The following is a 56487-nucleotide window of genomic DNA, read 5'->3' on the forward strand; positions in this document are numbered from 1 at the left end:
TGACCAAAGGCCAGGCGTTGATTGTTTTCGATCCGGAAAGCGAGCAATGCCAGTTGATGCTCAAGCACGACGTGCCCAAGCACCTGTTCGACTGAAAACGGTCAGCGGCCCTTGCCGCTGGCCTGTTTGCGCTGGATCCGTTCGTAGACCTCGGCGCGATGCACGCCGACCTGCTCCGGCGCTTCGACGCCGAACCGCACGCTGGAGCCGTTGACCGCCAGAACGCGCAAAGTGATGTTGTCGCCGATGGAAATCAGTTCCCCGACAACACGGCTGAGTACAAGCATGGGAGGTGTCCTTCAAGGTTTGCGAGCCTTGAAGATGCGCGGCTTTCGAGCGCCCTACAATGCATGCCGGGCAATTCAGTCATTCCCTACGCGCCAAGGCGCGCAAGCCTTCAGACGTTTCCTTCAGGCCTGCAAGATTCAGCTCGCGGAAAACCGCGGCCCGAACAGGATCACACTGGCCCCGATCACACACAGCGCCACACCGATCCAGTCCGATCCCAACGGGCGGATGCGCTCGACCACCGCCAGCCAGCCAATCGAAGCAATGATGTAGATGCCGCCATAAGCGGCGTAGGCGCGACCGGCGTAGGTCGCTTCGACGCGCGTCAACAGCAGCGCAAAGAGAGTCAGACTGATCAGTGCCGGGATCACCCACAAGGCGCTCTTGCCCTGGCGCAACCACATCCAGAACGCGAAACAGCCGGCGATTTCGAACAGCGCGGCGAGAAAAAACCACAGATAGTTGAGCATGCAAGACATCTCGTCAGGGTGACTGTTGCGGCCACCCTAACGATGCGACGAACCCCGGGCAAGTTCAGCCGTTGTTCTGTTTGGCCTTGGCGCGCATCTTCTCGGCCATCGCGGTCATTTCGTTGTACAGCAATTGCGGGTTTTTCTGTTTGAGCGCCCAGGCCATGCGCCCTTGTTCGTGGGGCAGGATCATGAACTCGCCGGCCGCGACTTGCTGGTAGATGTAGTCCGCAATGTCGCTGGCGGTGATCGGCGAACTTTCCAGCAACTTGCCGACCTGGGCTTTCATCGCCGGCGTCGGGCCCCGGAAAGAGTCCAGCAGGTTGGTCTGGAAGAACGACGGGCAGACCACATGCACACCGATTTCCTGCTGGGCCAGTTCGATCAACAGGCTTTCCGACAGGGCCACCACTCCGGCCTTGGCCACGTTGTAGTTGCTCATCGCCGGGCCCTGCATCAGCGCGGCCATCGAGGCGATGTTGATGATCTTGCCCTTGCTCTGCTCCAGCAGCGGCAGGAATGCCTTGCAGCCCTTGACCACGCCCATCAGGTTGATCGCGATCTGCCAGTCCCAGTCCTCCAGCGACAACTCGCTGAAGAACCCGCCCGACGCCACACCGGCGTTGTTGACGATGATGTCGATGCCGCCAAGTTTCACTTCGCAGGCCTGGGCGAACGCCGTCAGCTGGCTGTAATCGCGCACGTCGCAGCGCTGGATGAAGCCGTCGCCGCCGGCCTCGCGGACCAGTTTCAGGGTCTCTTGCAAACCGGGCTCGCTGACGTCGGACAAGGCCAGTTGCCAGCCTTCACGCGCCCAGCGCAGCGCGATTTCGCGACCCAGGCCAGAGCCCGCGCCAGTGATCATCATGCGATTTTGCATAGCAGACAGCCTTGTTGTTCCGGGGAAGATGCGCGGAGTGTAGCGAAGGATACGCAGCGACCCACGCTCCATCAGATTGCTGAATGGCGAGGGCAAACCGCGACAACAAACGAAATAAGCGAGCGAGCCAAATACCTTAAAAAAACATTGAATTTTCTTTCATGCGCACCAGTCGGAATTTGTAAGCCGGCTGGATTTAGTTCAACTTCCAGCTGCCCTTGAACACCAAGACTTCACAGACACTATCAACAAGGAAATAGACATGGGCACAATTCTAATCATCATCCTGATCCTGTTGCTGATCGGTGGTCTGCCGGTCTTCCCGCACTCCAGAAGTTGGGGTTATGGCCCTTCGGGCATTATCGGCGTAGTGCTGGTAGTCCTGTTGGTGCTGTTGTTACTCGGTCGGATATGACTGTTTGACCGACAAAAAAAAGAGGCCCTGTGAAGGGCCTCTTTTTTATTGTGCCGACTGATCAGTCCGGCTTGCCGTTAACCACACCGGCGGTATTGTCGATCAGGCTCTTGGTGGCCGTTTGCAGGAACGCTTCGAGCTTGAGTTTCAGCTCGGCAGTGCGCGGTGCATCCGGAATGATTTCAGCAGAAGGATTCGCGCCCAGTTGGTACTGGTAGATCTTCGGCGCCATTTCCTTCTCTTTCGGCAGCACCAGAATCTGGTCAGCGGTGACGATGGCAGTGGTCTGCTCGCTGCCCGACGGCTTGATCACACCGAAACCGGTATCACCCTGCGGCAGGTTCAGCAGATCGCGGCCCCAGCACTGATGGCGCACTTCGCCACCGAGGCGACCCATGATGGTCGGCACGATGTCGATCTGGGTGCCCACGGTGTGGTCACGGGTACCGAATTTTTCCTGGATGCCCGGTGCGATCATCAGCATCGGCACGTTGAAGCGACCCAGGTCCATTTCGGTGATCTGACGCTCGTTGCCGAAACCGTGGTCGCCGACGATGACGAACAGGGTTTCCTTGAAGTACGGCTCCTTGCGGGCCTTCTCGAAGAACTGGCCCAGCGCCCAGTCTGCGTAACGCATGGCGGTCAGGTGCTCGTTGAGCGGGCCACGGTCGGTGACGCGTTCGACCGGCAATGGCGTCGGCAAGGCGTACGGCGTGTGGTTGGACAGGGTCTGCAGCAGCGCGTAGAACGGCTTGCCGTTTTCCCGCGCCTTGAGTTCCACCAGACCACGGTCGAACATGTCCTGGTCGGACACGCCCCAGGTCGGATCGGAGAACACCGGGTTCACGAAGTCGTTACGGCCGACGAAGTTGGTCATGCCCTGGTTGCTGAAGAAACCGGACTGGTTGTCCCAGGCAAAGTCACCGTTGTAGACGTAGACATCGTCATAGTCACGCGCACTGAGCAACTGCGGCAGGCCGGACAGTTTGTGGCTGCCTTCCGGGGTCTGCATCAGGTATTCGAAACCCGGCAGGTTCGGGAAGCACGCCATGGTGGCGAACATGCCCTGGTGGGTGTGGGTGCCGTTGGAGAAGAAACGGTCGAACAGCAGGCCTTCCTTCGACAGCTTGTCGAGGTACGGCGTGATGTTGCCCGGCGCGCCCAGTGCGCCCACCGAGTGACCGGCCATGCTTTCCATCAGGATCACGACGACGTTCTTGATCGGCAGGGTCTTGTCGGCAGGCGGCGTGTATTCACGACGCACGGCAGCGATATCGGCATCCACCAGTTTGTCGTCCGGCATCACCAGCATCTCGCGCACCACTTTCTGCGCCTGATCCTGCGGCAGCGTGGCTTTCCAGATGTTGTCGCGATCCTCGCCCATCCGATCCTTGGCCGCCGCGATCAGCGACAGCGTGCCGTTGAGGCCGAGCTGGTTGGCGAAGTTCGAATCGGTGGTGTACACGTCACCCCAGCGCAGCGGCGGGCCTTGACGCAGGGTGCCGCGAGCGGCGACCACGCAGATCAGCAGGCACACCACGAATACCGCCAGACGCGCATACCATGGCGCCACTTGACGGGTGCCGACGTTACCGCCGCTGAACGGGCCACGCGGACGGGTCAGACGATCGGCGCCCTTGAACGCCAGGGTCAGGATCAGCGTGCCCACGGCCCAGGCCAACAGGTAGCGCACCACCGGGAAACCGTACCAGAGCATGCTCATCACGGTTTTCGGGTCTTCTTTCACGTACTGGAACACCAGGCCGTTGAGGCGCTGGTGGAACTCGCGATAGAAGTCCATCTCCATCAGGCCGAGGAACAGCGCGATGCTCGAAGCGACGGTCAGCCACAGACGGAAGAACCCGCGCGCTGCCATGGCCCGGGCACTGAACAGCGCCAGCACCAGCGGAATGCAGACATACACCACCAGGCGAATATCGAAGCGCAGGCCGTTGGCGAAGGCTTCGAGAAAAGTCGAGGCCGGGGTGTCGAGGATCATCTCGCGGTTGTAGACCAGCAGCGCGAGGCGCAGCACGGAAAACATCACCATCATGACCAGCGCGCACAGAAGCGTGTAGGCCAGATGCGATTTGACGGTCGGTTGCAGCAGGCGACTGGAAGATCGCTGCTGACTCAGGGCGTCCGGGTTTGCCATGTCGTTTTAGGACCCATTGGAAGTTGAAGTTGCAAAAATTCAGCTGCGCCCTGCCCTCTGTTGGCCATTCCAGGCCCCGGGGCTTGCGCGGAGCGCAAATGTTGCACGATCACCGGCGGCATTGCCATTGATTAGTACCCGCTGCCGGACACTTTCATTCAAGGCACAGCGCGGCGGGACAGGTACAAACAGCGCGGGCGAATTGTCTTGGAGACTTTGTGAAAATTTCGTTCAACGCATATTCGGAAACACAATAAACCTGCAAAACAAAACGCCCCGAGTTCTTCGGGGCGTTTACAGATGAACGCGATGTTTACTTCTCGGCGCGTTCTTTCAAGGCTTTCAGGGTATTGAACGGTGCGTCGACCACAAACTTGTTGGCGATCATGGAAGGCACGCTGCCGCCCGGCTCGGTGTGAACCTGATAGGTCACTTCAACCTGATCGCCCTTTGGCACGAACTTCCAGAAGCCTTTGACCTGAGCGACCCGCACAAAGCCCTTTTCTTCAGGCAGGTACTTCGGCACGCCTTCCAGATTACGGGTCAGGCTGCCATCGGCACCTTCAACGGTGGTGACATGCAGGATGGAGTCGCGCGGGGTAACCGGCCATGGCGTATTGAACTGGGTGTAGGTCCAGCTCTGGTCGCCTTCGTGCTTGAGCAGTTTCTGGGTCTTGCACTCGTGAATCCATGCGCAGGCCCCGGAGACGTCTTCCTGCAAGGCGCGCAGTTTGGCGATGGTGGTCTTCATCACGGTCACACCCTGATAAGACTTGTAGTCCGAACCCGGCACTTCGCTCAGGGAGACCTTGATGCCGTCCTCGTTCTTGGCGACTTTCCAGTCTTCAGCCTGGGCAACCGAGGTGGCCAGCACGGCAGTCAAACCACACAACACAGCGATACGATGCAGCGAACCCATAGTCTTATTCCTTATTGTTGAAGTTCCGTTCGTTTGACACATCACGCCGCCGTCATCTGCTCCCACCAGCCGAGCAGTCTGATCGCGTCTTCCTGGCTGCTGCCGCAGACTTCGGGATCGGCCTTGAATCCTGAACAGACCGCCGGACGTTCCGGTCGGCCGAAAATGTTGCACAGGTTATCGACCGACAACTGAACGCAGCGTTCACCGGCAGGTTTGCCATCGGGCATGCCTGGAATCGGTGAACTAATGGAAGGGGCAATGCAGCAGGCGCCACAGCCTTCACGGCATTTCATGACGACGCGTTCCTCGCAGCGGGCAATGTGTTAAAGGGACGCGGAACAGGGTAACCGCTTAAACGGCTGTTTTAAATTGCCTGAACCGGGGTTTTTACGCAGAAACGAAAGTGACTGACCAGTCTCCGACAAAGCGTCTGGTCTGCGGGTCACCGACGGGGACGATTTATTGCTTGAACTCGAAATCCAGCGCCGCGCCCTCGACTTCGCGGCGCTCTTCGTTACGCAGCTGCAACTGCATTTCGTTGCTGAGCAAACGGCCGTTGAGCTGGAACCCGCTGTTCTTGTCGCCGAACATCTGCGGCAGGATCGGCTCACGCTTGGGCAGCGTCACGGAACCGGGAGGCTTCAATTCCTGAACCATGTCTTTCGGCAGGCTCAAATCGAGCTTCGCAGGCGGCAGCGGCGTCTTGGCCACCTCCTTCGCCGATTTCGACTTGGAGGCTACCGGGGCGCGCTTCTTGGCGGGAGCAGCCTTATTCTGCGGTGTTTTTTTCGCTGGAACGGTTTTCTTGGCCGTGACCGGTTTTTTCGCGGTGGCAGTCGCCGGCGTCTTTTCCTGAGCCGCCGCCATGGCGCCAGGGACCTGACCCATCATCAACAGGCAGAGCACAACCCAGGCGGCAGAAAATTTCGCTTTCATGAACCCAACGAAGCTAACGGCAGAGGGCCATATGCTCGCCTGTTGGGCGCCACATGACAAGCTCCGCCATTGTTTCAAAATCCGCCGGCCATCTCCTGGCAGAGCTGGGTGGCCAACATGCCGAGGGTCATCAGCGCCCGTTCCGCCTCGCGATTCCACGGGATGCCGCAGTTCAACCGGATGCAGTGGTTGAACTGCTCGGTATTACTGAAGATCAACCCCGGCGCAATGCTGATGCCCTGTTGCAGCGCCCGCACGTGCAATTCCTGAGTATTGACCCGCCCCGGCAGGCTGACCCACAGAATGAATCCGCCGGTCGGCCGGGTCATCTGTGTGCCTTCGGGAAAGTACTGCTGGACTGCCAACTGGAACGCGCTGAGATTTTTTCGGTATTCCTGGCGGATGTACCGTAAATGCCGGTCATAGCCGCCGTTTTCCAGGTAGGCCGCGATAGCCATTTGGGTGACGCTGCACGCGGAATGGGTGCTGAAAGTCTGCAAGCGCTGGATTTCCTGCTGGTACTTGCCGGCGATCATCCAGCCGATGCGCACCCCGGGCGATAACGTCTTGGAAAAACTCGAGCAATAGATCACCCGGTCGAGCCGGTCGTAGGCCTTGAGCGACTTGGTGCGGCCCTGCTCGAACATCAATTCGCCATAGATGTCGTCTTCGACGATCTGGATATCGAAATCCGAGGCCAGTCGCAGCAGTTGTTTCTGGCGCTCTTCGGGCATGGTACCGCCGAGCGGATTACTCAGGCGCGTGGTCAGCACCAGCGCCTTGATCGACCATTGGTTCGCCGCCAGTTGCAGGGCTTCGAGGCTCATGCCGGTGGCGGGATCGCTGGGGATCTCGATGACTTTCAGGCCCAGCAGATCCGCCAATTGCAACAGTCCGTAATAGGTTGGCGATTCAGCGGCGATCAGGTCGCCGGGGCGCGTCAGCACTCGCAACGACATCTGCAACGCATCGACGCAGCCGTGGGTGATCACCACTTCCGAAGGGTCAACGACCACGCCTGCATCACGCATGCGAATCGCCACCTGCCGGCGCAGCGGCTCGAAACCGGGGCTGAACATGTAGCTGAACGCCCGAGGGCTGTGAAAGCGGGTGACCTTGGCCAATTGCTGATGCAGGGCGCGCACCGGCAAATAATCGACACTCGGCACCGCCGCCCCCAGCGGGAACACGCCTTCGCGACGGGACTCCACCAGCACTTGCTGAATGATGCTGCTGCGGGTGACCAGGCCTGGCCGCTCGACCCGGGCGATGTCTGGCGTGGGCGCCGTCAGTGCGGGAGTCTGGTGCACGTAGTAGCCGGACTGCGGCCGCGCACGGATCAGGCCCTGATCCTCGAGGTTGGCGTAAGCCTGCAACACGGTGGCATGGCTGACGTTGAGCTGCGAACTCATCTTGCGCACCGAAGGCACGCGCTCGCCCGGTTGATAGACGCCACGGCGGATATCTTCGGCCAGCTGTTGAGCAATACGTTGGTAGAGCAAGAGATTGGTCATGACGCAGCACTCGATTTCACGGGCGTTTTATTCTTGTGTGAAACAATACCGGAACAGTTTGGAAGTGTACTGGGACAGTTGCCATATTAGTCAACCATACAGTGCTGTGTCGGTTAAATCTGTACTGCTTTCTGAGGTAATCGACAGACGTAAAAAAGCCCGGCGCTGCCTGACAGCCCGGGCTTTCCAGTAACGCCACCCTCAGCGGGCGGCGCCGAGCTGGCCTTTTTCGTCGGAGAACACGATTTCCACTCGACGGTTCTGCGCACGCCCACGCTCGGAAGCGTTGGCGTCCACGGGATATTCATCACCGTAGCCTTCGACCTGAATGCGTTTTTCGTCGATGCCCAGGTCCGTCAGCACGTCAGCTACCGACTGCGCACGGTCACGGGACAGCTTGAGGTTTTCCTGCTTGCCGCCAGTGCTGTCGGTGTAACCCTCGATCCGCACGATGCGTTTCGGGTTGAGTTGCAGAAACTGCACGATCTTCAGCACCACGCGGTTGGCAGAGTTTTTCAGTTCGGCCTCACCGGTGTCGAACAGCACGTCACCCAGGGTCATCACCAGACCACGGTCGGTTTGGGTAGTGGCCAGTGCAACGATCTGTTCTTCCAGCCATTTACCCTGCTGTTGCACACTCAGCAGCTTGGACTCGCGCAGGGCCAGTTGCAGGCGCTGGCGTTCAAGTTCCAGCTTCGCCACACGCTCTTCGTTGAGCACCTGATTGGTGTGCTCACGAGCGATTTCGCTGTAGCGCTGACTCAGATAGGCGTAATGCACCACGTCCGAGCCACTGCCCCAGTACGTCGACAGACGATCGGCACGGGCCAGGGACTCACCGGCGCGGATCACGTCTTTCGGCGCGATACGCAGCACGTTGGAATCTTCCTTGACCTTTTGGAAGTCGGTGCTGGCCTGCTGCAGTGCAGATTCGCTGTGCTGACCGGCGCAGCCGTACAGGCTGGCGCAACCGGCGAGGATCAGAGCACCGAGAGTTTTGGACTTCAGGCTCATTGGGCATCCCCCAGTTGCTTGCGCAGTCGGACGATGCGGGTGTTGAGCACGTTCACTTGCTCTTCGCTCTTGCGGGTCAGGACTTTGGCTTCCGCCAGACGTGCGTCGAGTTCGGCCTGTTCGAAGCGCATCCGCGCATTCTTGTAAGACTCACCCGCCATGCTGCCTTTGGCCCGGTTGAACTTGTCCTCGGCCAGTTTCATTTCCGGCACGTCTTCAGCGGTGGCGCCCACGGCTTTGGCTTGCTCAAGGGCCTGCTCGGTCAGACGCATTTGTTCGTTGGGTGCCGGATCGCTGGCGCAACCGGCCAGGGCCAGAACGGCCATGGCCGCGAAAAGAAGTCGATTACTCACTAAGAATCCCTACTGTTTTGGGGCGCTGACAGGTGGTTGCGGCGGCTGTTGCTGCTGCGCCTTCCAGCGCTCGATGTTGCGTTGCAGCGCGGCTTCCGTCAGGCCGGACGCGGGCAATTCTGTCATCTTTTTGGCCAGCTGTCCGCGCAACCACGGATCGTTGCAGGCCGAGTTGTGCGAAACCGCGAGGAACAGACCGGGCCGGTCGATGGGTTGTTCGAAGGCCAGCAGATCGTTGGCCATGCCCAAGGCCTGCGCGGCCGCCATGCCCGAGTAGCGACCGGCGAGTACATATTCCACTTCGCCCAGCAGAAGTTTCTGAAACGCCTGGGTCAGGTTTGCCGTACGGGTCAGGGTCAATTGCTGCTCGGCGATAGCGCCAAATGCCGGGGTCATTCGAGACTTTTCCGACAAGCCGCCGGTATGCCCGTGCAGGTCCTTGGCTTCGCTGTAGACCAGGGTCGACCCCTTGCGCGTCCACACCAGGTAATCGTTTTCCAGTAACGGCGGGTGTATGTAGTCGAGGTTTTCCAGCTCATTAAAGGTCAGCGGTGCGTCGGCCAGCATGTCCATGCGCCCGCTGCGCACTTCATCGAGGGCCTGGGAGCGCTTGCCGGCGTACAAAAGATCGACCTTGATCCCCAACTCCTTGGCCACCTGTTGCAACAGATCGGCACTTGCACCGATCAGTTGTTTGGGGTTCTGCGGATCCTGCCAGAGGTACGGCGGTGCATCCGGGCTGCCGGTGACGACCAGCCGCTCGCACTTGCCCGCCGCCACCGACAGGCCCGGCAACAATGCCAGCCCCAGCAACCACGAGCAGCCCAACCGACGATGCAAATCCATGGCGAAACGCTCCCGCTCAAATCCCAGACAAAAAAAAGCCCGACCAACAGGCCGGGCTCTTTATAAGTGAAGCGGCCGGATTAGACCAGCTTCTCCAGCTCAGGTACGGCTTCGAACAGATCCGCCACCAGGCCGTAATCGGCCACCTGGAAGATCGGTGCTTCTTCGTCCTTGTTGATCGCAACGATCACTTTGGAGTCTTTCATGCCGGCCAGGTGCTGGATCGCGCCGGAGATACCGACGGCGATGTACAGCTGTGGCGCAACGATCTTGCCGGTCTGGCCGACCTGCATGTCGTTCGGTACGAAACCTGCGTCGACCGCTGCACGGGAAGCACCGACGGCAGCGCCCAGCTTGTCGGCCAGGGCGTACAGGTGTTTGAAGTTGTCACCGTTCTGCATGCCGCGGCCGCCGGAAACGACGATCTTGGCAGCGGTCAGCTCAGGACGATCGGACTTGGCCAGTTCTTCGCTGACGAAGCTGGAAGTGCCGGCGTTGTGAGCAGCGGCAACGGATTCAACGGCAGCCGAACCACCTTCAGCGGCAACCGGGTCGAAACCGGTAGCACGTACGGTGATCACCTTGATCGCAGCGGTCGATTGCACAGTAGCGATGGCGTTACCGGCGTAGATCGGACGCTTGAAGGTGTCAGCGCTTTCTACCGAGATGATCTCGGAAATCTGGTCAACGTCCAGCTGGGCAGCAACGCGCGGCAGGATGTTTTTGCCGTTGGAAGTGGCGGCAGCCAGGATGTGGCTGTAACCAGCGCCCAGTTCGGCTACCAGCGGAGCAACGTTTTCCGGCAGCTGATGCGCGTAGGCAGCATTGTCAGCGTTCAGGACTTTGCTCACGCCTGCGATTTTCGCGGCGGCTTCAGCCACGGCGCCAGCACCCTGGCCGGCAACCAGAACGTGGATGTCGCCGCCGATTTTGGCAGCGGCAGCCACGGTGTTCAGAGTGGCCGGGGCCAGCACTTTGTTGTCGTGTTCAGCAATAACCAAGATAGTCATTTAGATTACCTTCGCTTCGTTTTTCAGTTTCTCGACCAGTTCAGCCACCGACTTGACCTTGATGCCCGCGCTGCGTGCAGCCGGCGCTTCGACTTTCAGGGTCTTGTTGGTGGAGGCGGTGGAAACGCCCAAAGCGTCCGGAGTCAGCGTCTCGAGAGGCTTCTTCTTGGCTTTCATGATGTTTGGCAGGGACGCATAACGCGGCTCGTTCAAACGCAGGTCGGTGGTGACGATCGCTGGCAACTTCAGGAAGACAGTCTGCGCGCCGCCGTCGATTTCGCGGGTCACGGCAACGCTGTCGCCGGAAACTTCGACTTTCGAGGCGAAAGTGCCCTGACCGTAGCCGCTCAGTGCAGCGAGCATCTGGCCGGTCTGGTTGTTGTCGCTGTCGATGGCCTGTTTGCCCAGGATCACCAGCTGAGGCTGTTCCTTGTCGACCACGGCCTTGAGCAGCTTGGCCACGGCCAGGGAAGTCAGGTCTTCAGCGGATTCGACGAGGATGGCGCGGTCGGCACCCAGAGCCAGTGCGGTACGCAGCTGTTCCTGAGCGGTGGACGGGCCGATGGAGACGACGACGATTTCAGTCGCAACGCCTTTTTCTTTCAGGCGTACGGCTTCTTCCACTGCGATTTCGCAGAACGGGTTCATCGACATCTTGACGTTGGCGAGGTCTACGCCGGAATTGTCCGCCTTGACGCGAACCTTGACGTTGTAATCCACAACGCGTTTGACAGCTACAAGAACCTTCATGGATTCCTCGTTACTCTCCGGTGAAAAGAAAGTCGCCTAGGCGAACCTGGCGGTTGATGCTCATCGGGCACAAGGGCACCTCTAAAAACGTCGGCTGAGCGGGATGACCGTTCGTCAGTCGTGACCGACGAGTCATGCCGCCTCGCGGTGTGTAAACTGCGCGCCAAACTTGCGCTGCGCATCACCGGTTACCGCCTACGCCCTGTCTTTAGAGGTGCTCTTGAAACCACCATTCAGCCTACGGCGAGCGCAAAACCGCCCGTATCTTGACCGGAACGCCCATTCTGGTCAATACGCCAAAATGCCCTGTCATAAGCCGCGCTTCTTTGATTTCTCTGGGCTGGAGCCAATTCAAACAAACGTTTGTATTGGACGCTAAGAGTGGTGTAGATATAATGCGCCGCCTAGAGAGAAAGGTGGTTTGCCCATTATTACCCTTGACGTTAACGTAAAGGCAATAACGGATACGACACCGAACCTCCAAATTAGAAAAAAAACTGTTGAGCCTTGAGTAGGAGATAGCCTGTGGAACGCGAATACATGGAATTCGACGTGGTCATCGTCGGTGCCGGCCCCGCTGGCCTGTCCGCCGCCTGCCGTCTGAAGCAGAAGGCCGCCGAAGCCGGTAAGGAAATCAGCGTCTGCGTGGTCGAAAAAGGCTCCGAAGTCGGCGCACACATCCTGTCCGGTGCCGTATTCGAACCACGGGCCCTGAACGAACTGTTCCCGGACTGGAAAGAACTCGGCGCCCCGCTGAACACGCCCGTCACCCGCGATGACATCTTCGTGCTGAAAAACGCCGAAAGCGCGCAAAAAATCCCTGACTTCTTTGTGCCCAAGACCATGCACAACGAAGGCAACTACATTATCTCCCTCGGCAACCTGTGCCGCTGGCTCGCTCAGCAGGCCGAAAACCTGGGCGTGGAAATCTACCCGGGCTTCGCCGCTCAGGAAGCGCTGATCGATGAAAACGGCGTGGTACGCGGGATCATCACCGGCGACCTCGGCGTCGACCGCGAAGGTCATCCGAAAGAAGGCCTGTACACCCCGGGCATGGAACTGCGTGGCAAGTACACGCTGTTCGCCGAAGGCTGCCGTGGCCACATCGGCAAGCAGTTGATCAAGCGCTACAACCTCGACAGCGACGCCGACGCCCAGCACTACGGCATCGGCCTGAAGGAAATCTGGGAAATCGACCCGGCCAAACACCAGCCAGGCCTGGTGGTGCACACCGCCGGTTGGCCGATGGACATCATGGGCACCGAGAACACCGGCGGCTCCTTCCTCTATCACCTGGAAAACAACCAGGTGGTGGTCGGTCTGATCGTCGATCTTTCCTACAGCAACACCTACCTGTCGCCGTTCGACGAATTCCAGCGCCTCAAGCATCACCCGGTACTGAAGCAGTATCTGGAAGGCGGCAAGCGCATCAGTTACGGCGCTCGCGCAATCTGCAAGGGTGGCCTGAACTCGTTGCCGAAGATGGTGTTCAAGGGCGGCGCGCTGATCGGTTGCGACCTCGGCACCCTTAACTTCGCCAAGATCAAGGGCAGCCACACCGCGATGAAGTCCGGCATGCTCGCCGCTGAATCCGTGGCCGACGCACTGTTCGCTGACAAGGACGGCACTGAAGAGCTGACCACTTACGTCGACGCCTTCAAGCAGAGCTGGCTCTACGAAGAACTGTTCGCCAGCCGCAACTTCGGCCCGGCGATCCACAAGTTCGGCGCCATCGTCGGCGGCGGTTTCAACTGGCTGGATCAGAACATCTTCGGCGGCAAACTGCCGTTCACCCTGCACGACACCAAGCCGGACTACGCCTGCCTCAAGCTCGCGGCCGACTGCAAGAAGATCGACTACCCGAAACCCGACGGCAAGATCAGCTTCGACAAGCTGAGCTCGGTGTTCATCTCCGGTACCAACCATGAAGAAGAACAGCCGTGCCACCTGAAGCTGACCGACCCGAGCATTCCGCTGGCGAAGAACCTGCCGCTGTACGACGAACCGGCGCAGCGCTACTGCCCGGCCGGTGTGTATGAAGTGATCACCAAGGAAGACGGCGAGAAGCGCTTCCAGATCAACGCCCAGAACTGCGTGCACTGCAAGACCTGTGACATCAAGGACCCTTCGCAGAACATCACCTGGGTTGCGCCGGAAGGCGCCGGCGGTCCGACCTACCCGAATATGTAAGTCGAATCGCTGAACATCAAGGCTCCCGAAACGGGGGCCTTTTTGTTGCCTGCGATTTGTAAAAGATCAAGCCGCGCGCTCCTCCCCTGGACTGCGTTCGAAATAGCGTTTGTACTCGCGACTGAACTGCGACGTGCTCTGATACCCCACCCGATGCGCTACCTGCGCCACGCCCAGTCCTTCGGCGATCAACAACGTCTGCGCCTTCAACAAACGTAAACGCTTCAGATACTGCACTGGCGACAGCAACGTGCTGCGTTTGAAGTGTTCGTGAAAGGTCGAAACGCTCATGTTCGCGCAACCGGCCAATGTCTCGACATTCAATGGCTCGGTGTAATGCGCATGCAGATGACTGATCGAAGCCGCCACTCGCGCAAACTGCCCCTGCTGCTCCACCAGTGCCCGCAGCACATCAGCCTGGGGACCGCGCAACGCGACGAACAATAACTCCCGCACCCGCGCCGGGCCGAGAATCTGGCATTCCAGCGGATCGTGCAGACAACGCAGCAAGCGTTCGACACAACCACGCATGTCATCGTCGAGCACCACCGACGTCATCGACTCAGGGGTCTGCGCCGGAATATGCCGCCCTGGCGCCAGCCCCATGGCCAGCACCAGTTCTCCGAGCAGCACCCGGTCGATCGCCACCGATACGCCGAGCAACGGCGCGTCCGGCAACGCATAGGTCTCGCACTCGAACGGCACCGGCAACGCCTGGATCAGGTAATGACCGGCGCCGTATTCCATGGTGCGCGGGCCGAGATACGCCAGTTTGCTGCCCTGGGCGATGATCATCAGGCTCGGCTCATAAATGTGCGGGCCACGGGCGACGTCGCAACTGGCGCGCAACACCTGCACGCCCGGCAGCCCGGTCTGGCTGTAACCATCGCGCAGCGCCAGCGGTTCGATCAGCGAAACCAGGGTGGCGTTGGCATCAAGGTGACGGGTCAATTGCATCGGGTGGCTCTTCAGAAAAAATCATGGAAAAAGGGATGAAAGCATCATCGCAGATCCTTTTGCCAATGCGACCGATCAACCCCGCATGCCGGAGGATTAGGCATGACACCCGGAGGAATCGCCATGGCCGGATAAGCGGACGGCGCCCAGAATGCGCCGCCTCACTTGTCACTGCTTTTGCGAGGTTTCACATGTACACCGCCATCGGCTATGCCGCTCAAACGGCCACCACGCCCCTCGCCCCGATGAAGTTCGAACGCCGCAGCCCTCGGGCCGACGACGTCGCCATCGAAATCCTGTACTGCGGCGTCTGCCACTCCGATATCCACCAGGCGCGCAACGAATGGGGCATCGCCGTTTACCCGTTGATGCCCGGCCACGAGATCGTCGGAAAAGTCACCGCCGTCGGTGCGAATGTCACTAAACACAAGGTAGGCGATCTGGTTGGCGTCGGGTGCATGGTCGACTCCTGCCGCACCTGCGAAGCCTGCCAGTCGAACCTCGAGCAATACTGCCTCGAAGGCCCGACCATGACCTATGCCACCCCGGACCGGGTCGATGGCAGCAACACCATGGGCGGTTATTCGGACAGCATCGTGGTCAGCGAACACTTCGTGGTGCGCATTCCCGAGAAGCTGGACCTGGCGGCCGCTGCACCGATTCTCTGCGCCGGCATCACCACCTACTCGCCACTCAAGCACTATGGCGTGAAGGCCGGCGACAAGGTCGGGATTCTCGGCATGGGCGGCCTCGGCCACATGGGCATCAAGTTCGCCAAGGCCATGGGCGCTGAAGTCACGCTGTTCACCCGTTCGGCGAGCAAGGCCGAGGAAGGTCGTCGTCAGGGCGCCGATCACGTCATCGTGTCCACCGACGAAGAGCAAATGAAAGCTGCAGCCGGTCGCTTCGATTTCCTGCTGGATACCATTCCGGTCCAGCACGACCTCAACCCGTACCTCGACACCCTGCGCTTCGATGGCGTGCACATTCTGGTGGGCCTGATCGAACCGATCGATCCGCCGGTCCACGCCGCGAAACTGGTGCTGGGTCGTCGCGTACTGGCCGGTTCGTTGATCGGCGGCGTCGCCGAAACCCAGGAAGTGCTGGATTTCTGCGCCGAGCACAACATCAGCTGCGACATCGAAATGCTCGACATCCGCCAGATCAACGAAGCCTACGCGCGGATGATCGCCGGCTACGTGAAGTATCGTTTCGTCATCGACATGGCGACTCTGAAGCTCTGATTCCTCAGACCTTCAAGCCAAGCTCCGCCGAAAGCCGGGCCGTGACCCCTTTGATCAGGGGAATCAGCTCGGCCATTTTTTCCAGCGGCATGTACGGCACGGTGCTGGCGATGCTGATCGCCGCGACGATGCGCTTGCTCGCGTCGCGGATCGGCGCCGCCACGCAGCGGATCGAAGGTTCGTTGTCTTCCAGATCGAACGCGTAGCCGCCGGCCACGTACTCGGTCATCCGTTGCTCCAGCTGCTCCCACGACTGCTGGGGATGCTGCGGCCAGAACTGACTTTTCCCACCCGCCGGCAGGCTGATGTCGTACAGGCGCTGCCAGTCCTGCGGCGCGTCATCCAGCATCAGCGCCTTGCCGATCCCGGTTCGCGCCAGCGGCATGCGATGGCCGACCCGCGAACGCATTTCCGGGCCGTTGCGCCCCGGATTCTTCAACAGGTACAGCACCTCGTCGCCTTCACGAATGCCCAGGTGAACGGTGTCGCCGGTCAGCGCCGACAACTCGTCCAGATACGGCCCGGCCAGGGTCACCAGCGGCAATTCTTCACGCGCCTGAAAACCCAGCTCGATCAACTTCGGCCCCAGCAGATAACCGACTTGCGGCACGACGCGCAGGTAGCGCTCGTCCACCAGACAACTGGCCAGACGATGGGTGGTGCTGCGCGTGGTGCCGATCAGGCGGGCAATCTCTTTGAGATCGCGGGCGCCACTGGCGACGGCCTGCACCACACCCAACCCGCGAAGCAGGGTTTGGGTGCCAGTCGGCGCGGCGTCCTTGGCGGTTTTTGGGGCGTCTTCCTGCATATCCAGCCTTTAGCGTTGAGCGAGGGAACGGGCGGCATTATGGTCGCCCGACATAGCCGACTACAACTCGATGCGCTCGACCTTGCCCACCAGCAGCACGTAGGACAAAGCACCGATCAATGCCAGAACCGCGATGTAGGTGATCGCCGGCGCGAACGAGTCACCGCTGGCCAGGAAGCCGATGACAATCGGCGTGGCAATCGCCGACAGATTGCCGATGAAGTTGAACACCCCGCCGGTCAAGCCCAGCAATCGCGCCGGCGCCAGTGTCGAGACCAGCGACCAGGTGATCGACGCCAGCCCGTTGCCGAAAAACGCCAACGCCAGGAAGGCAATCACCAACGGCGTCGATTCGACGAAGTTGGCGCCGATGATCGAGGTGGAAATCAGCAGCCCGCCAATGATCGGCAGCTTGCGCGCAAACCCGACGGTGCAGCCGCGACGGATCAGGAAGTCGGAAAAGAACCCGGAGCACAGCACGCCGATGAACGCGGCGAGAAACGGCAGCGACGCCAGCAGACCGGACTTGATGAAGTCCATGCCGCGGTATTTCACCAGGTAGGTCGGGAACCACGTCAGGAAAAACCACAGCGTCGAGTTCAGGCAGAACTGGCCGAGGTAGATCCCCCACAACTTGCGTTTACTGAGGACGATGCCGAGATCGGTCCAGCTGAATTTCGCCTTCACCTTGGCGGTTTCGGCGGCGATGTCCACCAACCCGCCGCCCTCGCGGATCAGGTCGATTTCCGCTTCGTTGGCGCCTTTGAAATCACGCGGCTCGCGATACACCGCGTACCAGATCGCCGCCCAGATGATGCCCACCGCGCCGGTCGCGACAAATACCATGTGCCAGCCAAATTCATGTTGCAACCACGCCAGCACCGGGGTCAGGAACGCCAGCCCGACAAACTGCCCGGAGGTGTAGAACCCGATGGCCGTGGCCCGCTCACGCTCGGGGAACCAGGTCGTCACCACGCGGCTGTTGATCGGGTACGCCGGCGCTTCCAGCGCACCGACCGCCATGCGCAGCACGAACAGCGCGATGAAACTGGCGGCGAAACCGAGCATCACCGTGGCCAACGACCACAGCAACAGTGCGACGCTATAAAGGATGCGTGGCGGCACCCGGTCCACCAGCCAGCCGCCGGGGATCTGCATGGCGGCGTAGGTCCAGCCGAACGCCGAGAAGATAAGTCCGACGTGTACCGGATCGATGCCCAGATCCGTCGTCAGTGCAGGGGCGGCAATCGACAGGTTGCTGCGGTCGAGGTAGTTGATGACCACGGTGATGAACAGCAACACCATGATGAAAAATCGCTTGCGGCTGGGCGTGACTAACGTCGCTTGCCCGGTGAGGGTTTGCGGTTGCATGGGGAGCGCCTCTTCTTATGTTTATTGAGGTCGAGGGTATGCAGATCTCCGCTCCCTGGAGATCTGACTTACTGGATGCGGCAGAGAATCAGCGACTCACCACTCGGCAAAACTGCCATCGGCATGACGCCAGATCGGGTTACGCCAGCGGTGGCCGACCGCCGCGCGTTCGATCACGTATTCCTCGTTGATCTCGATCCCCAGGCCCGGGCCGTTGGGGATTTTCACGAAGCCCTTGTCGTAGTCGAACACCCGTGGATCCTTCACATAGTCGAGCAGGTCATTGCTCTCGTTGTAATGGATGCCCAGGCTCTGCTCCTGGATAAACGCGTTGTAACAAGCGGCGTCCAGTTGCAGACACGCCGCCAGTGCAATCGGCCCCAGCGGGCAGTGCAGTGCCAGCGCCACGTCGTAGGCTTCGGCCATGTTGGCGATCTTGCGGGTCTCGGTGATGCCGCCGGAGTGGGACGCATCCGGCTGGATGATGTCGACGTAACCTTCGCTCAACACCCGTTTAAAGTCCCAGCGTGAAAACAGCCGCTCGCCGAGGGCAATCGGGGTGCTGGTCAGCGGTGCCAGCTCCTTCAGCGCTTCATAGTTTTCGCTGAGCACCGGCTCTTCGATGAACATCAGTTTGTACGGGTCGAGTTCCTTCATCAGGACCTTGGCCATCGGTTTGTGCACCCGGCCATGGAAGTCGACGCCGATGCCTACGTTCGGCCCCACCGCATCGCGCACGGCGGCAACGTTGGCCAGCGCCAGATCGACTTTTTCGAAGGTATCGAGAAATTGCAGCTCCTCGGTGCCGTTCATTTTCACCGCCGTAAAACCACGACCCACCGCCTCTTTCGCGGCCCGCGCCGTGTCCGCCGGACGGTCGCCGCCGATCCACGAATACACGCGGATCTTGTCCCGCACCTGACCGCCGAGCAGATCGCTGACCGATACGCCCAGCGCCTTGCCCTTGATGTCCCACAGCGCCTGATCGATGCCGGCCAGTGCGCTCATGTGGATTGCGCCGCCGCGGTAGAAGCCGCCGCGGTACAGCACGGTCCAGATGTCTTCGATATTGCGTGGGTCTTTGCCGATCAGGTAGTCGGACAATTCCTCGACTGCAGCCGCGACGGTGTGGGCGCGGCCCTCGACCACGGGCTCGCCCCAACCGGTCACACCTTCGTCGGTTTCGACTTTCAGGAAGCACCAGCGCGGCGGGACGATGAAGGTGGTGAGTTTGGTGATTTTCATCTGCTTGTCTCTCTTGTTAGATGCAGCGCACGCAGCGCCGGAAAAGTCTTAGCGAAGGGCTTTCCAGGCCGCCACGTAGGCCTTGGCATTGGCCGCCACTTGCTCAGTCGTCATGCCCGGCTTGAACAGCCCGGACCCGAGGCCGAAGCCTTTGACGCCAGCGTCGATGAACGCCTGCATGTTGTCCGGCGTGATGCCGCCGACCGGCGCCAGAATCGTCCCGACCGGCAACACCGCCAGCCAGGCTTTCACCACTGCCGGCCCCATCTGTTCGGCCGGGAACAGTTTGAGAATGTCCGCCCCCTCCTCCAGCGCCGCAAAGGCTTCGGTCGGTGTGGCGACGCCGGGCGACAGGTACAGCCCCGCCGCTTTCGCGGCCCGCAACACCTTGGCATCGCTGTGGGGCATGACGATGACCTGGCCGCCGGCCTCCTTCACCAATTCCACTTGTTCCGGGGTCAGCACCGTGCCGGCACCGATCAGGCAATCGGCGGGCAGGGTCTTACGCAGGATGCGAATGCTTTCGTACGGCGCGGGGGAATTGAGCGGTACTTCGATGACGCGAAATCCGGCCGCATACAGGACTTCTCCGACAGATGCGGCTTCCTGCGGATGCAGGCCGCGCAGGATCGCGATCAGACCGTTTTGCGCCAGTGCTTGCTTGAGCATGTCAGGCCTCCAGTCAGGGTTAACGGGATGAGGAATCGATCAGTCCGGCGGCGAGCGCCAGTTGCCACAGACCACGCTCGGTGGCTTGCTCGGCCAGGGTCACCCGGGCGAAACCGCAGGCGTCGAGGGCCCGGCTGTAACGGGCGCACAACTGCGCGTTGCCGATGAGGATGATCGAAGGAAGATGTTTGCTGTTGCGCCGGCGTCGTTGTACGGCGGCCAATGCTGTCAGCTCATGGCCGATCAGCAGGCCGGACAGATAGTCCGGTTGCGCGGTGGCACTGAGTTCGCCGGTCAGGCCCAGGCTGCGGGCGCTGAACAGGGTCGACAGCACGCCGATCTCGCCTTCTGCCGACAACGCCACCTGCACGCCGCGATCGAAGGCCTCGGCGTCGAACGTCGCGCTGTGCTGTTGGGTACGGCCGAGAATGCTGTGGTCACTGAGTACGGCGAACACTTCGCCGGTCATGAAGGTGTCGAAGCGGGTGATGCAGCCATCGGCCACTTCCACCCATTTCGAATGACTGCCGGGCAGGCCGATCAGCAGATCATTGCCCGCCTCGACCGGCAGATTCTGCAGGACGCCGAGGACCTGGGTTTCCTCGCCGCGCATCACGTTCGGCAGCGTCGAACGCTGAATCACACCCGGCACGATGTGCACATCGACACCGCGAATACTGCGAACGGTTTGCAGGGATTTTCCGAGATCGGCGACGTTAGCCGGCGTATCGCGGTAAGACGCCTCGCGCCAGCCCTGGGCGCTGCCAACCATGCCGCAGGCAATCACCGGCAAGCCGGGTTGCGCGTCGAGCCAGTCGCCGCACGCCTCGTCGAACGCCAGTTCAAAACCCTCGGCGCATTCGCGACCGTTGATGACCCGTGGCGTCTTCGGCAACTGCATGATCCCGAACGACAGCGAACGCTGCGCCAGCACCTGTCCGCCCGCCGCGAGTTTGTAAGCACGTAGTGAGGTCGTCCCCCAATCGAGCGCGATCAATTGCGCCAGCATCGCTTCACCTGTTTTGTTATTGGCAGTGAGTGAGCTGGACTATAAACCTGAGCGCGGATAAATCTCAATATATAAATATCACTCCCATATTGTGGGACGAAGGCAAAAAAAGATCGCAGCCTTCGACAGCTCCTGCAGGGGTATCGACTTTCTCTGCAGTAGCTGCCGAAGGCTGCGATCTTTTACGTCGGCTCAGTTGCCCTCGGCAAACTCCCGCAATACCTTGCCATCCATGCGGTAACGCACCCACTCTTCCTGCGGCTGGGCACCAAGGGATTTGTAGAATTCGATGGCCGGGGTGTTCCAGTCCAGCACGCTCCATTCGAAGCGGCCGCAGTCGTTGGCGCAGGCGATTTTCGCGAGGTGGCGCAGCAGGGTTTTACCGGCGCCACCGCCCCGTTGTTCCGGGGTGATGTAGAGGTCTTCGAGGTACAGGCAGTTGCTGCCCAGCCAGGTCGAATAGCTGAAGAAGAACACCGCAAAACCGATTGGCAAGCCGTCGCGCAGGCAGATCAGGCCATGGGCCGTGGCGCCTTCGCTGAACAGGCTGCGTTCGATGTCGGCAACACTGGCGATGACTTCGTGACGGGCCTTTTCGAAGTCTGCAAGTTCAGTGATGAACGCGAGGATTTGCGGTGCATCGCTGGGGGTCGCCGGGCGGATTTCGATCGTCATGGACGGGCCTTGTCGGAAAAAGGAAAACGCCATACTAAGGCGCCGCGCGGCGCTCGTCACATGGCAAAGCAAACACTACCCTCCCACAGGGATTTTTGACTGGTCTGAAGGATTTTCATGAACGCATTCGAACCACTGGCCTCACTCGCCGCCGAACTGCTGCCCCACGCGCTGGAACCGTCGGAAGACGGCGCTCATGATCTGTCGCATCTGCAACGGGTCTGGCACAACGCGCGCACCTTGCAGGCCGACGAAGGCGGCGACCTTGAAGTGCTGCTCGCGGCCGTGCTGCTGCACGATTGTGTGGCGGTGGAAAAGAACTCGCCGCTGCGCTCACAGGCATCGCGTCTGGCCGCGGAAAAAGCCTCGAAGGTGCTGGCGAACATGCATTGGCCCGAAGCCAAAATCGACGCCGTCACCCACGCCATCGAGGCCCACAGCTTTTCCGCCAACATCGCCCCGCTCACCCTCGAAGCGCGACTGGTGCAGGACGCCGACCGTCTCGACTCCCTCGGCATGCTCGGCGTCGCCCGCACCTTTTACACCGCCGGACGCATGGGCAGCGCGCTGTACGACCCGCAAGATCCCGAGGCCCGGGAAAGGGACTACGACGACAAGCGATTCTGCCTCGACCATTTCCAGACCAAACTGCTGCACCTTGCCGACGGCTTCCAGACCGTTGCCGGTCAACGTCTGGCACAGCTCCGTCATCGACGCTTGAAAGGTTTCATGGACCAATTCAAGGAAGAGATCGGCCTCGAAAGCGCTCAGCCCTTCTGAACCGTTCGTCGATCATCAGGCACCAATCTTTCACTAGGGCAGACCAAAAGGAGGTAAGGATTTCAATCACTGGAGACACCCTATGATCTCGTCAAGGTTGACTGCGCTCGTATTCGCTACCCTCCTCAGCCCGGCGGTATTCGCCGCCTCGACTACCGCCGCCGGTACCGGGCCGACCGATCCGGTTACCCAGCCAAGAGCACCCGCCATCAACAGTGCCCCCGGTATGAATACCGACGGTTCCGGTGTACCGCTGATCAATCAGCCACCCGCCACCGGAACCGATCCTCGCACCCAGGGCAGCGATCCCGGACGCCAGGGCGGCATGAACACCCCTGACTCTCCGGCTGCCCCGGACAACGCCGGTCCCGGCGTCGGCTCGAAAACCACCACGGGTGGTTCGGGCTCTGAAGGCGCAGGACAGTGATCCGTGCTTCATCCACGCAACGTGTCTTATCCACTTCCCTGAAGAGGTAACCATGAACGTCGATAAAAACCTGGAAAAAGAAGTCCTCACCCGCCTGTTGCATGCCCACCCAAGCGGCCTCGGCAAAGAGGTGCTGGACAATTATCGCGGCGAGAAAGTCGTGGCCAGTGCCCTCGCCGCATTGCAGGAGCGTGGACTGATTCACCACGGACACATCACTTGCAATGAAGCGGGAGAGCATTCGCTGAATCTGCCGATCAAGCTCAGCGCTGCGGGTGTGGAAGCGGCGCGTAAACTCGATACCTGACGCTTGCGGTCACTGGCGCAGGGAGTGGTTGAATGCGCCGCCTGCGCCAGACATGCAGAGATTCATCCAACCACCAGGAGACTCGCCATGCCTCGTGGAAGCAAAGCCAAATACACTGAAGAACAGAAGCGCAAAGCCGAACACATCGAAGACAGCTATCAGAACAAAGGGATGTCCAAGGACGAAGCCGAGGCCCGCGCTTGGGCGACAGTGAACAAACAGTCCGGCGGCGGCGAGAAGGCCGGAGGTTCCGGGCGTCGGAAACCGGCCAGTGCCAAGGCCGAGGATCGCAAGGAATCAGCGCGGCGCGCGGCGGTGAGTCGTGAGGGACATTCGCGCGACAGCAAGGCTTCCCGCGAAGTGCAGACTTTCGACAGCCTGAGGAAGGAGGCCCGGGAGCGGAAAATCCCCGGGCGTTCGTCGATGCGTAAGGATGAGTTGATTGCGGCGTTGCGCAGAGCCGGCTAGGTCCAGACTGGATGTAACGGCTGAAGGCCTTATCGCTGGCAAGCCAGCGATTGCGATCGTTCAGTCAGTGCATTTTTTGCTGATCAGCACATCAACCTCGGCAGTGCCAGGAGCGGTCGCCGGGCCCCAGCGAGTGACCGCTAACGCAGCCGCAGCGTTGGCGCGCCTTGCGGCTTCGTGAGCGGCCAGTCCTTGCGCCAGTCCAGCGACGAACACGCCGGCATGCGCATCGCCCGCGCCGTTGCTGTCCACTGCCTGCACCTTGAAACCTGGCACATGCTGACGTTCACCGCGCTGATGAATCCAGCAACCCTGCGGACCGTCGCGCACGACCATCAGCACCTCCGGCGGCAGGTGCACGGTCAAGCGGTCCAGCGCGGTTTCGATGTCCGCCGCGCCAGTGAAACGCAGCGCCTCGACGCTGTTGCTGGTCCACACATCGATGCGCGGCAGCAACGCCTGCATCATCGGTGAGTCCGGCGATTCCACCAGCGGGCCCGGGTCGAACACCACATTGATCGTCTTCGGCAGCGCCAGAGTCCAGTCCAGCAACGCCTGGGCCTTGCCGCTGTGCAGCAGGCTGTAGCCGCTGACGTAGACATAGTCCCCCGCTTCGGCGGCAACGCTGTTCAGTTCCGTCTCCGTCACTTCACCTTCAGCGCCGATGTAGGAAATGAAACTGCGCTCGGCGGACGCATCGGTCAGCGCCACGCAGATGCCGGTGTCACGCTCTGCAGGTTGATCGATGCCGATGCAAATGCCTTCGGCGTTCATCGCCTGCCGCGCCAGATCACCGAAACGACCATTGCCGTGGCGACCCAGATAGACCACCGGCAAGCCGTTACGCGCGGCGGCAGCCATCACATTGAAGCCGCCGCCGGCTTCGAAACTGGCGGACTGCGCCAGCACGTCGCCGCCGATTTGCGGCAGCGCATCCACGGCCATGACCAGGTCGATGATGACCTGGCCGGTGTGCAACATCTTAGGCATGAGCATTCTCGGATTGCGCAGCGCGGCGATCTCTCGCCCCGCCGAGTACGAAGTAAATGCCGCCGGCGACCACGAACGTCACGATCCAGCCGAGGCCGTTGTGGCCCAGCCACGAGTCGGACAGGAAGCCCTTGAACCAGACGTTCTCGGCGGTGGTGCCGATGGTGGTGAAACTGAAACCCAGCACGATGGCAATCGCCCACGCACCGAATGCGCGCCACTCGATGCCGCCGTTGTACCAATAGGCGCTGCTCGGGCTGACGTCGAGCAGGTCTTTCGGGCTGTAGTAGTGACGGTGAATCAGGTCGACCACGAAGATCCCGACCCACGCGGTGATCGGCACCGCCAGCAGGGAAATGAAGGTAATGAACGGGCCGTAGAAACTGTCGGCGATCAGCATGAAGTAGATCGAACCGGCGAAGATCGCCACGATGTCGACCACCACCGCGTACACGCGCTTGACCTTCAGGCCGAGGGTCAGCGTGGTCAAACCGGCGGAGTACACCGACAGGTTGTTCGACAGCAGCAGACCGCCGAACGCGGTGATCAGATACGGCACGGCCATCCAGGTCGGCAGCATGTCGCGGATCGCCACGATCGGATCAGTCGCCGATGCCAGGTCGTTGTTGCCCACCGAGAGCAGGCCGCCGAGGGTGATCAGCAGCACCAGCGGAATCCCCGCGCCGAACGCCGCCGAAGCCACCAGGCGCACGGCTTTGACGCTGCGATGCTGATAGCGCGACATGTCGGCGCCGGCATTCGCCCAGCCGATCCCGGTGCCGGCGGCCATGGTGCCGATGCCGATGATCATCGCGCTGATCGGCGCCGGCGTGGCGTTGAACACCGCGCTCCAGTCGATGGTCGCGCAGAGGAAGCCGCCCACCAGAATGTTCAGCGCACCGAACACGTAGGTGGCCCACTTCTGGATCACCAGCAACGTGGCGTGGCCGAGGCCGGATACCGACAGGGTCAGCAGCACGAAAATCGCGATGAAGATCAGGGTCAGCACCGGCGCGCTTTTGGCTTCCACCGGCGAGCCGAACAGGATAGAGCAAAGCGACAGCAGCACGAACGCGGCGGTGGTGGTGTTGACGGTTTCCCAGCCCAGGCGCGACATCAGCGACACCAGCGTCGGGCCGATATTGCCGCGTACACCGAAGATTGCCCGCGACAAAGTCAGACTCGGCGCACGACCGCGACGGCCAGCAATCGAGATGATCCCCACCACCGCGAACGAACCGGCAGCGCCGAGGATCGCGACGATGATCGCCTGCCAGATCGCCAGGCCGCGAAACGCAACCAGCGTGGCGCCCAGCGGCAGGCCGAGGATGGAAATGTTGGCCGCGAACCAGACCCAGAACAGTTGCAGTGGATGGCCGTTGCACTCGCCTTCCGGCACCGGTTCGATGCCCCGGGTTTCCAGTTGCCCGGCGCTTTGTCCGGCGTTCGATGAACTCATGAAAAATGCTCCTGTTTGCCTTTATTGTGGTTGTGGCAATGACGCAGAACGACAAGACATCCCGCCCCTTCCTGGGCCTGTCTGCGCGATCCATTGCGGGTGAATATTCAGGGTTTGTGGTGCGTCCATCGCGAGCAGGCTCGCTCCCACAGGGATAACGCCTTACTTGTGGGAGATTCTATGTTGCAGGGGAACCCTGCAACCTTAAATTCGGTTGGTATTCGCTCTGGTTTTTCATGAGGGCGAATGCCACCCGGCAAAGCTTGCGGGCGAGGATGACCAAGGCTTGGGTTCTGGCTAGACCTCTTGCCAGATAGGAATCATAGAACGGTTTCCAGACAGGGGACCGACAAGCTGCCATAGCTGCATTGTGTGCAAGACGCCGTAATTCCCCGTCACCTTTTTTGCTCAAGTGGCGAGGACTGTGTTTCTTGCCTGAGTCCTTTGCCTTCAAGTCCATTCCCAGAAATGCGATGAACGCATCGGCGCTGGCGAACTCACCTCGCATATATGTAGTTGCCAGGCCCGTTGCCGTGAGTTCACCAACTCCTTCAATCGCTTTGCAGCGTCTGATGTTTTCACTAATTCCGGCTTCTTGGCTGACTTTACGAAGCAACTCCTGAATGGCCTGATCCAGCTGTTTGAAATGCTTCAACCCATCGGCCAAAAGATCTTCAAGAAGAGGTTCGGTTGACCAGCTCAGCTTGATACTGACTCGGACCTTCATCAGCTGTGCACGCTTGTTAAGCAGACTTTTCAACACTGTGTAGTGCCGCGGTGGTGGGTTCCAGACCCGCAGCCGATGCTGTTCACTGGTTAGATAACGTGCCAGAAGACGTGCGTCACAAGGGTCGGTTTTTGCACGCTGACCGATGCTTTCGCGGTAATGGCTCACCCGGTAAGGGTCCACGATGTAAACCCGATGCCCCATACCATGGGCCAGTTCGGCCGTGTCCAGGTGGTAGAGATTAGTGGCTTCCAGGGCGATTGAGCTTTGGGTGGGCAGGGTCTTCAGCCAATGACCTACAGATGTGCGGTCGTTGTTGATGGCCTGGATGATTTTCAGATCTTCGCGATAAACGACGATTTCGGCCTTGGCCACATCGACACCAATCACCGTTGGCGAGGTAAGGATTGTCATGACGAATCCTCGGAGCTAGGGTTTAAGAGCTTGTCGGGGTCTACCGTAGCGCTGGCTTGCCTCTATCGTCGGTTTTACCGATGAATTCCTTATCGGCGCTTTAGGTAGAAAGGGCGGGACGAGAAGTCTCCCACGGTCCGTACTGGCTAGAGTCGGAATCGAGCTTTTAGTCCCGCCCACCCCTTCAAGTCTAAACATACAAGCGAGCTTGCTCCGGGCGGCGATCCGACGATGGCGTCAGTTCAATCAACGCAAGGCCAACAGCCCTGTCACCAACGGTTCCAGCTCCAGACCATTGACGGCCTTCACCGTCTCGATCATCGGCGCCGGCCAGCTCTGCAGGCCCAGGCAGGCCCCGAGCATGGCGCCGAGAATCGCGGCGATGGTGTCAGTGTCGCCACCGAGGCTCGCCGCCATGCACAGCGCATCGAACGGCGTCATTTCACCAACCGCGACTTGCTGCGCGAGGGCGAACGACACCACCACCGACTCCTGCGAGGCCACCGAGGTGCCGATCACGTCGTACAGCAGATCCGCGAGCAACACCGGGTCGCTCTCGACACTGATACTGCGCGCCCAACTGATCCGCGAGGCGATGCGCCCGCCGGCCACCCAGTGTCCGTGCGATTCTGCTTGCTGGGCGATCTGCTGGCCGAGGTTCAGCGCCTCGCCCAGATCCAGACCGTTGATGCCGGCCGAGACCACCGCCGCCACCGCCGCCGCGCTGGAAATCCCCAGCGTGGTGTTGTGAGTGACCTGACAGGCCTGCACCACCGCCGCAATGAAGCGCTCGGGGTCGGCGACATCCGCCGCGATGCCCACCGGGGTGATGCGCATCGCGGCGCCGTTGGTGGTGCCGTAGCGCCCGGCCTCTTCCGGCGAGTGGCCGGCGAGGATCATTTCGATCGCACGCTTGGTCGACGGGCCAAGCAAGTCCTGCGAGCCCTTGGCCTGCATCTCGGCTTCCCATTCGATCAACCGTTGCGCGAGCACCGCCGGTTCGATCCGGCCCTTGCCTGCGACCAGCAACTCGCCGACCAGAATCGCCTGTTCGGTGTCATCGGTGATCGAGCCCTTGGGCATGTTCGCGGCAATCGGTTGCAAGGGGCCGGCGTCCTGCAGATCGGTGATCTGGCCGAAGCGCTGCTTGATGGTTTCGCGATTCAGGGATTGGGTCGGCATGCCCAGCGCGTCGCCCAGGGCCAAGCCGTAAAACGCGCCCAGGGCACGGTCGAGGGCGGTCATTTCGATTCTCCAAATTGCAGGTGCAGACGGAAATGCACCGGGTCGAGCAGGCTTTCGACCTGTTCCATGAAACGGTTCTGCCGGTCGTAGGTGGTTCGCAGCGCCTTGAGGAACACCGTGCCTTCGGGGCGGCCGAGCAGTTCGGCGTCCACGGCGTTGAGCGGTTCGGCGCCGATCCACTGATCGCCGCGCTCGCCGATGTAACCGTAGGCGGCCAGGGTGATGGTCAGGGAGTTATCGATCAGGCCCACTCGCGGCAGGCTTTCCAGGCCTCCGCTGGCGGGCATCAGAGAGCGTTCAAGGGACACCGCCGTGCCATCGTTGGAACGGCGGCGACGTTCAAGAAGAATGAATTGATCGGAGCCGAAACGCGCAAGCAGATCCGCACGGGTCACGGCTTCCAGGCGCAGCACGTCGGTATTGATCATCGCCCCGCTGTCAGCCAGGGCCTGGGCCCAGCCGCTGCGCTGGTCGAGCACCACCCCGTCAAACGTGACGATGGAGCCGACCCCGCTTTGCGTGGCGATGTATTTGCGCCGTTTCAGTTCGGCCAGCGCTTCGCGCAACGTGCCACGGCTGACGTTGAATTCCTGAGCCAACTGATGCTCGCCGGGCAACAGAAAGCCGTCCTCCATGAGGCCGCTTTCGATGCGTCGGACGAGCTCGTCGACCACCCGTTGTTTCTTGTCAAATCGTACCTGTCTAATCATGTACAAAGTGATAACCGAAACGGGTTGGGGCGGGCAAGGGATATTTTGGGTGGGGTGACGGAAGGCGGGAAGATCAAGAGCGCCCTCATCGGAACGCCGCCCGCCTAGCCCTCTCCCGGAGGGAGAGGGAACTGAATGGGGGATATTCGGGAGGTACGTCGACGTGAAAAGGCTTTGCCGAATCCATAATCGACTGGATTCTTCAGGTCAATGTAGAGCCCAAGACACCTCGGTCGGCTCCCTCTCCCTCCGGGAGAGGGCTGGGCGGGCGGCGTTCCGATGAGGGAGCTTTTGATCTCAGCGCTGTTTCAAACGGTCAATGACAACAGCCAACAGCAGAATCGACCCACGAATCACATACTGATAAAACGTGTCGATATTCTTCAGGTTCATCGCATTCTCGATAATCGCCAGAATCAGAACCCCGGCAATCACATGCCGGATCATCCCGATCCCGCCACTCAGCGACACCCCGCCCAGCACGCAAGCCGAAATCACCGTCAGCTCAAACCCTTGGCCAATCATCGGCTGACCCGACGTCATCCGCGATGCCAGAATCACCCCCGCCAACGCACCAATCACGCCATGCACCGCGAAGATGATGATCTTGGTGCGATCAACATTCACCCCCGCCAGCAACGCCGCTTCCTGGTTGCCACCGATGGCCATGGTGTTGCGCCCGTAGGTCGTGTAGTTCAGCAGCCAGCCGAAAAACAGGAAGCAGACGATGGTGATCAGAATCGGCACCGGTACGCCGAACAACTGGCCATTACCAAAGACGAAGAACGACTCCTGCGAGACGCCCACCGCTTTGCCGTTGGCAAAGATGTAAGCCAGGCCACGGACGATCTGCATGGTCGCCAGCGTCGTGATCAACGCGTTGACCCGCAACTTGGCGATCACGATGCCGTTGATCAAGCCGACGATCAGGCCCATCACCAGCGCCGCGCTGACGCCGAGAAACACGCTGTTGGTGTCGCGCATCACCACCGCCGCCACCACCCCGGCGCAGGCGATTACCGAGCCCACCGACAAGTCGAAATGCCCCGACGCCAGGCAATACAACATGGTGCACGCGGCAATCCCGGTGGTGGAAATCGCCAGGCCCAGGCCACGCATGTTCAGCGGCGAGAGGAAGTTGTCGATCAGCAGGGTGCAGGCGACAAAAATGCCCACCGCCGCCAGCAGCATCACCCAGTCATCGAGGAAGCGCCGCATATCCAGAGGTTTGCGCTCGGTCGGCAGGGTTTCGTTTTGGGTTGTCATCATAGTCACCTCTCAGTTCGCCACGCCGTCAGCGCGGTGGCGCGGCAAAGCCAGTTGCAGCAGGTTGGATTCGTTGGCCTGGTCGCGGCTGACTTCGCCACGCAGGGCGCCCTCGCACAGCACCAGAATGCGGTCGGAAATACCCATGACTTCCATCAGATCGCTGGACACCACGATCACCGAAATACCGTCGGCGGCCAGGTTATGGATGATCTGGTAGATCTCAGCCTTGGCACCGATGTCGATGCCCCGGGTCGGCTCGTCGAGCAGCAGCACTTTCATCGGCATCGACAGCCAGCGGCCGAGAATGGCTTTCTGCTGATTGCCGCCGGACAGGAACTTGATCTGTTGCCCGGCGTGTGGAGTTTTCACCTTCAGGGCCTTGATCTGTTTCTCGGCGTTGCCTTTTTCCCAGATTCCGCGCAGCAGGCAGCCGAGACCGGAATGCGCACCGCGCGCACTGATGTTGATGTTCTCGGCGACGCTGGCGAGCGGGATGATGCCTTCCTTCTTGCGGTCTTCCGGGCACAGCAGAATCCCGGCGGCAATCGCATCGCGGGGTGAACGCAGCTTCAGTTCATGACCGCGCAATTCCAGGCGTCCGGCGGTGTTGCGCTCCAGACCGCTGAGCAGCCGGAACAGCTCGGTGCGCCCGGCCCCGACCAGTCCGAACAGGCCCAGAATCTCGCCTTTGTGCGCATCGAAACTGATCGGCTCGCGCAGGCCCGGGCCGAGCAAGCCATCGACTCTCAGCGCCACAGCACCGCGCGGGCGACCGCGATAATCGTAGATGTCCTGAATGTCGCGCCCGACCATGCAGGTCACCAGTTGATCGTGGGTCAGCTGGCTCATGTCCTCGAAAGTGCGCACGTAGCGACCATCCTTGAACACCGTCACCGCGTCGCAGATGCGGAATACTTCTTCCATGCGATGGGAGACGTAGAGCACCACTTTGCCCTCGTCGCGCAGCCGGCCGATGATCGCCATCAAACGGTCGATTTCCCGCGCCGAGAGGCTGCTGGTCGGTTCGTCAAAAGCAATCACATGGGCGCCACGGGACAGCGCCTTGGCGATTTCCACCAATTGCCGCTGGCCGAGGGACAGGCGTCCGACTTTCGTCTGCGGGTCGATTTCATCGGCCAGGCCTTTGAGGCAGGTCAAGGCTTGTTGGCGTAGCGCGCCGCGATTGATCAGGCCGAAGCTGGCCGGCAGGTGACCGAGGAACAGGTTCTCGGCCACGGTCATTTCCGGCACCAGATGCAACTCCTGGTGAATCACCGCCACGCCGCTGCCGATGCTGTCGGCGGTGGACTTGAACGCCATCGTCCGCTCGCCGATCTGCAGCTCGCCGCTGCTCGGGATATAGGCGCCGCCGAGGATTTTCAGCAGGGTCGATTTGCCGGCGCCGTTCTCGCCCATCAAGGCGTGAACCTGCCCGGGGTGAGCGACGAAACTGATGCCGTCCAGCGCCCTCACGCCCGGGAAGGTCTTGCCGATCCCGTTGAAACGCAGGCTACCGCTGGCACTGTGTTCTTGTGTCTGTACTTGCGCGTGCATTTAAGCCACCTCATCACACCGTTCAAGCGGCCCGGCTGCCCGGGCCGCCGCTGCCGTCAGTTCCACAGGCCGATCTTCTCCAGCTCCTGCTTGAAGTTGTCGCGGGTGATCAGGGTGACGTCGTCCATCGCGGTGTACTTCGGCGGTTCCTTGCCGGTGGTGACCCACTCGTACATCATCTCGGCGGTCTTGTAGCCTTCGATGTGCGGGCTCGGCAGCATCGAACCGTAGAAGCCGCTGTTAGGCTTTTTCAATTCGCCGATGGCGTCGGTGCCGTTGATGCCGATGCCGATCACATTGGCCGCGGCAAACCCGGCGGCTTCGGTGGCGCGTACGCCGCCGAGCACGGTGTTGTCGTTCATGCCGCCGATGATCAGGTTCTTCGCCGCACTTGGCAGCTTGACCAGCGCCGAGTTGGTGGCGTCCATGCTGCCCGGCACGTCGAGGGTTTTCAGGGCGGCAGTCAAAATGTGATCTTTCGGCATGCCGGCATCTTCCAGCGCCTTCATCGAGCCGTCGGTGCGCTTCTTGCCGGTGTCGAGTTCGTTGTAGGTGTTGACCACCGCGTAGGTGTCTTTCCAGTCCCAGTTACGCTTTTTCGCTTCGGCGGCCATGGCGGCGCCCTGCTTCTGGCCGACTTCGAAGGCGGCCATGCCGAGGTACGGCACGTCCTCCATGAATTTGCCATTGGCATCGACGAAGCGGTCGTCGACAGCGATCACTTTCAGGTCATTGAGCTTGGCCTTGGCCATGATCGCCGGGCCGAGGGACACGTCCGGCGGGCAGATGACGAAGCCCTTGGCGCCGTTGGCCGCGAGGCTGTCGATGGCGGAGAGGGTTTTCTCGCCGTCTGGCACGGCGATCTTGATCAGCTCGAAGCCTTTGTCCTTGGCGGCTTTCTCGGCGAAGGCCCATTCAGTCTGGAACCACGGCTCTTCGGCCTGCTTGACCAGGAAGCCGATCTTCACCGGATCGGCGGCCAGCAGCGAACTGCTCAGGCTGAACGCAGTAACCGCCAGCGCGGTACTGCACAGGGTACGAATCCCGAAACGACGTTTCATAAGCAGACTCCTTGTTATTTTTCTTGAGCGTTATTTGAAAAACGTTAAAGCGGTCGAAGCGTTTCCTGCGAATCATGACGACAATAGTCATATCGTATGATGATTGAATTTCAGGCGGACCTTTCCGCCTGAAATCCGCTTTTCTCAGTCGTGGTACATCACCGAGCGACCACCATCGATGGTGATGCAAGAGGCATTGATGAACGGCGCTTCATCGCTGGCCAGAAACACGGCGGTCATCGCCACTTCAATCGGCTGGCCGATGCGTTTCGGTGGATGCAGATCGAAAGCGCGCTGGCGTTCGGCGTGCGGGTCGGCAAAGCCGTTCCAGTAATCGACGTTGAGTTGGGTTTCGATGTAGCCCGGTGCAATCGCATTGACCCGAATACCCTTCGGCGCGTACTCGATGCCCAGCGCTCGGGTCAGCCCGAGCAAGCCGTGCTTGGCCACCGGGTACGGAAAGCAGCCGGGAATTATGTTCGTGGAATGGGTCGACGCAATGTTGATGATGCTGCCGATGCCTTGCTCGATCATCTGCGGCAATACGGCCTTGCAGCCATACCAGGCGCCGTCGAGGTCGATGGCGAAGCAGCGTTTCCAGTCTTCTTCGGTCATTTCCAGCGGATCGCGGAACACATTGATCCCGGCGCAATTCACCAGCACGTCGATGCGGCCGTGCAGCTCGATGGCCAGTTTGGCCATGGCGTGCAGATCCTGCTGACGCGAGACGTCGGCCTTGATCGCCTGCACATCGGCGCCCTGCTCGCGCCAGTGCGCGGCGACTTTCTCGACCTTTTCAGCCTGGATATCGCTGATCACCAGTTTGGCCTGCTGCGAGGCGAAGGTCGCGACGATTGCTTCGCCGATGCCTTGGGCGGCGCCGGTCAGCAGCACGACCTTGTTTTTCAGGCGCTCACCTTTCGGTGGCTCGGGCACCGGTGGCAAGGATAGTGGTTCAGCCATGAATCAGGACTCCTGTTCGAAAGCATAAAAAAACCGGGCATCTGACGATGTCCGGTCTGGAAGGCTTGTGGAACAAGACAGGCGAGCGCACGCCGCGGCACCGAGACGGCCCGAAGCGCTGACTCCGCTATGGAGTGCGATGGAAATTCGCTGCATCACTTCACCTGTTTTGTTCTTTTTAAGTGTGAGTGCGTGTTACTGCTGGGACCGACTATAAACCCGACCGCCAAATAATCTCAATATATAATTTTGCATCCCATATTTTGGGATTTAACTGGCAAATCGCGTGCAGAGCTTTCCGGCGACATCCACTTGCAGCGACAGTACGGCGCCGTCCAGCGGATGATTCAGCGGACTTTTGGCGCTGGTGATGTACAGGGTTTTCAAGTCTGCGCCGCCGAACACGCAACTGGTGGGGCGACTGATCGGCAGGTCGATCTTGCGATCGATCTGGCCATCCGGGGTCAGGCGCAGCAGGCAGCTGCCGTCCCAGCGGGCGTTCCACACGTAGCCTTCGGCGTCCATCGCCGAACCGTCCGGGCCGCCGTGCTGATCGGCGCTGTACCAGGGCTGGGCGGTGTCGAGGTTGCCGTCGGTGTGAATAAAATAGCGATACAAGGTGCTGTCGAGGCTGTCGCCGAACAACAAAGTCGTGCCGTCGTCGCTCCAGAGCAGCGTGTTGGGAATGCCCAGGCCGCGCAGCAATGGCGTGACCCTTTTATCCGGATCAACGCGGAACAGCCCGCCGGAACGACGGGTGATCGGCAGATCCTCGCCCTGCTCGCCAATGTTGTTTTGCATGGTGCCGAGCCACAAGCGGCCCTGGCCGTCGCAACGTGCCTCGTTGGCGCGGTTGCCCGGTTGCGGGTCGGCGACGCAGAACAGCGTCAGTCGCGGCTCAAGTCCGGGGGAATCCAGATCGAGCCGATAGACGCCGCTGCTCAGGGTCACCAGCGCGTCGCCGCTGGCGCAGGGAATGAACGCCGAGACGTGCTCCGGCATCTGCCAGATCTGCACGTTCTGCCCGATCAGCCGCAGCGTCTGCCTGCCGGCGATGTCCACCCAGTACAGCGCCTGGGTTGGTGCGTCCCAGAACGGGCCTTCGCCCAGTTGCGCCCGATGTTCTGTCACCGCAGTCCACGTCATGCAACCTCCTGTCTTGTTGTTTTTGTCAGCTGGCTTTTTTGTCGGCCATCACCTGCGGGTAAAACCGCTTGATGGCCAGGTCGGCATTGTCGATCAGGGTCATGCAGGCCCACACCCCGCGCGCGGCATCCCGGGCGGCAATAGCGTCGGCCATGTCTTTGTGGATAGGCAAAGTGCGGCGCAATTCGTCGGGGTCAGCCGCGGACACTTCGAAGGAAACGGCAAGCAGCGCGCCGAGGGCCGGCACCATTTGTTCGATGAATTGATTGTGGCTGGCGGCGAGAATGCATTCGTGGAAGAACTGGTCGGCACGGTTGTAATCGATGCCGCTGTCCACTGCCCGCTCGAGTGCGTTGTAGGCCTGCTGCACGGCTTGCACCTGTTCGACGGTCGCCCGCTCGCAGGCCCAGCGCACCGCCATCGGTTCGATGGTACGGCGCAGGTCGAGCAGGTCATCGACGAAATTTTCCGGCAAGCCGCTGCGTGACAACCAGCCCACCACTTGCGGATCGAACAGGTTCCAGCGCTTGATCGGCAGCACCCGCGTGCCGACCTTCGGCCCGACTTCGAGCATGCCTTTGGCAACCAGGGTCTTGATGGCTTCGCGGATCACGGTGCGACTGACGCCGAGCTGCTCGCCCAGATCGGCCTCGACCTTGATCGCCTGCCCCGGCTTCACTTGGCCGGCAGCAATCCAGGCGCCCAGCCAGTCAACCGTTGATGCGTGAAAACTGCTCGACATGGACACCCCGAAGCCGTTTGCTGTGGGTGCCTACGCTAATCATCATACGATTGAGAGTCAACGACAAAAAACCGCAGCCTGCTTTCACAGACTGCGGTTTTTTAAGGTTCGAGGCCGATGCGGAAGAACTCGCCACCGCTCCAGACGCCGAGCCAGCGCTGGCCATCGATTTCACGGCTCACTGCCAGCTCCACCAACTGGTAGAACACGTTGCGGTGGATCAGCGCTTCGAGATTGGTGCGGACATGCACGTAAGGCGCAGGTTCTTGCGTCGCTGGATCGATCTCGACCCGGATCGGATGCTCCGGGCCGGCTTCCGTTGTTTCATCGACGTTGGTGGTAAAGCGCAGCAGTTGCGCCTCACCCTCGCCTTCCACCTCGACGGCAATCGCCACGAATGGCGCGTCATCGACCTTGATCCCGACCTTCTCGACCGGAGTGATCAGGAAATAGTCATCGCCATCGCGGCGGATGATGGTGGAGAACAGTTTGACCATCGGCTTTCGCCCGATCGGCGTACCCAGGTAATACCAGGTGCCGTCACGGGCGATGCGCATGTCGATATCGCCGCAGAAATCCGGGTTCCACAAGTGCACCGGCGGCATGCCTTTGGTTTTGGGGATTTGCCCCAGCAGGTCATTGGCTTTTTGCGGGCCACTCATGGCGTACTCCTTGAATTACTGGTCCCCGACGCCCAGCAGGCTGCGCGCGTACTGCGCCAGCGGCGGGCCGATCAGGTCTTCGGGCTTGTTGTCGTGGAACGTCAGTAAACCGCCACGACTCTTGATCCGCGCAGTATCAATCAAATACTGGGTGCTGGTCTCGATCAACATGATCTGAATCACGCCGCCGTCGATACCGAGGCGATCCACGGCTTCCTCATCCAGCCATTCATCGGAGTTGCCGATGCGGTCGTCGGCCTTAGCGAAACGGGTGTACAGCAAGTAGTGGGCACCGGCGTCGCGGGCTTCGCCCATCGCCTGGTCGAGGCCTTCCGGCGCACGGGCGCGGCGGACCATCGGGAAGTATTCGACGAAGCCTTTGAAGGCCTCTTCGGCCACTACGTTGGGGCGTGGGTAAGAACCACCCGGCGGCGCGAACGAGCCTTGCGCGATGTAGATAAACGAATCCGGCTGAATGCGGAAATTGTTCACGCGACGGCTGTCGCTGTGGTCCAGCAGACCCGCGTCGCTCATCTGGTAGCGAGTCCCTTCGGCCATGTCACTGACAGTCATACAGCCGCCCAGCGCCAAAACGGCCAGCAGCAAAACCAGGCTACGCATCCTAATCCTCCAGAAGCCGGTGACGGAAAACCGGCGAATGGCCGTAGGATGCAGCTTTTGCGCCACCTCCAGATCTTCGTCGTTTTTTCGATCGTAATCGCGAGCAGGCTCGCTTCCACAGGGAGATAGCATTTACCTGTGGGAGCGAGCCTGCTCGCGATGAGGATTTTCAGCCGCCGATGATCTTCATGACGGTCGCGCCGCCGGAGAACGCGACTTCCTGCTTGTCGCCCAACGCCTTGACCAGCAGTCGTTGCAACGCCGGCAGCGCCTCGTGGCGCGGCTTGTCGAGCAGGTCACCGACGTAGTGGCGGTTGCTCGACGACAGGCAGCCATGCAGCCATCCGGTGGACGACAGGCGCAGGCGCGAACAGGTTCGGCAGAACGGCACGCTTTCGTTGGCGATCACGCCGAAATTACCCAAACCGGGAATCGCATAGCGAACCGCCGTGGCATCCACCGGCGCGTCGGTTTGCGCGTACTCGTAATGTTCGCCGATCAGGCTCAGCAGCTGTTGCAGGCTGACGAACTGCTGCAGGAAGGCGTTGGAATCAGTGGCCAGGTGGCCCATGCGCATCAGCTCGATGAAGCGCAGTTCAAAGCCGCGTTCAAGGCAGTAATCGAGCAACGGCATCACCTGGTCGAGGTTCTGCCCGCGCAACGGCACCATGTTGACCTTGATCTTCATCCCCGCCGCTGCGGCCTGATCCATGCCATCCAGCACGGTGGCCAGATCGCCGCCACGGGCGATGCTGCGGAACGCGCCGGCGTCCAGGGTATCGAGGGAAACGTTGAGGCGTCGCAGGCCGGCATCGACCAGCAACGGAAGTTTTTTCGCCAGGAGCTGGCCGTTGGTGGTCAGGCTGATGTCTTCCAGGCCCATCCTGCCGACGGCGCTCATGAAAGATTCGAGCTTGGGGCTGACCAGCGGCTCGCCGCCGGTGATGCGCAGGCGCTCGATGCCCGCGGCTTCGATCAGATAGGCTACGCCACGCGCCATGGCCTCGGCCGACAGTTCATCCTGCGCAGCCACCAACCGCTTGCCGTTGGGCACGCAGTAGGTACAGGCGTAATTGCAGGCTGAAGTCAGACTGATCCGCAAATTGCGAAAACGCCTGCCTTGACGGTCAACGATCATGAAGCACTCCGGCGATGGAAAATCGAGCGGCTAAAACTTGACTCACAATTCAAGTTTTAGCAAGCCCTATGCCTGAGTATATTCCTGCGGTACTGCGCCATGTAGCGAAAAACATGGCGCATAAGGCAACTGAATGATTCAGCTGCTTGGCGTTTCAGGGTCGCGCTTGCGCTTGTTGCCCATACGCACGCCGATATCCATCAGGAACTGGAAGAAACCTTCCTGATCTTCCAGCACATTGCTCCAGAACGGCGAGTGATACAGCGCCACCGCGCCGTGCACCAGCGCCCAGGATGCGCAGTAATGGAAGTATGGCGGCACGTCTTCGAGCTTGCCTTCGCTGATGCGGCCCTTGATGAGCAGCGTCAGGCGTTCGAAGTTCGAGGCACGGATCTTGTGCAGCTCCTCGACCATCTCAGGGACCTGATTGCCCTTGACCACCTTCTCTTCCAGGCGATCGAACAGGCGATAGCGCTGCGGGTCGCGCATGCGGAATTCAAAGTAGGCACGGGACAGCGCTTCCTTGTCCTTGTCGACATCGGCCGAGTGCAACAGCTCGTTCAAGTCGCGCTCGTAATCGAGCATCAGGCGCAGGTAGATCTCGGCCTTGGACTTGAAGTGCTTGTAGATCGTGCCTTTGCCGATACCCACGGCATCAGCAATCATCTCGACGGTGACACTGTCTTCACCTTGTTCGAGGAACAGCTTGAGCGCGGTATCGAGAATTTCTTGCTCGCGGCGACGAAACTCACGGACCTTACGAGGTTCTTTGTGCATAAGAAAAGGTCTGTAGGGGTCAAAATTCGAAGCCGCGTATTATGCCTAACTTGCGCAAAAATGCACGGATCATCCGACCATATCTGTGTTTCTTGTTCATTTCACGAACGTTTCGAGGGGAATGAGAACATAACCGAAGCGAACGTATTCCAAATTTGTTTAAAAACCCCGGCCAGCCAACTGGACTCGGCGCCAGACTGATCAATACTTGAACTGTCGGGCGACATCTCCCCCAAGTGTCGCGCCGGTAAAGGTACCAAGGGACCGCGTGCCTTTGTTTTACTCCTAATGGTCTTAACCCGGATTCACCCCCCAGAACCCGGGTTTTTTTTGCCTGCGATTCAGGCTTTTACATGCGCCAGCGGAAACAGTCGCTTGAAGTTCTCGGTGGTCTGCTCGGCAAAACGCTCGTAGTTCTCGCCGCGCAGCATCGCCAGAAACTCTGCCACTTCCCGCACGTATTGCGGCAGGTTCGGTTTGCCGCGATAAGGGATCGGCGCCAGGTACGGCGAGTCGGTTTCCACCAGCAGGCGATCCGCCGGGACTTTGCTCGCGACATCACGCAGCGCATCGGCATTGCGGAAGGTGACGATGCCCGACAGGGAAATGTAATAACCCATGTCCAGCGCCGCCTTGGCCATGTCCCAGTCTTCGGTGAAGCAATGCAACACGCCGGCCTGGGGCAACGCGGCTTCGCGCAACAGTTCGAGCGTGTCGGCGCGGGCGCCGCGGGTGTGGATGATCACCGGCTTGCCGGTCTGCTGCGCGGCTTGCAGGTGCAGACGGAACGACTCCTGCTGAAGCTCGGCGGCTTCCGGCTCGTAGTGGTAGTCCAGACCGGTTTCACCGATCGCCACCACTTTCGGGTGATTGAGCTCGTGCAACAGCCAGCCCAGCGCCGGCGCCGCGCCCGGCTGCACATCCAGCGGATGCACGCCGACCGAGCAATCGACGTCGTCGTAACGCTCGGCCAGGGCTTTGACGTCGGCTGCGTTGTCGGCGCTGACGCCGATGCACAGGAAATGCCCGACGCCGCGTTCGCGGGCCGCATCCAGCGCGGCATCCAGGGAACCGTCGTGAGCGGCGAGGTCGAGGCGATCAAGGTGACAATGGGAATCTACGAGCATAAAAAGGACTGCAACTTACATCGTATGAGTGGGACGGTCGGATTTCAGGGCTCCGGCCAGATGAGTTTCGATGCGACTGCGCGCGGTATTGTCGCCATCGTTGAATTGCACGCCGACGCCGGCCGCGCGGTTGCCCTGCGCGCCTTTGGGGGTGATCCAGGCCACTTTGCCGGCCACCGGAATCTTCTCCGCCTCGTCCATCAGGTTCAGCAGCATGAACACCTCGTCGCCCAACTTGTAGTTCTTGTTGGTCGGGATGAACAGGCCGCCGTTCTTGATGAACGGCATGTAGGCGGCGTAGAGGACCGACTTGTCCTTGATGGTCAGGGACAAGATGCCGTTGCGCGGCCCCGGACTGACGGGTTCATTCATGTTGACCTCCACTGCTGATGCTCAGAGTCTAGGTACACATTCTTATCTTTGGCCAGGCAAGCTCGCCCATTGCACCAGCAACGCTTCCAGCAGCAACGCCGCGTTGAGGTTGGCCTTGCTCAGGACTTTCTGGCGCTGGGCGAGAATCCAGTCCTGAATATCCAGCACTTTAGCCTGGGCACTTTTCTGCGCCAGATACTGCACGACCTTGCGCATGTCGGTCAGGCCGAGACCCGATTCATCCTCGGTCAACTGATAGCGCAGGATCAGGCTCGACCAGTCGCAGAACCAGTCGAACAGACGCAGCATCGGAATGTTTTTCCACTCCTCGGCCAGTTGCGTCGGCGATTGCTGCTGCTTGAGCAGCTTCTTCACGCCTTCCACCACCTGCGCGCGCTGTTCACGTACGCCCTGCCCCTGCAACGTGACGGCGGCCAACGGCGAGCCGGCGGCCAGGGTCAACAGTTCGACCCGTTCGTCTTCGGAACATTCCGGCAGTGCCTGAGCCAGCCACTGTAGACTCATGGATTCGCTCGGCAGCGGGCAGGCCTGCTGCACGCAGCGGCTCTTGATGGTCGGCAACAACCGGCTCGGCTGGTGGCTGACCAATAACAGCACGGTATCGCCGGACGGCTCTTCAAGGCTCTTGAGCAAGGCGTTGGCGGCGTTGATGTTCATCGACTCCACCGGCTCGATCAGCACCACCTTGCGCCCGCCCAGTTGCGCGGTCTGCACCACGAAACTGACCAGATCGCGCACCTGATCGACCTTGATCGCCTTGTCCGCTTCTTCCGGTTCGAGAATGTAATTGTCCGGATGGCTGCCGGCCTTGAGCAGCAGGCAGGATTTGCACTCACCGCAGGCTTCAGGCGTCGGACGCTGGCACAGCAGACTGGCCATCAGTCGTTCGGCCAGCGCGCGCTTGCCGATCCCGGCCGGCCCGTGCAGCAGATACGCGTGGGCGTGCTGAGTGCGCCCGGCCAGTTGCTGCCAGAGGCTGTCCTGCCATGGATAGGCCTCAGCCACGGGCCAGCTCCAGCAAGTTCGGAATCAGGGTATCCAGCGATTGTTGAACCTTGGCCAACGGCTGACCGGCATCGATCCGCACGTAACGCGCCGGATCGGCTTCCGCACGCTTGAGAAACGCGCTGCGTACGGCTTCAAAAAACTCACGCCCTTCCAGCTCGAAACGATCCAGACGACCTCGGGCGCAGGCCCGGGCCAGGCCGATTTCCACCGGCAGATCGAATATCAGCGTCAGGTCGGGACGCAGATCGCCCTGCACGAAAGTCTCCAGCGCCGCGATGCGCTCCAGCGACAAGCCGCGGCCGCCACCCTGATAGGCGTAAGTCGAATCGGTGAAACGATCACACAGCACCACCGCACCACGGGCCAGTGCCGGTCGAACGACTTCAGCCAGATGCTGGGCACGGGCGGCGAACACCAGCAACAGCTCGGTGTCCGGGTTCATCACTTCGTCGACCGGGGCCAGCAACACCTCACGAATGCGCTCGGCCAGCGGCGTACCGCCGGGCTCGCGGGTCAGCACCACTTCGATACCGGCGGCGCGCAGGCGCTCGGCGAGGTATTCGCGGTTGGTGCTTTTGCCGGCGCCTTCCGGGCCTTCCAGGGTAATAAACAAGCCAGTCACAGGCAGTCCTTAATCAAAGTCATTGCGTGTTTTGGGGAGCGGACGCTTCCGGTTCCGACGTCGGTGCAGGCGCTTGAGCAGGCGGCTGCGGCAACGATTCCGGTGCAGTATCGGGTGAGGCGGCAGGAATCGCCTCCTCGGCTGCCGGAGCGGCCTCGGGCGCTGTCGCAGGCGCCGGGCTGGAGCGGTAATCCGCGCGCCGCTTGAGCTGATACTCGCGCACCGCGTTGTTGTGCGCGTCCAGGTCATCGGAGAACACATGGCTGCCATCGCCACGGGCAACGAAGTAGAGACTGGTGCCATCCACCGGGTTGAGAGCCGCGTGAATGGCTTCACGTCCGACCATGGCGATCGGCGTCGGCGGCAGGCCGGGAATCATGTACGTGTTGTACGGCGTGGCTTCCTTGAGGTGGGCGCGGGTCAGTTTGCCGTTGTAGCGGTCACCCAGGCCGTAGATCACCGTCGGATCGGTCTGCAACTGCATGCCCAGCGCCATACGCCGCACGAAGACGCCGGCAATCTGGCCACGCTCCTGAGGCACGCCGGTTTCCTTCTCCACCAGCGATGCCATGATCAGCGCCTGATAAGGCTCGGTGTAAGGCACGTCGGCGGAGCGTTTTTCCCACTCCTTGGCCAGCACTTCGTCGAGGCGGTCAAAAGCCTTTTTCAGCAGTTCGGTATCGGTCACACCGCGCACGAAGCGGTAGGTGTCGGGGAAGAAGCGGCCTTCAGGGAACAGACCCTTGTGACCGATTTTGGCCATGACCTCGCTGTCACTCAGACCATTGAGGGTCTGTTCGATCTTTTCATCCTTGGCCAGCGCGGCGCGTACTTGATGGAAATTCCAGCCTTCGACCAGGGTCAGGCTGTACTGAACCACATCGCCACGCTTCCACAGGTCGATCAGGCCGTTGACGGTCATGCCCGGTTGCATTCGGTACTCGCCCGTATGAATCGGCGTGCCAGCGAGATTGAACCGCCAATAGACCCGCAGCCAGAACGCGTCCTTGATGACGCCATCGGCTTCGAGTCCAAGAAAAGTACGGGTCGGGGTGGATCCCTTGGGCACATCCAGCAGTTCTTCCTGCGTGATGTTCAGGGGCTGTTCCAGTGCCGAATGAATCTTCCAGGCGCTGGCGCCCAACAGCAGCCCTGCCAGAACCAGTCCGGTTTCCAGCAGCAGCAAAAGTTTACGTCTCACGAATCAGGCATCCAGTAGCGCGCGGGCAATGGTTTGCAGTTTACGGGTGAGCGGGCCAACCGGCCAGCTCAGAGCAGCACAGGCGCGTACGGGCCAGACGCCATACACGCTGTTGCAGACAAAGACTTCATCAGCCCATTGCAGCTGTTCGAGGGGGATGTCGGTGATTTGCACGGGAATGCCCAGGGACTCGGCCTGAAACAATATTTCTGCGCGCATCACGCCGGCCACGCCGCAACGTTTCAGGTCCGCCGTGATCAGCACACCGTCACGCACCAGGAACAGGTTGCTGAAGACTCCCTCGATCACTCGACCCGCCTGATCGAGCATCAAACCTTCGGCGTGCTCACTGTCCCGCCATTCGGCGCGGGCAATGACCTGCTCCAGTCGATTGAGGTGTTTGAGCCCGGCGAGCAACGGCTGTCTGGACAAACGCGTGCTGCAAGGAAACAAGCGAACGCCCTGTTCGGCGTGGGCCGCTGGATAAGCGGCGGGAGGATTGCCTTGCAGAATGCGTCGGCCCTGCGCCGAAGGATCCGGCGCATAACCGCGCAATCCGTCGCCACGGGTGAGGATGAGCTTGAGCACGCCCTCGCCCATCGCGGCGGCATAGGATTGCAGCTCATGGCGAATCAGCTCGACGTCCGTCGCAATGGCCAGACGTGTACAGCCGTCGGCCAGACGCGTCAGATGCCGATCCAGCAGCAACGGCTGGCCGCCACGCACGGCGATGGTCTCGAACAGACCGTCGCCGTAAGCCAGGCCGCGATCTTTCAGCGACAGAGCGTCAGCCGGCAGACCGTCGACCCAGCAGTCCATCAGCCGGCGAACCGACGGAACGCCAACGTGCCGTTGGTGCCGCCAAATCCGAACGAGTTGGACAGCACGACATCGATGTCCATGTTGCGCGCGGTGTGCGGCACGAAATCGAGGTCGCAGCCTTCGTCCGGCTCATCGAGGTTGATGGTCGGCGGTGCCACCTGGCTGTTGATCGCCAGCACGCTGAAGATCGCCTCGACCGCGCCCGCCGCACCCAGCAGGTGACCGGTCATGGACTTGGTGGAGCTGACCGCCAGCTTGTAGGCGTGATCACCGAACACCGACTTGATCGCGTTGGCTTCAGCGAGGTCGCCGGCCGGGGTCGAAGTGCCGTGGGCGTTGATGTATTGCACTTGATCGACGTTGATCTTCGCATCGCGCAGCGCGTTGGTGATGCAACGTGCCGCACCGGCGCCGTCGGCGGGTGGCGAAGTCATGTGGAAGGCGTCGCCACTGGTGCCGAAACCGATCAGCTCGGCGTAGATGGTCGCGCCACGGGCCTTGGCGTGCTCAAGCTCTTCGAGTACCAGGGCGCCGGCACCGTCGGACAGCACGAAGCCGTCACGGCCCTTGTCCCACGGACGGCTGGCGCGGGTCGGTTCGTCGTTGCGGGTCGACAGCGCACGGGAAGCACCGAAGCCGCCCATGCCCAGACCGCACGCAGCCATCTCGGCACCGCCGGCAATCATCACGTCGGCTTCGTCGTACATGATGTTGCGCGCCGCCATGCCGATGCAGTGCGTACCGGTGGTACACGCCGTGGCGATGGCGTAGTTAGGCCCCTGTGCACCCAGGTGGATGGACAGGAAACCGGAAATCATATTGATGATCGAGCCAGGCACAAAGAACGGAGAAATCCGGCGCGGGCCGGTCTCGTGCAGGGTGCGGCTGGTTTCTTCGATGTTGGTCAGACCGCCGATACCCGAACCCATGGCCACGCCAATGCGTTCACGGTTGGCATCGGTGACTTCCAGACCGGCATTGCGTACGGCTTGAAAGCCGGCCGCCAGACCGTACTGAATGAACAGGTCGAGCTTGCGCGCTTCCTTGACCGACAGGTATTCCTCGACATTGAAGCCCTTTACCGAGCCGCCAAAGCGGGTGGAATAGGCAGAAAGGTCGGTGTGTTCGATCAGACCAATGCCACTGCGGCCAGCCAGAATGCCCTGCCAACTGCTCGGCACATCCGTGCCCAGTGGCGACAACATACCCATACCGGTGACTACGACGCGTCTACGCGACACAGCACTCTCCTTTTTCAAATGACGACTTTGCATCAGGCCTAAAGAAAAAACCGCACGCCATGATGGCAGTGCGGTTTTTCCATGACAGCAAGCAACGATTACAAACTATTACGCCTGGTGGCTAGTAACGTAGTCGATTGCAGCTTGTACAGTAGTGATCTTCTCAGCTTCTTCGTCAGGGATTTCGGTCTCGAATTCCTCTTCCAGAGCCATCACCAGCTCAACGGTGTCAAGGGAGTCGGCACCCAGGTCTTCTACGAAGGAAGCGGTGTTGACCACTTCTTCTTCTTTAACACCCAGTTGCTCGGCAACGATTTTCTTGACGCGCTCTTCGATGGTGCTCATACCTTGTTTTCACTCCTAATGGACAAATTCAGGCAGCTGGCCAGTGGGTAAGTGTATAGAAAGACTTTTCAGCTTTTCAACTGAAAGCTTCACTCCTCAAACCCTGCGGCCCTCTGCCTATAAATAGATTGCAGCTTTATAACGGATTTTAGACAGCTCGTATGACATTTTTTTGAAGCAATCCGTCACATTTGAATTACATGTACATCCCGCCGTTAACCGGGATTGTAGCCCCGGTCACGTATGCCGCACCGTCGGATGCAAGAAAAGCGACCACGGACGCGATCTCTTGAGCTTGTCCCAGACGGCCCAGCGGAATCTGCGTCTGCAAGGCTTCACGCTGTGCTTCAGGCAGCTCGCGCGTCATATCGGTGTCGATAAACCCTGGGGTTACCGAGTTGACCGTAATCGAACGCGAACCGACTTCACGCGCCATGGCACGGCTGAAACCTTCCAGCCCGGCCTTGGCGGCTGCATAGTTTACTTGGCCAGCGTTGCCCATGGCACCCACCACCGAGCCAATACTGATAATTCGGCCCCAACGCGCCTTGGTCATGCCGCGCAGAACGCCCTTGGACAGGCGATACAGACTGTTCAGGTTGGTATCGATCACGTCGTACCACTCGTCGTCTTTCATGCGCATCATCAGGTTGTCGCGGGTGATGCCGGCATTGTTGACCAGAATCGCCACCGGCGCACCGAACTGCTCCTGGATACTCGCCAGCACTTTGGTGACCGATTCGTCGCTGGTGACGTTCAGTTCGAAACCTGCGCCCTGAATGCCGTTTTCCTTCAGGGTCGCAGCAATACGCTCGGCGCCCGAAGCGGAAGTCGCGGTGCCAACAACGATGGCGCCCTGACGACCCAGTTCCAGTGCGATAGCCTGGCCGATGCCACGGCTTGCGCCGGTGACCAGTGCAACTTTACCTTGCAGACTCATGCAAGCTTCTCCTGATTCAGACAGCCGCTGCGCGAGCAGCAGCGAAAGCGTCTGGGGTATTGAGGTTGGAAGTCGAAACGCCTTCGGCGCAACGTTTGTTCAGACCGGCCAGCACTTTGCCAGGGCCACATTCGACCAGGTTGGTCGCGCCTTTGGCGGCCAGGGTCTGGACCGATTCAACCCAGCGAACCGGTTTGTAGAGCTGCTCCAGCAGATCGCGCTTGAGGGTTTCCAGATCCGCCGGCACCTGAGCGCTGACGTTCTGTACCACAGGGATTTGCGGCGCCTGCCAGTCGATGGCAGCAATGGACTCGGCGAAGCGCTCGGCAGCCGGGCGCATCAGTTCGCAGTGCGACGGCACGCTGACCGGCAGCGGCATGGCACGCTTGGCGCCACGGGCCTTGCAGCCTTCGATGGCACGCTCAACGGCAGCCTTGGCACCGGCGATCACCACCTGGCCCGGGGAGTTGAAGTTCACTGCGCTGACCACTTCGCCTTGCGCCGCTTCGGCACAGGCAGCGAGAACATCAGCATCTTCCAGACCGAGGATGGCAGCCATGCCGCCCTGCCCGGCCGGTACGGCTTCCTGCATCAATTGGCCACGGCGCTCGACGAGCTTTACCGCGTCGGCCAGGCTCAAGCTGCCAGCAGCGACCAGCGCGCTGTATTCACCCAGGCTGTGACCGGCAACGAAGGCCGGACGCACGCCACCTTCAGCCAGCCACAGACGCCACAGGGCGATCGAAGCGGTCAGAATGGCCGGCTGGGTTTTGTCGGTTTGATTGAGCAGCTCTTCCGGGCCCTGCTGGGTCAGTGCCCACAGGTCATAGCCCAGAGCATCGGATGCTTCTTTGAAAGTTTCGAGGATCAGCGGATGTTGCGCGCCCAGCTCGGCCAGCATGCCGAGGGACTGCGAACCCTGTCCTGGAAAGACGAATGCGAGGGAAGCAGACATGTAACAAGCCCCTAATGATCTTGTCGTCGGAAAAATGGCATCCCGCTAGAGGGACGCAAGAAACTGACAGTTGGATGGCCCTTTGAACCGGGCGGTCACATTTAAGCATTGTCCGACGAAAACGCCTAAGACAACAAATCCTCCAGACGGCCGTGCAGGCGCTCGGGAAGGTTCTCCTGAATCTCGATCAGCGCTCGCTGAATCGCACTCTGAAACCCCTGAACCCCGGCCGAACCGTGACTCTTCACGACAATGCCCTGCAAACCGAGGAAGCTCGCGCCGTTGTGTCGCGCTGGCGCCAGATCAGCCTGCAATCGCTTCATCAAGGGCAACGCCAGTGCACCGACTGCGCGGGAGGCGAGATTTTTCTTGAACAACGCCTCGATACGCGCAGCGATCATCGTCGCCAGGCCTTCGCTGGACTTGAGCAGTATATTGCCGACAAAACCGTCGCAAACCACCACATCCGCCTCGCCGCGATACAAGCCGTCACCTTCGATGAAACCGATGTAGTTAATGCCCCGTGCAGCCTGCAGCAACGTCGCAGCCAGTTTGACCTGCTGATTGCCCTTGATGTCTTCGGTGCCGATATTCAGCAGCGCAACACGCGGACGGGCAATGCCAAGGGTTTGCGCGGCCACGGACCCCATCACGGCGAACTGCAACAAGTGCTCGGCACTGCAATCGACGTTGGCGCCGAGATCAAGCAACTGGCAGTAGCCCTTCTGGGTGGGGATGGCGGCGACCATGGCCGGACGATCAATCCCCGGCAGGGTCTTGAGCACGAATCGCGACAGGGCCATCAGTGCCCCGGTATTGCCGGCACTGACACAGGCCTGGACCTTGCCATCACGCAGCAACTCGAGGGCGACACGCATCGACGAGTCCGGCTTGCCACGCAGGGCCTGGGCAGGTTTTTCGTCCATGGTGATGACTTCGGACGCCGGGACAATCGTCAGGCGCGCGCGATCGGCAGCCGATTGGCCGGTGATCAGTTCTTCAAGAAGGGAAGGTTGACCGACGAGGGTCAAGTGCAGCGAGGGTGTAGCAGAAAGGCAAGCAAGGCTGGCCTGAACAATGCTGCGGGGACCGAAGTCCCCGCCCATTGCGTCAATCGCGATGACTTGAGCGGACAAGTGATTACTCGTCAGCGCCCTTGTCGATCACTTTACGGCCACGGTATACGCCTTCTGGCGATACGTGGTGACGCAGGTGAACTTCACCAGTGGTTTTTTCTACAGACAGGGTGCTAGCCTCGAGAGCGTCGTGCGAACGGCGCATGTCACGGGCAGAGCGGGATTTTTTGTTCTGCTGAACAGCCATAATTGATTAACTCCTAAACGTTTGGGTCACGCTTTAACTGCGCCAATACACTGAACGGGTTGGACCGCGTTACCTCGTCCTCGCTCGGTTCGGGCTCATCTGCTCCCGCCGGCTGCTGGCATTCTTCCGGATGATGAGCAGGCACAATGGGCAAGGCGAGCAGAAGCTCCTCCTCGATCAGTGACTGCAGATCCAATGGATCTTCGCCCAGTTCCAGCACGTCATAACCTTTCGGCAACGACTGGGTATTCGCACCCTCCTTCACAACAGCGTAACTGCATTCGCTGTGGATCGGCAGGGTGACCAGCTCAAGACAACGCTGGCAAACCATTTTGACTTCGGTGTCGATAAAGCTGTGGATCACCACAGATTTACGTTCATCTCGTTCAAAAACGAATTTTGCCTGCACCGTACCGACATCGTCGGAAAGCGGGTCGCAGAGTCTCTTCAAATCGGCCAGCAGCAGTTCACCTTGAAGGGTGGTGCCACGGTCAGCCAATTTGCGCGGGTCAACGTGAGGTGGAATCGGGTCATTCAACATAGGCGCAGCATTATAGGGATGCACCCACCCATGTCAAAGGAAATTGTGCCCTGTCCGTCACTTGCGCGGCTCCGCTAGAATCTGTCGCCTGCCTCTGGAGATGCGAATGCTGCCTTTATTACTCGCTTCAAGCTCGACCTATCGTCGAGAATTGCTCAGCCGCCTGCGCCTGCCGTTCGTCTGCAGCTCACCGAATATCGATGAAAGCCATCGCCCGGACGAGTCGGCAATCGAGCTGGTCAAGCGCCTCGCCGAACAAAAGGCCCGAGCCTTGGCCGACAGCCACCCCGCTCACTTGATCATCGGCTCCGATCAGGTTGCGGTACTCGGCGAGCGCATCATCGGCAAGCCGCACACCTTCGAAAACGCCCGCGAACAACTGATGGCCGCCAGCGGCGCCAGCGTGACCTTCCTCACCGGCCTGGCCCTGCTCAACAGCCAGACCGGCCACTGCCAGGTCGACTGCGTGCCTTTCACCGTGCACATGCGCGTACTGGACCAGGCCCGCGTCGAGCGCTATCTGCGCGCCGAGCAGCCCTACGACTGCGCCGGCAGCTTCAAGGCCGAAGGACTGGGTGTGAGCCTGTTTCAGTCCACCGAAGGCCCGGACGCCACGAGCCTGATCGGCCTGCCGCTGATTCGCCTGATCGACATGCTGCTGGTCGAAGGCGTACAGATTCCCTGACCCACAAAAAACCGGCCCTCAGGCCGGTCTTTCTTGCAGCATTCGATCAACGCAACGACGGGCCGTTGAAACCCATCCACATTGCCAGCTTCTCGGCAACGCTGGCACCGAGCTTCTTCGAGAAGCGGTCGAACGGCGATTCCTGAACGGTGAAGTCCACCAGCTCTTTTTCGCCAATCACCTCACGCGCCACCGAACTGGCATTGCCCAGCCCATCGATCAGCCCCAATGGCAGCGCCTGCTCGCCAGACCAGACCAGCCCGGAGAACAGCTCCGGATGCTCCTTGTCCTTCAGGCGATCGCCACGCCCCTGCTTGACGCTGTTGATGAACTGCTTGTGCGTGGTATCCAGCACACCCTGCCAGAACGCCGTTTCTTCCGGCTTCTGCGGCTGGAACGGATCGAGGAACGCCTTGTGCTCGCCGGACGTGTAAGTGCGACGCTCGACGCCCAGCTTTTCCATGGTGCCGACAAACCCGTAACCGGCCGCCGTCACACCAATGGAACCGACCAGACTGGCCTTGTCGGCATAAATCTGATCCGCCGCACTGGCAATGTAATAGGCACCGGAAGCGCCCAGGTCGGAAATCACCGCGTACAGCTTGGTGTCGGGATGCAGGCCGCGCAGGCGCTTGATCTCGTCATAGACATAACCCGACTGCACCGGACTGCCGCCCGGACTGTTGATGCGCAGGATTACGCCCTTGACCTTCTTGTCCTCGAACGCCGCGCGCAGGCTGCCGACGATATTGTCGGCGCTGGCCGGCTCCTTGTCGGCAATCATTCCGGTGACGTCGATCAGCGCGGTGTAGTTGCCGCTGCGGGTGGCACTTTTTTCCATGTCCATCAACGGCGTGAACAGGATCAGCGCAACAAACAGATAAACAAAGGTCAGCAACTTGAAGAAGATGCCCCAGCGCCGCGAACGACGCTGCTCCTGCACGCCGGCCAGCAGAGTCTTTTCCAGCAGCTTCCAGCTTTTCGCATCACCGTCGTCGGCAGTTGCCTTGGCCGGTGCTTTCCATTCGTCGGTCATGCCATCCACCCCAGCAAAAACGTATTAAGCCTGCTGCCCCAGCCAGGCGTGCAATTCGGAAAAATGGTCGATCGACAGTCGCGGCTCGAACTGCTGCAGTGATTCGATCGATTGCGCGCCATAACTGACCGCCACCGAATCCATCCCCGCATTGCGCGCCATCAGCAGATCGAAGGACGAATCACCGACCATCAGCGCTTGCTCGGCACGCACACCGCAATGCGCAAGGATCTGCTCCAGCATCAGAGGGTGCGGCTTGCTTGCAGTTTCATCGGCTGCGCGGGTGATATCGAAATAATCTTCCCAGCCATTGGCCTTGAGCACCCGATCCAGCCCGCGACGATTCTTGCCGGTCGCGACAGCCAGGTGATAGCCCTGCTCGCGAAAGGACGCCATCGACTCGACTACGCCTTCGAACAACGGCGAAGGCACGGCTTCTGCAGCGATGTAGTGATCGGCGTAATACTCGCGAAACAAGGTCATTTCGGTATCGCTGATTTCCGGATACAAGGTGCGGATCGCCTCGGGCAAGCCCAGACCGATGATGCCTTTGACGGCTAAATCATCACGCAACTCGAAACCTGAACGCCCGGACGCCGAGTGCATCGCTTCGACAATCCGATGAATGGAATCGGCCAGGGTGCCGTCCCAATCAAAAATCAGCAGCTTGTAATCAGATGGGCGCACTCAATCGCTCCACAGTCTTGGCCCACATTTCATCGACCGGTGCCTGCAACTTGAGTTCACCGCCATCGGGCAGCGGCACGGTCAGCATGTAGGCGTGCAGGAACAGGCGCTTGCCGCCCAGATCACGGATTTCCTTACTGAAACCGTCATCGCCGTATTTGGTGTCACCGGCAATGCAGTGCCCGGCGTGCAACGTGTGGACGCGGATCTGGTGCGTGCGACCGGTGATCGGTTTGGCCTCGATCAAAGTGGCAAAATCGCCGAAGCGACGCAGGACCTTGAACACGGTCACAGACTCCTTGCCCTCCTCCTCGTCGACCTCGACCATGCGCTCACCGGAGCGCAGATTGCTCTTGCCGAGCGCCGCACGGACCTGCTTGATCGAGGTCGCCCAGTTGCCGCGAACCAGTGCCATGTAGCGCTTGTCGACACCATCACCGCGCAACGCGGCATGCAAGTGACGCAACATGCTGCGTTTCTTGGCGATCATCAGCAGGCCGGAGGTGTCGCGATCGAGACGGTGAACCAGCTCGAGCTCCTTGGCATCGGGGCGCAACTGACGAAAGGCTTCGATAACGCCGTAGTTCAAGCCGCTGCCACCGTGAACCGCAATGCCGGCGGGCTTGTTGATCACGATCAGGGCTTTGTCTTCGTAGACAATCGAGGCTTCCAGGCGCTGCAACAGGCCTTGGGCCAAAGGCACCGGTTCGTCACGCTCAGGCACGCGCACCGGCGGCACGCGCACAATGTCGCCGGCCTGCAGCTTGTATTCGGGCTTGATCCGACCTTTGTTCACGCGCACTTCGCCTTTGCGCAAAATGCGGTAAATCAAGGTCTTGGGCACGCCTTTGAGCCGGGCGAGGAGGAAATTGTCGATTCGTTGGCCGGCATATTCCGGCGAGACCTCAAGCAGTTGAACGCCTGGAGTCGTAGGGGCAGTAGTCGTCATGGCGCGGATAATAACAATTTTTTATGGAATTGAAGCACTTAATCATTGCTGCTATAGTCGCGAACGCCGCCAAAAGCGGCCTGGACAGCGGAACCACGGTCAAAAACCGGCCCTGACCAACGCAATTCACCAGGACGCGAGGCCGTCCTACGGGGCTTTTGCTACGTAACGGTGGAGTTTGCAGCTGTAACAAGCGCAGGTGACATGAGGCCTGAATCACGCCGCAAAGCAGAGTTTTGACTCGCCACGCGAGCCATATTCACGGCCAGTTCACAAAGTGCAGTCAGCCGCGGATGACCCCGAGCGAAGACTCCGGAAACACCGCCTGAATTAGCCATGATGCGTGACCTCCCCTTTCGGAGCTCACGGTAAATGCCAACCCGCTGCGGATTCTGCGCGCGGCAGCACCCGAATTATCAGGGATACGTGTAGGGTGGAGATGCACAACCGCTGGACTGTGTAGCAACAGGTTTTATCAAGACGCTTCATCTCGTCCACAGCCACCGGTTGATTCCTCCTCCTGACTGAGTGCTTAAGTAGCCACAGCAAGCAGGACGCGTACGTCGCGATAACGGCCCAATTGGCCGGACATCGCTGGACACGGGAATGGCCAACCACTCCCGACGCACCTGACACCGACCGTGAGAAGTCGTGTGTGCCGAACGCCGTTTCCGGCAGCCCGGAAACCGACGGTACTACATGAAAAGAATGCTGATTAACGCAACTCAACCCGAGGAGTTGCGTGTTGCACTGGTAGATGGCCAGCGCCTCTACGACCTGGACATCGAATCCGGTGCACGCGAGCAGAAGAAGGCCAACATCTATAAAGGCCGCATCACTCGCATCGAACCAAGCCTTGAGGCTGCCTTTGTCGATTTCGGCTCCGAGCGCCACGGCTTCCTGCCCCTCAAAGAAATCTCCCGCGAATACTTCAAGAAAGCCCCTGAAGGCCGCGTCAACATCAAGGACGTCCTGAGCGAAGGCCAGGAAGTCATCGTTCAGGTCGAAAAAGAAGAACGTGGCAACAAGGGCGCAGCCCTGACCACCTTCATCAGCCTGGCCGGTCGTTACCTCGTTCTGATGCCGAACAACCCGCGTGCCGGCGGCATCTCCCGTCGCATCGAAGGCGAAGAGCGCAACGAACTGCGTGAAGCGCTGAACGGTCTGGTCGCTCCGGCCGACATGGGTCTGATCGTGCGCACTGCCGGCCTGGGCCGCAGCAGCGAAGAAATGCAGTGGGACCTCGATTACCTGCTGCAACTCTGGACCGCCATCAAAGAAGCCTCGCTGGATCGTTCCGCGCCGTTCCTGATCTACCAGGAAAGCAACGTGATCATCCGCGCCATCCGCGATTACCTGCGCCAGGACATCGGCGAAGTGCTGATCGACAGCGTTGAAGCCCAGGACGAAGCCCTGACCTTCATCCGCCAGGTGATGCCGCAGTACGCCAGCAAGATCAAGCTGTACGAAGACAGCGTTCCGCTGTTCAACCGTTTCCAGATCGAAAGCCAGATCGAGACCGCTTTCCAGCGCGTTGTCGAACTGCCGTCCGGCGGCTCCATCGTCATCGATCCAACCGAAGCCCTGGTGTCCATCGACATCAACTCGGCGCGCGCCACCAAAGGCAGCGACATCGAAGAAACCGCCCTGCAGACCAACCTTGAAGCCGCCGAAGAAATCGCCCGTCAGTTGCGCCTGCGCGACATCGGCGGCCTGATCGTCATCGACTTCATCGACATGACCCCTGCCAAGAACCAGCGCGCCGTGGAAGAGAAAGTCCGCGAATGCCTGGAAGCCGACCGCGCCCGCGTGCAGATCGGCCGCATCTCGCGCTTCGGCCTGCTGGAAATGTCCCGTCAGCGCCTGCGTCCTTCGCTGGGCGAAAGCAGCGGCATCGTCTGCCCGCGCTGCAGCGGCACCGGCATCATCCGTGACGTCGAATCGCTTTCCCTGGCGATCCTGCGCCTGATCGAAGAAGAAGCCCTGAAAGACCGCACCGCCGAAGTTCGCGCTCAAGTGCCGATCCCGGTAGCCGCATTCCTGCTCAACGAAAAACGCAACTCGATCACCAAGATCGAACTGCGCACCCGCGCCCGCATCGTCATCCTGCCGAACGATCACCTCGAAACCCCGCATTTCGAAGTTCAGCGCCTGCGTGACGACAGCCCGGAAGCCGCGACCAACCAGTCCAGCTACGAAATCGCTGCCGCTGCCGCCGATGTCGAAGACGTCCAGCCAGCCGCCGCGACCCGCACCCTGGTTCGCCAGGAAGCCGCGGTCAAGACCGCTCCGGCCCGCGCCAACGCTCCGGTTCCGACCGAAGTCGCCGCTCCGGCCCCGGCACCTGCTCCGGTTGCTGCGCCAGAGCCAAGCCTGTTCAAAGGCCTGGTGAAGTCGCTGGTCAGCCTGTTCGCCACCAAGGAAGAGCCGGTTGCTCCGGTCGTGGTTGAAAAACCAGCCACCGAGCGTCCGGCCCGCAACGAAGAGCGTCGCAATGGTCGTCAGCAGAGCCGCAACCGTAACGGTCGCCGCGATGAAGAGCGCAAGCCGCGCGAAGAGCGTGCACCGCGTGAAGAGCGCGCCCCACGTGAGCCGCGTGAAGAGCGTCAACCGCGCGAACCACGTGAAGTCCGCGAGCCACGCGAATCCCGTGACGAAGCACCGGTAGCCCGCGAAGAACGCGCACCACGCGCGCCTCGTGAAGAACGTGCACCACGTGCTCCGCGTGAAGATCGCAAGCCGCGTGGCGAGCGTGAAGAACGCGTACGTGAACTGCGCGAACCTCTGGATGCCGCTCCAGCCGTTGCTGCCGCCGCCACCGCTGAAGAGCGTCCGGCCCGTCAGCCGCGTGAAGAACGTGCGCCACGTCCTCCGCGTGAAGAGCGTCAACCGCGTGCCGAACAGGCCGCTGCTGCCGTCGCTGAAGAAGAAATCACCACCAACGAAGAGCAACTGCCGGAAGACGGTTCGGAGAACGCCGAAGGCGATCGTCCACGCCGCCGCTCCCGTGGTCAGCGTCGTCGCAGCAACCGTCGCGAGCGTCAGCGTGATGCCAATGGCAACGTGATCGAAGGTTCGGAAGAGTCCGAGTCCGGCGAAAACGCCCAGGCGCCAAGCACTGCCGATCTGGCTGCTGGTCTGGCTGTTACCGCTGCTGTTGCCAGCACCGTGATCAGCGCTCCGGCTGAAGCTCAGGCCCACGAGCAAGCTGAACGCGCTACCGCTGCAACACTGGAAACTGCTCCAGTAGAAGCGCCGGTTGTTGAAGCCACCACTCCGGTCGTAGCGCCTGCTGCTCCGGAAGTCGAAGTAGCTCCGGCTCGCGAAGCTCAGCCTCAGGTTGAAGTCGCTGCCGAACCAGCTGTGTCCTTTGAAGCGCCAGCCGTCGCTGAACAGTCGGTTGTCGAAACCGTCGCTGAAACCGTGACCGA

Annotated in this window: 61 protein-coding genes (2 of these 61 cut by a window edge); 10 read left to right on the top strand and 51 right to left on the bottom strand. The window is 60.6% G+C overall.

Translation table 11 applies throughout. The features are described 5' to 3' along the window. Positions 1-95, top strand: partial view of a YheU family protein gene (locus PDR5_RS20640; protein WP_003192759.1) — the 3' portion only. 133 nt of this gene lie to the left of the window's left edge; the window shows 95 of its 228 coding nt (coding positions 134-228); its start codon lies beyond the left edge, outside the window; its stop codon occupies positions 93-95. 6 nt (positions 96-101) lie between these two features. Here PDR5_RS20640 and csrA read toward each other — a convergent pair whose 3' ends face one another. The 3 genes from csrA to PDR5_RS20655 all read right to left on the bottom strand — a co-directional run bounded on the left by csrA (position 102) and on the right by PDR5_RS20655 (position 1638). After that, on the bottom strand, positions 102-287 hold the full coding sequence (gene csrA / locus PDR5_RS20645; protein WP_007950875.1) for a carbon storage regulator CsrA: 186 nt from the start codon (positions 285-287) through the stop codon (positions 102-104). Positions 288-425: 138 nt separating this feature from the next. Further along, positions 426-758 carry a YnfA family protein gene (locus tag PDR5_RS20650; protein ID WP_007950874.1) on the bottom strand — a complete coding sequence of 111 codons (333 nt, stop codon included), beginning with the start codon at positions 756-758 and terminating at the stop codon, positions 426-428. 64 nt (positions 759-822) lie between these two features. After that, complete coding sequence (locus PDR5_RS20655) at positions 823-1638, bottom strand: SDR family oxidoreductase (RefSeq protein ID WP_064598482.1); 816 nt, start codon at positions 1636-1638, stop codon at positions 823-825. 256 nt (positions 1639-1894) lie between these two features. Between PDR5_RS20655 and PDR5_RS20660 the strand changes: the two genes are divergently transcribed. After that, positions 1895-2053 carry a DUF3309 family protein gene (locus PDR5_RS20660; protein ID WP_169432680.1) on the top strand — a complete coding sequence of 53 codons (159 nt, stop codon included), beginning with the start codon at positions 1895-1897 and terminating at the stop codon, positions 2051-2053. Positions 2054-2114: 61 nt separating this feature from the next. Here the strand turns inward: PDR5_RS20660 and PDR5_RS20665 are convergent, their stop codons facing one another. From PDR5_RS20665 to PDR5_RS20710, 10 genes are all read right to left on the bottom strand, one after another. Further along, positions 2115-4208: an LTA synthase family protein gene (locus tag PDR5_RS20665; protein WP_064598484.1), complete on the bottom strand. Its 2094-nt coding sequence runs from the start codon at positions 4206-4208 to the stop codon at positions 2115-2117. A 313-nt stretch (positions 4209-4521) separates the two neighbouring features. Beyond that, positions 4522-5127, bottom strand: coding sequence for an START domain-containing protein (locus PDR5_RS20670; RefSeq protein ID WP_064598485.1), 606 nt, complete (start codon positions 5125-5127; stop codon positions 4522-4524). Positions 5128-5168: 41 nt separating this feature from the next. Then, the gene (locus PDR5_RS20675) at positions 5169-5423 is read right to left on the bottom strand and encodes a YkgJ family cysteine cluster protein (RefSeq protein WP_007950870.1); all 255 of its coding nucleotides are present in this window, start codon (positions 5421-5423) and stop codon (positions 5169-5171) included. A gap of 166 nt (positions 5424-5589) precedes the next feature. Beyond that, the gene (locus PDR5_RS20680) at positions 5590-6066 is read right to left on the bottom strand and encodes a hypothetical protein (RefSeq protein ID WP_064598487.1); all 477 of its coding nucleotides are present in this window, start codon (positions 6064-6066) and stop codon (positions 5590-5592) included. A gap of 74 nt (positions 6067-6140) precedes the next feature. Then, positions 6141-7580 carry an aminotransferase-like domain-containing protein gene (locus PDR5_RS20685; protein ID WP_007950868.1) on the bottom strand — a complete coding sequence of 480 codons (1440 nt, stop codon included), beginning with the start codon at positions 7578-7580 and terminating at the stop codon, positions 6141-6143. A gap of 201 nt (positions 7581-7781) precedes the next feature. Then, the gene (locus PDR5_RS20690) at positions 7782-8594 is read right to left on the bottom strand and encodes an OmpA family protein (RefSeq protein WP_064598489.1); all 813 of its coding nucleotides are present in this window, start codon (positions 8592-8594) and stop codon (positions 7782-7784) included. Then, positions 8591-8947, bottom strand: coding sequence for a DUF4398 domain-containing protein (locus PDR5_RS20695; protein ID WP_172829501.1), 357 nt, complete (start codon positions 8945-8947; stop codon positions 8591-8593). Before PDR5_RS20695 ends, PDR5_RS20690 begins: the two co-directional genes overlap by 4 nt. Positions 8948-8956: 9 nt before the next feature. Further along, a complete protein-coding gene (locus tag PDR5_RS20700; protein WP_064598494.1) occupies positions 8957-9793 on the bottom strand; it encodes a substrate-binding periplasmic protein in 837 nt (278 codons plus the stop codon). 80 nt (positions 9794-9873) lie between these two features. Then, complete coding sequence (locus tag PDR5_RS20705) at positions 9874-10803, bottom strand: electron transfer flavoprotein subunit alpha/FixB family protein (protein ID WP_007950863.1); 930 nt, start codon at positions 10801-10803, stop codon at positions 9874-9876. Beyond that, complete coding sequence (locus PDR5_RS20710) at positions 10804-11553, bottom strand: electron transfer flavoprotein subunit beta/FixA family protein (RefSeq protein WP_064598495.1); 750 nt, start codon at positions 11551-11553, stop codon at positions 10804-10806. It abuts the gene before it with no gap. Between the two features lie 525 nt (positions 11554-12078). Here PDR5_RS20710 and PDR5_RS20715 point away from each other — a divergent pair. Further along, complete coding sequence (locus PDR5_RS20715) at positions 12079-13743, top strand: electron transfer flavoprotein-ubiquinone oxidoreductase (RefSeq protein ID WP_064598497.1); 1665 nt, start codon at positions 12079-12081, stop codon at positions 13741-13743. A gap of 66 nt (positions 13744-13809) precedes the next feature. On the opposite strand, the gene PDR5_RS20720 is transcribed toward PDR5_RS20715, so the two are convergent. Further along, on the bottom strand, positions 13810-14700 hold the full coding sequence (locus PDR5_RS20720) for an AraC family transcriptional regulator (protein WP_064598498.1): 891 nt from the start codon (positions 14698-14700) through the stop codon (positions 13810-13812). Between the two features lie 191 nt (positions 14701-14891). Between PDR5_RS20720 and PDR5_RS20725 the strand changes: the two genes are divergently transcribed. Then, the gene (locus PDR5_RS20725) at positions 14892-15944 is read left to right on the top strand and encodes an NAD(P)-dependent alcohol dehydrogenase (protein ID WP_064598500.1); all 1053 of its coding nucleotides are present in this window, start codon (positions 14892-14894) and stop codon (positions 15942-15944) included. Positions 15945-15948: 4 nt separating this feature from the next. Here PDR5_RS20725 and PDR5_RS20730 read toward each other — a convergent pair whose 3' ends face one another. The 6 genes from PDR5_RS20730 to PDR5_RS20755 form a co-directional block, all read right to left on the bottom strand. Further along, positions 15949-16752 (bottom strand): IclR family transcriptional regulator, encoded by an 804-nt coding sequence (locus PDR5_RS20730; RefSeq protein ID WP_007950852.1) that lies wholly within the window; start codon positions 16750-16752, stop codon positions 15949-15951. Positions 16753-16812: 60 nt separating this feature from the next. Beyond that, positions 16813-18123 carry an MFS transporter gene (locus tag PDR5_RS20735; protein WP_064598501.1) on the bottom strand — a complete coding sequence of 437 codons (1311 nt, stop codon included), beginning with the start codon at positions 18121-18123 and terminating at the stop codon, positions 16813-16815. Between the two features lie 96 nt (positions 18124-18219). Beyond that, positions 18220-19368, bottom strand: coding sequence for a galactonate dehydratase (gene dgoD / locus PDR5_RS20740; RefSeq protein ID WP_064598504.1), 1149 nt, complete (start codon positions 19366-19368; stop codon positions 18220-18222). 48 nt (positions 19369-19416) lie between these two features. Further along, on the bottom strand, positions 19417-20037 hold the full coding sequence (locus PDR5_RS20745; RefSeq protein WP_064598506.1) for a 2-dehydro-3-deoxy-6-phosphogalactonate aldolase: 621 nt from the start codon (positions 20035-20037) through the stop codon (positions 19417-19419). A gap of 19 nt (positions 20038-20056) precedes the next feature. Further along, positions 20057-21046 (bottom strand): 2-dehydro-3-deoxygalactonokinase, encoded by a 990-nt coding sequence (locus PDR5_RS20750; RefSeq protein WP_064598508.1) that lies wholly within the window; start codon positions 21044-21046, stop codon positions 20057-20059. Positions 21047-21238: 192 nt separating this feature from the next. Continuing rightward, positions 21239-21721, bottom strand: coding sequence for a GNAT family N-acetyltransferase (locus PDR5_RS20755; protein ID WP_039770630.1), 483 nt, complete (start codon positions 21719-21721; stop codon positions 21239-21241). Positions 21722-21838: 117 nt separating this feature from the next. Here PDR5_RS20755 and PDR5_RS20760 point away from each other — a divergent pair, with 117 nt between their 5' ends. The 4 genes from PDR5_RS20760 (at position 21839) to PDR5_RS20775 (ending at position 23703) form a co-directional block, all read left to right on the top strand. Further along, a complete protein-coding gene (locus tag PDR5_RS20760; protein WP_156669351.1) occupies positions 21839-22501 on the top strand; it encodes an HD domain-containing protein in 663 nt (220 codons plus the stop codon). Positions 22502-22583: 82 nt separating this feature from the next. Next, complete coding sequence (locus PDR5_RS20765; RefSeq protein WP_064598512.1) at positions 22584-22928, top strand: hypothetical protein; 345 nt, start codon at positions 22584-22586, stop codon at positions 22926-22928. Between the two features lie 52 nt (positions 22929-22980). Further along, positions 22981-23235, top strand: a complete 255-nt coding sequence (locus PDR5_RS20770) for a hypothetical protein (protein WP_011335416.1) — start codon at positions 22981-22983, stop codon at positions 23233-23235. An 87-nt stretch (positions 23236-23322) separates the two neighbouring features. Further along, the gene (locus tag PDR5_RS20775) at positions 23323-23703 is read left to right on the top strand and encodes a Rho termination factor N-terminal domain-containing protein (RefSeq protein ID WP_064598514.1); all 381 of its coding nucleotides are present in this window, start codon (positions 23323-23325) and stop codon (positions 23701-23703) included. A 60-nt stretch (positions 23704-23763) separates the two neighbouring features. Here PDR5_RS20775 and PDR5_RS20780 read toward each other — a convergent pair whose 3' ends face one another. From PDR5_RS20780 to PDR5_RS20915, 28 genes are all read right to left on the bottom strand, one after another. Then, positions 23764-24693 (bottom strand): PfkB family carbohydrate kinase, encoded by a 930-nt coding sequence (locus tag PDR5_RS20780; protein WP_064598516.1) that lies wholly within the window; start codon positions 24691-24693, stop codon positions 23764-23766. Beyond that, positions 24686-26152: a purine-cytosine permease family protein gene (locus PDR5_RS20785; protein ID WP_064598523.1), complete on the bottom strand. Its 1467-nt coding sequence runs from the start codon at positions 26150-26152 to the stop codon at positions 24686-24688. The genes PDR5_RS20780 and PDR5_RS20785 overlap by 8 nt, the downstream gene beginning before the upstream one ends. 178 nt (positions 26153-26330) lie before the next feature. After that, on the bottom strand, positions 26331-27293 hold the full coding sequence (locus tag PDR5_RS20790; RefSeq protein ID WP_064595135.1) for an IS110 family transposase: 963 nt from the start codon (positions 27291-27293) through the stop codon (positions 26331-26333). Positions 27294-27539: 246 nt separating this feature from the next. Next, positions 27540-28538, bottom strand: coding sequence for an ADP-ribosylglycohydrolase family protein (locus PDR5_RS20795; RefSeq protein WP_064598525.1), 999 nt, complete (start codon positions 28536-28538; stop codon positions 27540-27542). Further along, a complete protein-coding gene (locus tag PDR5_RS20800; protein ID WP_064598527.1) occupies positions 28535-29248 on the bottom strand; it encodes a GntR family transcriptional regulator in 714 nt (237 codons plus the stop codon). The genes PDR5_RS20795 and PDR5_RS20800 overlap by 4 nt, the downstream gene beginning before the upstream one ends. A gap of 297 nt (positions 29249-29545) precedes the next feature. Then, a complete protein-coding gene (gene araH, locus PDR5_RS20805; RefSeq protein ID WP_011335422.1) occupies positions 29546-30514 on the bottom strand; it encodes an L-arabinose ABC transporter permease AraH in 969 nt (322 codons plus the stop codon). 12 nt (positions 30515-30526) lie between these two features. Continuing rightward, positions 30527-32071 carry an L-arabinose ABC transporter ATP-binding protein AraG gene (araG, locus tag PDR5_RS20810; protein WP_064598529.1) on the bottom strand — a complete coding sequence of 515 codons (1545 nt, stop codon included), beginning with the start codon at positions 32069-32071 and terminating at the stop codon, positions 30527-30529. Positions 32072-32127: 56 nt separating this feature from the next. Then, positions 32128-33132 carry a substrate-binding domain-containing protein gene (locus PDR5_RS20815; protein WP_064598531.1) on the bottom strand — a complete coding sequence of 335 codons (1005 nt, stop codon included), beginning with the start codon at positions 33130-33132 and terminating at the stop codon, positions 32128-32130. A gap of 144 nt (positions 33133-33276) precedes the next feature. Beyond that, positions 33277-34095: an SDR family oxidoreductase gene (locus PDR5_RS20820; RefSeq protein ID WP_064598533.1), complete on the bottom strand. Its 819-nt coding sequence runs from the start codon at positions 34093-34095 to the stop codon at positions 33277-33279. Between the two features lie 270 nt (positions 34096-34365). Then, positions 34366-35241: an SMP-30/gluconolactonase/LRE family protein gene (locus PDR5_RS20825; protein WP_064598535.1), complete on the bottom strand. Its 876-nt coding sequence runs from the start codon at positions 35239-35241 to the stop codon at positions 34366-34368. Positions 35242-35266: 25 nt separating this feature from the next. After that, positions 35267-35983: a FadR/GntR family transcriptional regulator gene (locus PDR5_RS20830; RefSeq protein ID WP_007950814.1), complete on the bottom strand. Its 717-nt coding sequence runs from the start codon at positions 35981-35983 to the stop codon at positions 35267-35269. 101 nt (positions 35984-36084) lie between these two features. Further along, positions 36085-36645 carry a DUF1285 domain-containing protein gene (locus PDR5_RS20835; protein WP_064598537.1) on the bottom strand — a complete coding sequence of 187 codons (561 nt, stop codon included), beginning with the start codon at positions 36643-36645 and terminating at the stop codon, positions 36085-36087. Positions 36646-36660: 15 nt separating this feature from the next. Beyond that, positions 36661-37266: a DUF4823 domain-containing protein gene (locus PDR5_RS20840; protein WP_064598539.1), complete on the bottom strand. Its 606-nt coding sequence runs from the start codon at positions 37264-37266 to the stop codon at positions 36661-36663. 169 nt (positions 37267-37435) lie between these two features. Continuing rightward, on the bottom strand, positions 37436-38404 hold the full coding sequence (locus PDR5_RS20845) for a GTP 3',8-cyclase MoaA (protein ID WP_064383475.1): 969 nt from the start codon (positions 38402-38404) through the stop codon (positions 37436-37438). A gap of 138 nt (positions 38405-38542) precedes the next feature. After that, a complete protein-coding gene (locus tag PDR5_RS20850; RefSeq protein ID WP_007950805.1) occupies positions 38543-39181 on the bottom strand; it encodes a TetR/AcrR family transcriptional regulator in 639 nt (212 codons plus the stop codon). A 341-nt stretch (positions 39182-39522) separates the two neighbouring features. Further along, complete coding sequence (locus tag PDR5_RS20855) at positions 39523-40308, bottom strand: TatD family hydrolase (RefSeq protein ID WP_064598540.1); 786 nt, start codon at positions 40306-40308, stop codon at positions 39523-39525. 15 nt (positions 40309-40323) lie between these two features. Then, entirely contained in the window at positions 40324-40680 is a 357-nt protein-coding gene (locus PDR5_RS20860) for a PilZ domain-containing protein (protein WP_039770657.1), read from the bottom strand. Positions 40681-40722: 42 nt separating this feature from the next. Beyond that, positions 40723-41706: a DNA polymerase III subunit delta' gene (locus PDR5_RS20865; RefSeq protein ID WP_064598542.1), complete on the bottom strand. Its 984-nt coding sequence runs from the start codon at positions 41704-41706 to the stop codon at positions 40723-40725. Further along, on the bottom strand, positions 41699-42331 hold the full coding sequence (tmk, locus tag PDR5_RS20870) for a dTMP kinase (RefSeq protein WP_064598543.1): 633 nt from the start codon (positions 42329-42331) through the stop codon (positions 41699-41701). Before tmk ends, PDR5_RS20865 begins: the two co-directional genes overlap by 8 nt. Positions 42332-42350: 19 nt before the next feature. Continuing rightward, positions 42351-43532 (bottom strand): endolytic transglycosylase MltG, encoded by a 1182-nt coding sequence (gene mltG, locus PDR5_RS20875; RefSeq protein ID WP_064598545.1) that lies wholly within the window; start codon positions 43530-43532, stop codon positions 42351-42353. A gap of 3 nt (positions 43533-43535) precedes the next feature. Further along, positions 43536-44351 carry an aminodeoxychorismate lyase gene (pabC, locus tag PDR5_RS20880; protein ID WP_064598548.1) on the bottom strand — a complete coding sequence of 272 codons (816 nt, stop codon included), beginning with the start codon at positions 44349-44351 and terminating at the stop codon, positions 43536-43538. Next, the gene (gene fabF, locus PDR5_RS20885) at positions 44351-45595 is read right to left on the bottom strand and encodes a beta-ketoacyl-ACP synthase II (protein WP_007908259.1); all 1245 of its coding nucleotides are present in this window, start codon (positions 45593-45595) and stop codon (positions 44351-44353) included. Before fabF ends, pabC begins: the two co-directional genes overlap by 1 nt. A gap of 108 nt (positions 45596-45703) precedes the next feature. After that, on the bottom strand, positions 45704-45940 hold the full coding sequence (gene acpP, locus PDR5_RS20890) for an acyl carrier protein (RefSeq protein WP_003175607.1): 237 nt from the start codon (positions 45938-45940) through the stop codon (positions 45704-45706). A 196-nt stretch (positions 45941-46136) separates the two neighbouring features. Beyond that, positions 46137-46880, bottom strand: coding sequence for a 3-oxoacyl-ACP reductase FabG (gene fabG / locus PDR5_RS20895; protein ID WP_007950790.1), 744 nt, complete (start codon positions 46878-46880; stop codon positions 46137-46139). A 16-nt stretch (positions 46881-46896) separates the two neighbouring features. After that, positions 46897-47835: an ACP S-malonyltransferase gene (gene fabD / locus PDR5_RS20900; protein ID WP_064598550.1), complete on the bottom strand. Its 939-nt coding sequence runs from the start codon at positions 47833-47835 to the stop codon at positions 46897-46899. A 125-nt stretch (positions 47836-47960) separates the two neighbouring features. Continuing rightward, the gene (gene plsX / locus PDR5_RS20905) at positions 47961-48971 is read right to left on the bottom strand and encodes a phosphate acyltransferase PlsX (protein WP_074688106.1); all 1011 of its coding nucleotides are present in this window, start codon (positions 48969-48971) and stop codon (positions 47961-47963) included. A gap of 4 nt (positions 48972-48975) precedes the next feature. Next, positions 48976-49158 (bottom strand): 50S ribosomal protein L32, encoded by a 183-nt coding sequence (gene rpmF, locus PDR5_RS20910; protein WP_003179396.1) that lies wholly within the window; start codon positions 49156-49158, stop codon positions 48976-48978. A gap of 13 nt (positions 49159-49171) precedes the next feature. Continuing rightward, positions 49172-49699, bottom strand: a complete 528-nt coding sequence (locus PDR5_RS20915; protein ID WP_003204262.1) for a YceD family protein — start codon at positions 49697-49699, stop codon at positions 49172-49174. 106 nt (positions 49700-49805) lie between these two features. Between PDR5_RS20915 and PDR5_RS20920 the strand changes: the two genes are divergently transcribed. After that, positions 49806-50384, top strand: a complete 579-nt coding sequence (locus tag PDR5_RS20920) for a Maf family protein (RefSeq protein WP_064598552.1) — start codon at positions 49806-49808, stop codon at positions 50382-50384. A gap of 46 nt (positions 50385-50430) precedes the next feature. On the opposite strand, the gene PDR5_RS20925 is transcribed toward PDR5_RS20920, so the two are convergent. From PDR5_RS20925 to rluC, 3 genes are read right to left on the bottom strand one after another with little or no spacing between them, the layout of a single operon-like run. Next, positions 50431-51420 carry a S49 family peptidase gene (locus PDR5_RS20925; protein WP_064598555.1) on the bottom strand — a complete coding sequence of 330 codons (990 nt, stop codon included), beginning with the start codon at positions 51418-51420 and terminating at the stop codon, positions 50431-50433. Positions 51421-51444: 24 nt separating this feature from the next. After that, a complete protein-coding gene (locus PDR5_RS20930; RefSeq protein ID WP_064598557.1) occupies positions 51445-52107 on the bottom strand; it encodes an HAD-IA family hydrolase in 663 nt (220 codons plus the stop codon). Then, complete coding sequence (gene rluC / locus PDR5_RS20935) at positions 52094-53056, bottom strand: 23S rRNA pseudouridine(955/2504/2580) synthase RluC (protein ID WP_039770677.1); 963 nt, start codon at positions 53054-53056, stop codon at positions 52094-52096. Before rluC ends, PDR5_RS20930 begins: the two co-directional genes overlap by 14 nt. Before the next feature lie 699 nt (positions 53057-53755). Here rluC and rne point away from each other — a divergent pair. Next, a protein-coding gene (rne, locus tag PDR5_RS20940; protein WP_064598558.1) for a ribonuclease E crosses the window boundary here: on the top strand, positions 53756-56487 show its 5' portion. The gene runs 508 nt beyond the window's last position; 2732 of the gene's 3240 nt are visible here — the first part of the coding sequence; it begins with the start codon at positions 53756-53758; the stop codon falls past the right edge of the window.

The organism is Pseudomonas sp. DR 5-09, assembly GCF_001655595.1.
GTDB classification, from domain to species: domain Bacteria; phylum Pseudomonadota; class Gammaproteobacteria; order Pseudomonadales; family Pseudomonadaceae; genus Aquipseudomonas; species Aquipseudomonas pharyngis.

Coding starts and splice junctions, on each gene's coding strand:
- PDR5_RS20755 (WP_039770630.1), bottom strand. CDS start 21,721: ATGACGATCGAAATCCGCCCGGCGACCCCCAGCGATGCACCGCAAATC.
- PDR5_RS20760 (WP_156669351.1), top strand. CDS start 21,839: ATGAACGCATTCGAACCACTGGCCTCACTCGCCGCCGAACTGCTGCCC.
- PDR5_RS20855 (WP_064598540.1), bottom strand. CDS start 40,308: ATGCTCGTAGATTCCCATTGTCACCTTGATCGCCTCGACCTCGCCGCT.
- PDR5_RS20785 (WP_064598523.1), bottom strand. CDS start 26,152: ATGAGTTCATCGAACGCCGGACAAAGCGCCGGGCAACTGGAAACCCGG.
- PDR5_RS20775 (WP_064598514.1), top strand. CDS start 23,323: ATGCCTCGTGGAAGCAAAGCCAAATACACTGAAGAACAGAAGCGCAAA.
- PDR5_RS20735 (WP_064598501.1), bottom strand. CDS start 18,123: ATGCAACCGCAAACCCTCACCGGGCAAGCGACGTTAGTCACGCCCAGC.
- PDR5_RS20650 (WP_007950874.1), bottom strand. CDS start 758: ATGCTCAACTATCTGTGGTTTTTTCTCGCCGCGCTGTTCGAAATCGCC.
- PDR5_RS20750 (WP_064598508.1), bottom strand. CDS start 21,046: ATGCTGGCGCAATTGATCGCGCTCGATTGGGGGACGACCTCACTACGT.
- csrA (WP_007950875.1), bottom strand. CDS start 287: ATGCTTGTACTCAGCCGTGTTGTCGGGGAACTGATTTCCATCGGCGAC.
- PDR5_RS20730 (WP_007950852.1), bottom strand. CDS start 16,752: ATGCAGGAAGACGCCCCAAAAACCGCCAAGGACGCCGCGCCGACTGGC.
- PDR5_RS20920 (WP_064598552.1), top strand. CDS start 49,806: ATGCTGCCTTTATTACTCGCTTCAAGCTCGACCTATCGTCGAGAATTG.
- PDR5_RS20820 (WP_064598533.1), bottom strand. CDS start 34,095: ATGGCTGAACCACTATCCTTGCCACCGGTGCCCGAGCCACCGAAAGGT.
- PDR5_RS20795 (WP_064598525.1), bottom strand. CDS start 28,538: ATGACCGCCCTCGACCGTGCCCTGGGCGCGTTTTACGGCTTGGCCCTG.
- PDR5_RS20850 (WP_007950805.1), bottom strand. CDS start 39,181: ATGCACAAAGAACCTCGTAAGGTCCGTGAGTTTCGTCGCCGCGAGCAA.
- PDR5_RS20655 (WP_064598482.1), bottom strand. CDS start 1,638: ATGCAAAATCGCATGATGATCACTGGCGCGGGCTCTGGCCTGGGTCGC.
- araG (WP_064598529.1), bottom strand. CDS start 32,071: ATGCACGCGCAAGTACAGACACAAGAACACAGTGCCAGCGGTAGCCTG.
- PDR5_RS20840 (WP_064598539.1), bottom strand. CDS start 37,266: ATGCGTAGCCTGGTTTTGCTGCTGGCCGTTTTGGCGCTGGGCGGCTGT.
- pabC (WP_064598548.1), bottom strand. CDS start 44,351: ATGGACTGCTGGGTCGACGGTCTGCCGGCTGACGCTCTGTCGCTGAAA.
- PDR5_RS20705 (WP_007950863.1), bottom strand. CDS start 10,803: ATGACTATCTTGGTTATTGCTGAACACGACAACAAAGTGCTGGCCCCG.
- PDR5_RS20825 (WP_064598535.1), bottom strand. CDS start 35,241: ATGACGTGGACTGCGGTGACAGAACATCGGGCGCAACTGGGCGAAGGC.
- PDR5_RS20690 (WP_064598489.1), bottom strand. CDS start 8,594: ATGAGCCTGAAGTCCAAAACTCTCGGTGCTCTGATCCTCGCCGGTTGC.
- PDR5_RS20685 (WP_007950868.1), bottom strand. CDS start 7,580: ATGACCAATCTCTTGCTCTACCAACGTATTGCTCAACAGCTGGCCGAA.
- fabD (WP_064598550.1), bottom strand. CDS start 47,835: ATGTCTGCTTCCCTCGCATTCGTCTTTCCAGGACAGGGTTCGCAGTCC.
- PDR5_RS20815 (WP_064598531.1), bottom strand. CDS start 33,132: ATGAAACGTCGTTTCGGGATTCGTACCCTGTGCAGTACCGCGCTGGCG.
- PDR5_RS20720 (WP_064598498.1), bottom strand. CDS start 14,700: ATGCAATTGACCCGTCACCTTGATGCCAACGCCACCCTGGTTTCGCTG.
- PDR5_RS20835 (WP_064598537.1), bottom strand. CDS start 36,645: ATGAGTGGCCCGCAAAAAGCCAATGACCTGCTGGGGCAAATCCCCAAA.
- PDR5_RS20830 (WP_007950814.1), bottom strand. CDS start 35,983: ATGTCGAGCAGTTTTCACGCATCAACGGTTGACTGGCTGGGCGCCTGG.
- PDR5_RS20725 (WP_064598500.1), top strand. CDS start 14,892: ATGTACACCGCCATCGGCTATGCCGCTCAAACGGCCACCACGCCCCTC.
- dgoD (WP_064598504.1), bottom strand. CDS start 19,368: ATGAAAATCACCAAACTCACCACCTTCATCGTCCCGCCGCGCTGGTGC.
- rpmF (WP_003179396.1), bottom strand. CDS start 49,158: ATGGCTGTTCAGCAGAACAAAAAATCCCGCTCTGCCCGTGACATGCGC.
- fabG (WP_007950790.1), bottom strand. CDS start 46,880: ATGAGTCTGCAAGGTAAAGTTGCACTGGTCACCGGCGCAAGCCGTGGC.
- PDR5_RS20675 (WP_007950870.1), bottom strand. CDS start 5,423: ATGAAATGCCGTGAAGGCTGTGGCGCCTGCTGCATTGCCCCTTCCATT.
- PDR5_RS20915 (WP_003204262.1), bottom strand. CDS start 49,699: ATGTTGAATGACCCGATTCCACCTCACGTTGACCCGCGCAAATTGGCT.
- araH (WP_011335422.1), bottom strand. CDS start 30,514: ATGACAACCCAAAACGAAACCCTGCCGACCGAGCGCAAACCTCTGGAT.
- PDR5_RS20745 (WP_064598506.1), bottom strand. CDS start 20,037: ATGCTCAAGCAAGCACTGGCGCAAAACGGTCTGATCGCGATCCTGCGC.
- PDR5_RS20860 (WP_039770657.1), bottom strand. CDS start 40,680: ATGAATGAACCCGTCAGTCCGGGGCCGCGCAACGGCATCTTGTCCCTG.
- PDR5_RS20765 (WP_064598512.1), top strand. CDS start 22,584: ATGATCTCGTCAAGGTTGACTGCGCTCGTATTCGCTACCCTCCTCAGC.
- PDR5_RS20790 (WP_064595135.1), bottom strand. CDS start 27,293: ATGACAATCCTTACCTCGCCAACGGTGATTGGTGTCGATGTGGCCAAG.
- acpP (WP_003175607.1), bottom strand. CDS start 45,940: ATGAGCACCATCGAAGAGCGCGTCAAGAAAATCGTTGCCGAGCAACTG.
- PDR5_RS20845 (WP_064383475.1), bottom strand. CDS start 38,404: ATGATCGTTGACCGTCAAGGCAGGCGTTTTCGCAATTTGCGGATCAGT.
- PDR5_RS20670 (WP_064598485.1), bottom strand. CDS start 5,127: ATGGGTTCGCTGCATCGTATCGCTGTGTTGTGTGGTTTGACTGCCGTG.
- PDR5_RS20710 (WP_064598495.1), bottom strand. CDS start 11,553: ATGAAGGTTCTTGTAGCTGTCAAACGCGTTGTGGATTACAACGTCAAG.
- PDR5_RS20700 (WP_064598494.1), bottom strand. CDS start 9,793: ATGGATTTGCATCGTCGGTTGGGCTGCTCGTGGTTGCTGGGGCTGGCA.
- rluC (WP_039770677.1), bottom strand. CDS start 53,056: ATGACGACTACTGCCCCTACGACTCCAGGCGTTCAACTGCTTGAGGTC.
- PDR5_RS20770 (WP_011335416.1), top strand. CDS start 22,981: ATGAACGTCGATAAAAACCTGGAAAAAGAAGTCCTCACCCGCCTGTTG.
- PDR5_RS20665 (WP_064598484.1), bottom strand. CDS start 4,208: ATGGCAAACCCGGACGCCCTGAGTCAGCAGCGATCTTCCAGTCGCCTG.
- PDR5_RS20800 (WP_064598527.1), bottom strand. CDS start 29,248: ATGATTAGACAGGTACGATTTGACAAGAAACAACGGGTGGTCGACGAG.
- PDR5_RS20680 (WP_064598487.1), bottom strand. CDS start 6,066: ATGAAAGCGAAATTTTCTGCCGCCTGGGTTGTGCTCTGCCTGTTGATG.
- PDR5_RS20925 (WP_064598555.1), bottom strand. CDS start 51,420: ATGACCGACGAATGGAAAGCACCGGCCAAGGCAACTGCCGACGACGGT.
- PDR5_RS20780 (WP_064598516.1), bottom strand. CDS start 24,693: ATGCCTAAGATGTTGCACACCGGCCAGGTCATCATCGACCTGGTCATG.